The sequence below is a fragment of the Streptomyces sp. SD31 genome, assembly GCF_052068475.1.
Classification (GTDB): Bacteria; Actinomycetota; Actinomycetes; order Streptomycetales; family Streptomycetaceae; genus Streptomyces.
Genome location: NZ_JBQHCX010000004.1, coordinates 339,823 through 397,493, shown reverse-complemented (window position 1 = coordinate 397,493; position 57,671 = coordinate 339,823). Strand labels below are relative to the sequence as shown.

The 57,671-nt window shown below is 71.0% G+C and carries 47 protein-coding genes (2 of these 47 only partly in view); 29 read left to right on the top strand and 18 right to left on the bottom strand.

The genetic code is table 11. The features are described from left to right. From ACTMVF_RS11615 to ACTMVF_RS11605, 3 genes are all read right to left on the bottom strand, one after another. Positions 1–978, bottom strand: the 5' end (the start) of a protein-coding gene (locus ACTMVF_RS11615; protein WP_441270863.1) for an alpha-mannosidase. The gene continues 2,079 nt to the left of window position 1, outside the view; only the first 978 of its 3,057 coding nucleotides appear in the window; the start codon lies at positions 976–978; its stop codon lies beyond the left edge, outside the window. Positions 979–1,029: 51 nt separating this feature from the next. Next, positions 1,030–2,370, bottom strand: a complete 1,341-nt coding sequence (locus tag ACTMVF_RS11610) for a 6-phospho-beta-glucosidase (RefSeq protein ID WP_441270862.1) — start codon at positions 2,368–2,370, stop codon at positions 1,030–1,032. 190 nt (positions 2,371–2,560) lie between these two features. After that, entirely contained in the window at positions 2,561–3,325 is a 765-nt protein-coding gene (locus ACTMVF_RS11605) for a DeoR/GlpR family DNA-binding transcription regulator (RefSeq protein WP_441270861.1), read from the bottom strand. A 127-nt stretch (positions 3,326–3,452) separates the two neighbouring features. Between ACTMVF_RS11605 and ACTMVF_RS11600 the strand changes: the two genes are divergently transcribed. The 9 genes from ACTMVF_RS11600 (at position 3,453) to ACTMVF_RS11560 (ending at position 15,913) form a co-directional block, all read left to right on the top strand. Beyond that, the gene (locus ACTMVF_RS11600; RefSeq protein ID WP_441270860.1) at positions 3,453–4,472 is read left to right on the top strand and encodes a carbohydrate kinase family protein; all 1,020 of its coding nucleotides are present in this window, start codon (positions 3,453–3,455) and stop codon (positions 4,470–4,472) included. Positions 4,473–4,551: 79 nt separating this feature from the next. Next, positions 4,552–5,838, top strand: coding sequence for an ABC transporter substrate-binding protein (locus ACTMVF_RS11595; RefSeq protein ID WP_441270859.1), 1,287 nt, complete (start codon positions 4,552–4,554; stop codon positions 5,836–5,838). Then, a complete protein-coding gene (locus ACTMVF_RS11590; protein ID WP_441270858.1) occupies positions 5,838–6,797 on the top strand; it encodes a carbohydrate ABC transporter permease in 960 nt (319 codons plus the stop codon). The genes ACTMVF_RS11595 and ACTMVF_RS11590 overlap by 1 nt, the downstream gene beginning before the upstream one ends. A gap of 12 nt (positions 6,798–6,809) precedes the next feature. After that, on the top strand, positions 6,810–7,649 hold the full coding sequence (locus tag ACTMVF_RS11585) for a carbohydrate ABC transporter permease (protein WP_441270857.1): 840 nt from the start codon (positions 6,810–6,812) through the stop codon (positions 7,647–7,649). Beyond that, the gene (locus ACTMVF_RS11580; RefSeq protein WP_441270856.1) at positions 7,646–10,621 is read left to right on the top strand and encodes a glycoside hydrolase family 2 TIM barrel-domain containing protein; all 2,976 of its coding nucleotides are present in this window, start codon (positions 7,646–7,648) and stop codon (positions 10,619–10,621) included. Before ACTMVF_RS11585 ends, ACTMVF_RS11580 begins: the two co-directional genes overlap by 4 nt. Before the next feature lie 45 nt (positions 10,622–10,666). After that, a complete protein-coding gene (locus tag ACTMVF_RS11575; protein WP_441270855.1) occupies positions 10,667–12,499 on the top strand; it encodes a LamG-like jellyroll fold domain-containing protein in 1,833 nt (610 codons plus the stop codon). Positions 12,500–12,515: 16 nt separating this feature from the next. Then, positions 12,516–14,201 carry a PHP domain-containing protein gene (locus tag ACTMVF_RS11570; protein WP_441270854.1) on the top strand — a complete coding sequence of 562 codons (1,686 nt, stop codon included), beginning with the start codon at positions 12,516–12,518 and terminating at the stop codon, positions 14,199–14,201. Beyond that, positions 14,201–15,049: a hypothetical protein gene (locus ACTMVF_RS11565; RefSeq protein WP_441270853.1), complete on the top strand. Its 849-nt coding sequence runs from the start codon at positions 14,201–14,203 to the stop codon at positions 15,047–15,049. The genes ACTMVF_RS11570 and ACTMVF_RS11565 overlap by 1 nt, the downstream gene beginning before the upstream one ends. Positions 15,050–15,082: 33 nt before the next feature. Continuing rightward, the gene (locus ACTMVF_RS11560; RefSeq protein WP_441270852.1) at positions 15,083–15,913 is read left to right on the top strand and encodes a PaaX family transcriptional regulator; all 831 of its coding nucleotides are present in this window, start codon (positions 15,083–15,085) and stop codon (positions 15,911–15,913) included. Here ACTMVF_RS11560 and ACTMVF_RS11555 read toward each other — a convergent pair. Genes ACTMVF_RS11555 through ACTMVF_RS11540 form a run of 4 tightly spaced genes read right to left on the bottom strand, consistent with a single transcriptional unit; the run spans position 15,904 to position 19,685 of the window. Next, positions 15,904–16,359, bottom strand: coding sequence for a MaoC family dehydratase (locus ACTMVF_RS11555; RefSeq protein WP_301995406.1), 456 nt, complete (start codon positions 16,357–16,359; stop codon positions 15,904–15,906). The two genes, ACTMVF_RS11560 and ACTMVF_RS11555, sit on opposite strands and share 10 nt — an antisense overlap. 8 nt (positions 16,360–16,367) lie before the next feature. After that, positions 16,368–17,870: an o-succinylbenzoate--CoA ligase gene (gene menE / locus ACTMVF_RS11550; protein ID WP_441270851.1), complete on the bottom strand. Its 1,503-nt coding sequence runs from the start codon at positions 17,868–17,870 to the stop codon at positions 16,368–16,370. Positions 17,871–17,880: 10 nt separating this feature from the next. Beyond that, positions 17,881–18,756 (bottom strand): amidohydrolase family protein, encoded by an 876-nt coding sequence (locus ACTMVF_RS11545; RefSeq protein ID WP_441270958.1) that lies wholly within the window; start codon positions 18,754–18,756, stop codon positions 17,881–17,883. An 11-nt stretch (positions 18,757–18,767) separates the two neighbouring features. Then, positions 18,768–19,685 carry an SDR family NAD(P)-dependent oxidoreductase gene (locus ACTMVF_RS11540; protein WP_441270850.1) on the bottom strand — a complete coding sequence of 306 codons (918 nt, stop codon included), beginning with the start codon at positions 19,683–19,685 and terminating at the stop codon, positions 18,768–18,770. Positions 19,686–19,922: 237 nt separating this feature from the next. On the opposite strand from ACTMVF_RS11540, the gene ACTMVF_RS11535 reads away from it, so the two are divergent. From ACTMVF_RS11535 to ACTMVF_RS11520, 4 genes are all read left to right on the top strand, one after another. Further along, positions 19,923–20,348: a MarR family winged helix-turn-helix transcriptional regulator gene (locus tag ACTMVF_RS11535; protein ID WP_441270849.1), complete on the top strand. Its 426-nt coding sequence runs from the start codon at positions 19,923–19,925 to the stop codon at positions 20,346–20,348. Positions 20,349–20,436: 88 nt separating this feature from the next. Beyond that, positions 20,437–21,798 carry an MFS transporter gene (locus tag ACTMVF_RS11530; protein WP_441270848.1) on the top strand — a complete coding sequence of 454 codons (1,362 nt, stop codon included), beginning with the start codon at positions 20,437–20,439 and terminating at the stop codon, positions 21,796–21,798. Beyond that, positions 21,795–23,174, top strand: coding sequence for an alpha/beta hydrolase family protein (locus ACTMVF_RS11525; RefSeq protein ID WP_441270847.1), 1,380 nt, complete (start codon positions 21,795–21,797; stop codon positions 23,172–23,174). The genes ACTMVF_RS11530 and ACTMVF_RS11525 overlap by 4 nt, the downstream gene beginning before the upstream one ends. Next, positions 23,171–23,926 carry an IclR family transcriptional regulator gene (locus ACTMVF_RS11520; RefSeq protein WP_441270846.1) on the top strand — a complete coding sequence of 252 codons (756 nt, stop codon included), beginning with the start codon at positions 23,171–23,173 and terminating at the stop codon, positions 23,924–23,926. Before ACTMVF_RS11525 ends, ACTMVF_RS11520 begins: the two co-directional genes overlap by 4 nt. 31 nt (positions 23,927–23,957) lie before the next feature. Here the strand turns inward: ACTMVF_RS11520 and ACTMVF_RS11515 are convergent, their stop codons facing one another. Further along, positions 23,958–24,251 (bottom strand): DUF1905 domain-containing protein, encoded by a 294-nt coding sequence (locus ACTMVF_RS11515; RefSeq protein WP_441270845.1) that lies wholly within the window; start codon positions 24,249–24,251, stop codon positions 23,958–23,960. Positions 24,252–24,359: 108 nt separating this feature from the next. On the opposite strand from ACTMVF_RS11515, the gene ACTMVF_RS11510 reads away from it, so the two are divergent. Both ACTMVF_RS11510 and ACTMVF_RS11505 read left to right on the top strand, forming a co-directional pair. Beyond that, complete coding sequence (locus tag ACTMVF_RS11510) at positions 24,360–24,575, top strand: hypothetical protein (protein WP_441270966.1); 216 nt, start codon at positions 24,360–24,362, stop codon at positions 24,573–24,575. 108 nt (positions 24,576–24,683) lie between these two features. Further along, positions 24,684–26,069 carry a glycoside hydrolase family 16 protein gene (locus ACTMVF_RS11505; protein WP_441270844.1) on the top strand — a complete coding sequence of 462 codons (1,386 nt, stop codon included), beginning with the start codon at positions 24,684–24,686 and terminating at the stop codon, positions 26,067–26,069. 78 nt (positions 26,070–26,147) lie between these two features. Here the strand turns inward: ACTMVF_RS11505 and ACTMVF_RS11500 are convergent, their stop codons facing one another. Beyond that, complete coding sequence (locus tag ACTMVF_RS11500; RefSeq protein ID WP_441270843.1) at positions 26,148–27,044, bottom strand: helix-turn-helix domain-containing protein; 897 nt, start codon at positions 27,042–27,044, stop codon at positions 26,148–26,150. Positions 27,045–27,220: 176 nt separating this feature from the next. Between ACTMVF_RS11500 and tkt the strand changes: the two genes are divergently transcribed. The 8 genes from tkt (at position 27,221) to ACTMVF_RS11460 (ending at position 37,741) form a co-directional block, all read left to right on the top strand. Continuing rightward, positions 27,221–29,296, top strand: coding sequence for a transketolase (gene tkt / locus ACTMVF_RS11495; RefSeq protein ID WP_441270842.1), 2,076 nt, complete (start codon positions 27,221–27,223; stop codon positions 29,294–29,296). Positions 29,297–29,315: 19 nt separating this feature from the next. After that, complete coding sequence (gene tal, locus ACTMVF_RS11490; protein ID WP_441270841.1) at positions 29,316–30,464, top strand: transaldolase; 1,149 nt, start codon at positions 29,316–29,318, stop codon at positions 30,462–30,464. Beyond that, positions 30,461–32,014: a glucose-6-phosphate dehydrogenase gene (gene zwf, locus ACTMVF_RS11485; RefSeq protein WP_441270840.1), complete on the top strand. Its 1,554-nt coding sequence runs from the start codon at positions 30,461–30,463 to the stop codon at positions 32,012–32,014. The genes tal and zwf overlap by 4 nt, the downstream gene beginning before the upstream one ends. Then, positions 32,011–32,946 carry a glucose-6-phosphate dehydrogenase assembly protein OpcA gene (opcA, locus tag ACTMVF_RS11480; RefSeq protein ID WP_301995421.1) on the top strand — a complete coding sequence of 312 codons (936 nt, stop codon included), beginning with the start codon at positions 32,011–32,013 and terminating at the stop codon, positions 32,944–32,946. The genes zwf and opcA overlap by 4 nt, the downstream gene beginning before the upstream one ends. Positions 32,947–32,950: 4 nt before the next feature. Continuing rightward, the gene (pgi, locus tag ACTMVF_RS11475; RefSeq protein WP_441270957.1) at positions 32,951–34,609 is read left to right on the top strand and encodes a glucose-6-phosphate isomerase; all 1,659 of its coding nucleotides are present in this window, start codon (positions 32,951–32,953) and stop codon (positions 34,607–34,609) included. 5 nt (positions 34,610–34,614) lie between these two features. Then, complete coding sequence (gene gnd / locus ACTMVF_RS11470; protein ID WP_441270956.1) at positions 34,615–35,493, top strand: phosphogluconate dehydrogenase (NAD(+)-dependent, decarboxylating); 879 nt, start codon at positions 34,615–34,617, stop codon at positions 35,491–35,493. A 6-nt stretch (positions 35,494–35,499) separates the two neighbouring features. Next, entirely contained in the window at positions 35,500–36,087 is a 588-nt protein-coding gene (locus ACTMVF_RS11465) for a histidine phosphatase family protein (protein WP_441270839.1), read from the top strand. 187 nt (positions 36,088–36,274) lie between these two features. Then, on the top strand, positions 36,275–37,741 hold the full coding sequence (locus tag ACTMVF_RS11460) for a membrane-associated oxidoreductase (RefSeq protein WP_441270838.1): 1,467 nt from the start codon (positions 36,275–36,277) through the stop codon (positions 37,739–37,741). A 6-nt stretch (positions 37,742–37,747) separates the two neighbouring features. On the opposite strand, the gene ACTMVF_RS11455 is transcribed toward ACTMVF_RS11460, so the two are convergent. Next, positions 37,748–39,535 (bottom strand): bifunctional sugar phosphate isomerase/epimerase/4-hydroxyphenylpyruvate dioxygenase family protein, encoded by a 1,788-nt coding sequence (locus ACTMVF_RS11455; RefSeq protein ID WP_441270837.1) that lies wholly within the window; start codon positions 39,533–39,535, stop codon positions 37,748–37,750. A 114-nt stretch (positions 39,536–39,649) separates the two neighbouring features. Continuing rightward, on the bottom strand, positions 39,650–40,546 hold the full coding sequence (locus ACTMVF_RS11450; RefSeq protein ID WP_441270836.1) for a shikimate dehydrogenase: 897 nt from the start codon (positions 40,544–40,546) through the stop codon (positions 39,650–39,652). A gap of 172 nt (positions 40,547–40,718) precedes the next feature. Here ACTMVF_RS11450 and ACTMVF_RS11445 point away from each other — a divergent pair, with 172 nt between their 5' ends. Together ACTMVF_RS11445 and ACTMVF_RS11440 are read left to right on the top strand one after the other, a co-directional pair. Next, on the top strand, positions 40,719–41,384 hold the full coding sequence (locus ACTMVF_RS11445) for a TetR/AcrR family transcriptional regulator (protein WP_441270835.1): 666 nt from the start codon (positions 40,719–40,721) through the stop codon (positions 41,382–41,384). 187 nt (positions 41,385–41,571) lie between these two features. Next, positions 41,572–42,918 carry an MFS transporter gene (locus ACTMVF_RS11440; protein WP_441270834.1) on the top strand — a complete coding sequence of 449 codons (1,347 nt, stop codon included), beginning with the start codon at positions 41,572–41,574 and terminating at the stop codon, positions 42,916–42,918. 79 nt (positions 42,919–42,997) lie between these two features. Here the strand turns inward: ACTMVF_RS11440 and ACTMVF_RS11435 are convergent, their stop codons facing one another. The 4 genes from ACTMVF_RS11435 to wecB are packed head-to-tail and all read right to left on the bottom strand — an operon-like array spanning position 42,998 to position 48,753. Next, positions 42,998–45,181, bottom strand: coding sequence for a glycosyltransferase family protein (locus ACTMVF_RS11435; protein ID WP_441270833.1), 2,184 nt, complete (start codon positions 45,179–45,181; stop codon positions 42,998–43,000). Further along, positions 45,178–46,986, bottom strand: a complete 1,809-nt coding sequence (locus ACTMVF_RS11430; protein WP_441270832.1) for a hypothetical protein — start codon at positions 46,984–46,986, stop codon at positions 45,178–45,180. The genes ACTMVF_RS11435 and ACTMVF_RS11430 overlap by 4 nt, the downstream gene beginning before the upstream one ends. Then, positions 46,986–47,672 (bottom strand): class I SAM-dependent methyltransferase, encoded by a 687-nt coding sequence (locus ACTMVF_RS11425; RefSeq protein ID WP_441270831.1) that lies wholly within the window; start codon positions 47,670–47,672, stop codon positions 46,986–46,988. The genes ACTMVF_RS11430 and ACTMVF_RS11425 overlap by 1 nt, the downstream gene beginning before the upstream one ends. Continuing rightward, positions 47,665–48,753, bottom strand: a complete 1,089-nt coding sequence (gene wecB / locus ACTMVF_RS11420) for a non-hydrolyzing UDP-N-acetylglucosamine 2-epimerase (RefSeq protein ID WP_441270830.1) — start codon at positions 48,751–48,753, stop codon at positions 47,665–47,667. Before wecB ends, ACTMVF_RS11425 begins: the two co-directional genes overlap by 8 nt. A 79-nt stretch (positions 48,754–48,832) precedes the next feature. Between wecB and ACTMVF_RS11415 the strand changes: the two genes are divergently transcribed. Genes ACTMVF_RS11415 through ACTMVF_RS11405 form a run of 3 tightly spaced genes read left to right on the top strand, consistent with a single transcriptional unit; the run spans position 48,833 to position 52,869 of the window. Then, entirely contained in the window at positions 48,833–50,293 is a 1,461-nt protein-coding gene (locus ACTMVF_RS11415; protein WP_441270829.1) for a glycosyltransferase family 4 protein, read from the top strand. Positions 50,294–50,299: 6 nt separating this feature from the next. After that, complete coding sequence (locus ACTMVF_RS11410) at positions 50,300–51,646, top strand: nucleotide sugar dehydrogenase (RefSeq protein ID WP_441270828.1); 1,347 nt, start codon at positions 50,300–50,302, stop codon at positions 51,644–51,646. A gap of 38 nt (positions 51,647–51,684) precedes the next feature. After that, entirely contained in the window at positions 51,685–52,869 is a 1,185-nt protein-coding gene (locus ACTMVF_RS11405) for a glycosyltransferase family protein (protein WP_441270827.1), read from the top strand. Positions 52,870–52,909: 40 nt separating this feature from the next. Here the strand turns inward: ACTMVF_RS11405 and ACTMVF_RS11400 are convergent, their stop codons facing one another. The 3 genes from ACTMVF_RS11400 to ACTMVF_RS11390 form a co-directional block, all read right to left on the bottom strand. Next, on the bottom strand, positions 52,910–56,632 hold the full coding sequence (locus tag ACTMVF_RS11400) for a hypothetical protein (protein WP_441270826.1): 3,723 nt from the start codon (positions 56,630–56,632) through the stop codon (positions 52,910–52,912). Then, entirely contained in the window at positions 56,629–56,943 is a 315-nt protein-coding gene (locus tag ACTMVF_RS11395; protein WP_441270825.1) for a trypco2 family protein, read from the bottom strand. The genes ACTMVF_RS11400 and ACTMVF_RS11395 overlap by 4 nt, the downstream gene beginning before the upstream one ends. Before the next feature lie 165 nt (positions 56,944–57,108). Next, positions 57,109–57,558: a PPOX class F420-dependent oxidoreductase gene (locus ACTMVF_RS11390; RefSeq protein WP_441270824.1), complete on the bottom strand. Its 450-nt coding sequence runs from the start codon at positions 57,556–57,558 to the stop codon at positions 57,109–57,111. A gap of 77 nt (positions 57,559–57,635) precedes the next feature. Here ACTMVF_RS11390 and ACTMVF_RS11385 point away from each other — a divergent pair, with 77 nt between their 5' ends. Beyond that, positions 57,636–57,671: the beginning of a TetR/AcrR family transcriptional regulator gene (locus ACTMVF_RS11385; protein ID WP_441270823.1), read on the top strand. The gene runs 555 nt beyond the window's last position; the window shows 36 of its 591 coding nt (coding positions 1–36); it begins with the start codon at positions 57,636–57,638; its stop codon lies beyond the right edge, outside the window.

The window sequence follows — 57,671 nt, the reverse complement described above, 5'->3', positions numbered from 1 at the left end:
GCCCTTCTTCACGGACTCCTGGATGCGGGCCCAGACGTGCGGGTAGTTGTCGCGCACCCACTCGTACTGCTGGGCCTGCGAGCAGGCGAAGATGAAGTCGTCGTACTCGTCGGCCAGGGACGTGACGTTGGAGAAGGTGCGGGACGTCTTGCGCTTGGTCTCCCGGATCGGCCACAGCCACGCCGAGTCGATGTGCGCGTGGCCGACACCGGAGACCGTGTGCGCGCTGGCGTGGGCGGGCCTGGCCAGCGCCGGGGCGAGCACCTCGCGGACGGCGGCGGCGCTGCCGGAGATGTCGTCCAGATCCAGGGCGTCCATGGCCCGGTCCAGGGTGTGCATGATCTCGTGGCGGCGCGGCTCGTGCTCGCCGAGGTGGACCATGAGTCCGCGCAGCACCTGGAGGTCGAGGTCGAGGTGCCAGACCTCCTCGTCGAGGACCGCGATGTCGGCGCGCTGAAAGGTGTAGAGGGGCTTGTCCCCCGCCGTGAGGACGTCGCCGAGCGGGGTGGGGGCCGCGAAGTTGTTCGCCAGGATGTCCGGGTTGGACGCCGCCTCGACCAGGTACTCGATCGGCTCGCCGCCCGTCGCCGGGTTGGCGATCGGCACGTACTGGTTGAGGGGGTTGACCGCCTTCAGCGGTGTTCCGTCCAGCAGATGCACCAGCGCCTCGGCCTGGTTGCCCGGCCAGTCGCCCACGAAGCCGAGGTCGATCACGGCCTCGACGCGCCGGCCGGCGAACTCGGCGGGCACCTGGCCGCGCATCCGGAACCAGGTGGTGCCCCAGGGCGGGCCCCACGGGGTGCCCATGGCGAAGGGCTCGTAGGGCGCTGCGGCGGCCTCCGCGAAGGGCACCGGCTCTCCCGGCGCCTGCCAGGCCTCGACCTCGAAGGGGACGGTGGCCGCGTAGATCGCGGGCTTGATGCGCTGGTCGTGGAGGCGCTCGACGCGTTCTTCGATCCGGCGGCGTTCGTCGTGCATGAGGGGACTCCAGAGAGAGCGGGTGCGGGAAAGCGCTTTCCGGCGGGGTGCTTACTTAAGGTACGCGAGACCGGGGTGGACGCCGGTGTAGCCGTCGACGAGCCGACGGGCCACGTTCACGGAGTCGACGAGCGGGTGCAGCGCGAAGGCCTTCACCGCCGTCGTACGGGAGCCGGACTCGGCCGCGGCGAGCACCTCGCGCTCGACCGCCTTGACCGCGCAGACCAGCCCGGTGGCGTGGTCGGGCAGCGGGGCGACGGCGACCGGGTGGGCGCCGTTGGCGTCGACCAGGCAGGGCACCTCGATGACGGCGTCGGTGTCGAGGACGGACAGGGTGGCCTGGTTGCGGACATTGAGGATCAGGGTCGTGCGTTCGTCGCGGGCGATGGCCCGCATCAGCGCGAGCGCCACCTTCTCGTAGCCGCCGGAGAGGTCGTCGGCGTCGCGCTCGCCGGCGCCGGCCGTCTCGCGGTTCTCCGACATGTAGGTGGCCTCGCGCTCGGCGCGGGTGCGGTCCCAGATCTCCAGGGCGGAGGCGTCCGACCGCTCGACCTCCCGGTAGAAGTGCGCCTGCTGGTCGGCGAGGAAGGCGCCGCGGGTCTTGTCGGCCTGCTGGTAGGCGCGGACGGCTTCCCGGTTGAAGTAGTAGTAGTGCAGGTATTCGTTCGGGATCGCGCCGAGCGAGCGGAGCCAGTCGACGCCGAAGAGCTTGCCCTCCTCGAAGGAGCCGAGCAGGTCGGGGTCGGCGAGCAGGCGCGGGAGTTCGTCGCGGCCGGCCACGCGCAGGCCGCGGACCCAGCCGAGGTGGTTGAGGCCGACGTAGTCGATCCACGCCTCACCCGGGTTCTTCACACCGAGCACGCGGGCGATACGGCGGCCGAGGCCCACCGGCGAGTCGCAGATGCCGATGACGCGGTCGCCGAGGTGGCGGGACATGGCCTCGGTGACCAGGCCCGCCGGGTTGGTGAAGTTGATGACCCAGGCGTCCGGCGCGAGGCGGGCCACCCGCCGGGCGATGTCAACGGCGACCGGGACCGTGCGCAGGCCGTAGGCGATACCGCCCGCGCCGACCGTCTCCTGACCGAGGACGCCCTCGGCGAGCGCGACCCGCTCGTCGTTCGCCCTGCCCTCCAGGCCTCCGACGCGGATCGCGGAGAAGACGAAGTCGGCGCCGCGCAGGGCCTCGTCCAGGTCGGTGGTGGCGGTCACCTGGGGTGCGTCGGGTACTCCGGCCGCCTGTTCAGCCAGTACGCGGGTGACCGCATGCAGTCGGCGGTCGTCCAGATCATGCAGAACGACCTCCGTCACCCGGCCCTCGCCACGGTCGCCGAGGAGCGCCCCGTACACGAGCGGCACGCGGAATCCACCGCCGCCCAGAATCGTCAGCTTCACCGGGTTCCTCCCATCGGGCAGGCGGCGCGCAACGCATCGCGAGAACCGGGCACACGCCACCTCCGTGAACTTGCTTCAAGACCCCGGGCTGGTTCCGGCCCGGTCGGTGTCGAGGGTGTGAGACCTCGCTGCGCGCCGAGCGATGAGGCGGCCCGAGCCGGGAAACCCCCCGCTTCGGCTGGGGGACGGTTCAAGTCTGCGCCTTTCCCGCCACGACGATTTCGACGCGGGCCTCCTCCAGGGATGTCCGCGTCGCCGTGTCGACCGGCGCGTTCGTCACCACCACGTCCAGGTCCTCGGGACCGCACACCTTCGCCATCCCGTGCCCGGGGAACTTCGCCGCGTCGGCGAGCAGGACCACCTGGTCGCCGGCCTTGATCATGGCCCGCTTGACCGGCACCTCGACGACCGTCGTGTCCATCACCTGCCCGCCCGGCCGCACTCCACTGGTACCCAGAAAGAGCCAGTCGGCATGCAGCTGACGCAGGTTGTCCTCGGTGAGGAAGCCGACCAGGGAACGGTACTCGCGGCGGACCATGCCGCCGAGCAGCACCAGCTCGATGCCCTCGTCGTCGGCGAGCTCCTCGTAGACCACCAGGTTGCTGGTGATCACGGTGAGGCGGCGGCCGTGCAGCTGGCGGGCCAGCCGGAAGGCGGTCGTGCCGATGTCGAGCAGCACCGACTGACCGTCTTCGATCATCGCGGCGGCGTGCGCGGCTATGGCGTCCTTCTCGGCCACGCGCACCTCGGCGACCTCGGCGAAGGGCTGGTCGCCCTCGTCCGCGACCGCGCCGCCGTGCACCCGTGTGAGCAGGCCGTCCTCCTCGAGTTTGACCAGGTCACGCCTGATCGTGGCGGGGCTCACGCCCAGCTGTTCGGAGAGATCGGTCACGGCCGCGGGGCCGCCGGAGCGCAGGGCCCGCAGGATGAGTTGGTGTCGTCGTTCAGCCAGCACGACATGAACACTACTCGTCATCTTCAATCATCGCCATGCTCATTTCTGCTCGGGTATTGACCAATCCCGCCGGGCGGCGCACGATTCCGGTCACCGAAATGAAGAGTTTTGACGAGAGGACGTTGCCGTGGACGACGACCGGCCCGAGGTGCTGCTGACCGGGCTGCTCTTCTACGACCTCGTCCTCACGGGGCTCGGGAAGCCGCCGACCCCGGGCGAGGAGATCTGGACGGGCGGCATGGGCTGCGGCCCGGGCGGCATCGCCAACCTGGCGGTGGCCGCCGCCCGCTTCGGCCTGAAGACCTCGCTGGCCACGGTGTTCGGCGACGACCTCTACGGCGAGTGGTGCCGGGACGTCCTGTGCGACCAGGAGGACATCGACCTCTCGCTGTCCCGCACGGCGGACGGCTGGCCCACCCCGGTCACCGTCTCCCTCGCCTACGCCCACGACCGGGCCCTCGTCACGCACGGCCAGGAACCCCCGTACACGCAGGACGCGCTGATGGGCGACCCGCCCGAGGCGCGCACGGCCCTCGTGCACATCGAGGCCGAACCCCGCGAGTGGCTGGCCAAGGCCGCCGCGAACGGCACCCAGATCTACGCCGACGTCGGCTGGGACCCCAGCCAGCAGTGGTCGACCGGCCTGCTCGACCAGCTCTCCCTGTGCCATGCCTTCCTCCCCAACGAGACCGAGGCGATGGCCTACACCCGCACCGACAGCGCGGTCGCGGCCCTCTGGACGCTCAGCGAGTTGGTGCCGGTGGCCGTGGTCACGCGCGGCGGGGACGGCGCGGTCGCCGTCGACCAGACGACCGGCGAGTACGCGGAGGTGCCCGCCCTGGACGTCGACGTCCTCGACGCGACGGGCGCCGGGGACGTGTTCGGGGCGAGCTTCGTCGCTGCCTCGCTGGCCGGCTGGCCACTGGAGGAACGGCTGAGGTTCGCCGTACTGGCCGCCGGCCTGTCGGTCCAGCGGCACGGCGGTGCCCTGGCCGCCCCCGGCTGGTACGGCGTCGACCGCTGGTGGCGCTCCCTGACCGACCCCGAACTGAAGCTGGCGTACGGCTTCCTGGCCGAGCGGCTCCCCGACAATCCGGGGCCGCCCGTCACCTACGCCCCCGTGACCCCGCCCGCACGGCAGAACTGACTTCCCCCCACGCCCTTCCCCGCGAAGTCCCGAACCTTCCCTGCGAAGTCCCGAAAAGATCCGAAAGGCGGTGGGAGCTGTGCGGCTCTCACGAAGAGGCCTGCTGCGCGCGGGCCTGGCCGGTACGGCCGCCACGGCGCTCGGCGGCCTGGCGTCCGGCTGTGCCGTTCCGACCGGCTCGACCGGCCGGAACATGGTCCTGTGGTACTGGAGCGGCGGCCTCAGCGACACGGTCGTCAAGAACGCCAAGGCGCGTTACGACCGCTCCGTGGACCTCAACGCCATCCAGATCGGCGGCTACTACCGCTCGAAGCTGATCACCACGATGGCGGGCAACGCCCATATCCCCGACATCGCGGGGCTCAAGGGCGAGGACATGGCGTCCTACCTGCCCAACGCCGACCAGTTCGTCGACCTGCGCACGCTCGGCGCCGACAAGTACAAGGACCAGTACCTGTCGTGGAAGTGGGACCAGGGCATCGCCGACGACGGCTCGATGGTCGGCTTCCCGATCGACTGCGGTCCGGTCGCGCACTTCTACCAGTACTCCGTGTTCCAGAAGGCCGGGCTTCCGTACGAGCCCGACGACGTGTCGGAGGAGCTCGGCACCTGGGAGAAGTTCTTCGCGGCGGGCGAGCGGCTGAAGCAGCGCATACCCGGGACCTTCCTGCTCACCGATGTCAACGCCGTCTTCGAGAACGCGGTGCAGCAGGGCAGCAAGCGGTACGTCGACAAGGACCGCACCTTCATCGGCGACCAGGAGCATGTCCGGGACGCCTGGGCGCTCGCGGTGGAGGCCAAGCGGCGGGGCATCGTCTCCAGCATCGTCAACGGCACCCCGGACCAGCAGTCGGCCATCGAGGGCGGCAAGCTGCCCAGCCAGCTCGGCGCCTCCTGGGCCGCCGGCGACCTGAAGAACGGTGTGCCGAAGACCGAGGGCAGGTGGCGGGTGGCCCAGATGCCCGTACGGCCCGCCAACAACGGCGGTTCGTTCCTGTCGATCACCAAGGCGTGCCGGGAGCCCGAGCGGGCCTTCGAGATCATCACCTGGCTGCTGAACGCGGACAACCAGGCGCAGGGCTTCGTCGACGCGGGCCTGTTCCCCTCCACGCCCGCCTCGTACGGCATGCAGAAGCTCCAGGAGCCGGACCCGTTCTTCGGCGGCCAGGTCACGATGGACGTCTTCGGGCCCGCGGCGCAGAAGATCGCGGTCGCCTACAACAGCCCGTTCGACGTGGCCCTGGGCCAGCCCATCAAGGACGAGATCAAGAACGTCGGCGTCCTCGGCAAGGATCCGAAGAAGGCCTGGGAGGACGCCATGAGCAAGTGCCGGCGGATCGCGAAGCACCTGGGGGTGAGCTTCTGATGGCCGTCATCGAGCAGACCCCGCCCGCCGTGAACCGGCCGCAGCCCGCCACGACCCAGCCGAAGACGGGCCTGCGCAAGCACTGGCACCTCTACGCCGCGATCTCCCCCTTCTACCTCCTCTTCCTCGCCTTCGGCCTGATCCCCGTCGGCTTCTCGCTCTACCTCTCCCTGCACCGCTGGGACGGCCTCGGCGCGATGGAGTGGGCGGGCCTGTCGCAGTACCAGTACCTGCTGAGCGACAGCGACTTCTGGCAGTCGATCGGGAACACGCTGGTCATCTGGGCGCTGGCCACCTTCCCCATGATCTTCCTGGCGATGGTGACGGCCGTGATGCTCAACTCGGCGGTCCGTTTCAAGAACGCCTACCGGTTCGCGTACTTCCTGCCGAACGTCACCTCGGTCGTCGCCATCGCGATCGTCTTCGGATCGATCTTCTCCACCAACTTCGGCCTGGTGAACGCGGTTCTGCAGGCGGTGGGTCTCGACCAGGTGGCCTGGCTGAACACCCCGTGGGGCATCAAGGTCGCCATCGCCACGCTGATGACCTGGCAGTGGACCGGCTACAACGCGATCATCTTCCTCGCCGGGCTGCAGACCATCCCGAGCGACCTGTACGAGGCGGCCCGCATCGACGGCGCCGGCCCCGTGCAGACCTTCTTCCGGGTCACGCTGCCCCTGCTGCGGCCGACGCTGCTGTTCGTGCTCGTGGTCTCCACCGTCACCGGACTACAGAGCTTCTCCGAGCCACAGGTGCTGCTCCAGACCACGGCCAACGAGTCGACCTTCTCGGGCGGTCCGGACCACGCCGGCCGGACGATGGTCCTCTACTTCTTCCAGCAGACCTTCGACAACAACGACTTCGGATACGGCGCCGCCGTGGCGTGGGGCATCTTCCTGGTCGTCGTCCTCTTCTCGATCATCAACTGGCGCCTGGTGCAGCGCCGGGGCGAACAGTAGGAAGGCCGCGACATGGCATCCATCAAGGGCTCCGGACGCCGGGGCATCGCCCTGCACGCGTCCCTGATCATCGGTGTGCTGTTGTCGGCCTTCCCGTTCTACTGGGCCGTGATCATGTCGACGCACACCTCGTCGGAGATCTTCTCGTACCCGCCGAAGCTGCTGCCGGGCACGCACTTCCTGGAGAACGTCCGCAATCTGCTCGACGCGATCGACTTCTTCGGGTCCATGTGGAACTCGCTGCTGGTCGCGACGGTGGTGACCTTCCTGGTCCTGTTCTTCGACTCGCTGGCGGCGTTCGTCTTCGCGAAGTTCGACTTCCCGGGCAAGAACGTGCTGTTCGGGCTGCTCATGCTGATCTTCATGGTGCCGGCCCAGATGGCCGCGATCCCGCAGTTCGTGATCATGGCGAAGATCGGCTGGATCGGCTCGATGACCGCACTGATCGTGCCGGCGGCGGCCAACGCCTTCGGCATCTTCTGGATGCGCCAGTACATGCGCAGCGCCATCCACGACGAGCTGCTCGACGCCTCCAAGCTGGACGGCGCGAACTTCATGCGCCAGTACTGGCACGTGGCACTCCCGGTCGTCCGGCCGGGCCTGGCCTTCCTCGGCATCTTCACCTTCATGGGCCAGTGGAACGACTACGCCTGGCCGTTGATCGCCCTCACCAACCCGGACAACGTCACCCTCCAGGTAGCGCTGTCCCAGCTCAACGGCACCCACGGAACCACCGACTACGGCATGGTGATGACCGGCGCGGTCCTCGCCCTCATCCCCCTGCTGATCGTCTTCGCGATCGGCGCCCGGCAGATCATCGGCGACCTCGCGAAGGGGGCCGTCCGCGGATGAACGATCCGTCGGTCCTCGGTCCCCGCGCCGTCGATCCCCTGATCGCCCTGCGCCCCTGGGAGGCACCCGAGGTGACCTCCTGGGGGCGGCTGCCCATGAACGCCGTCGACCGGCGGCCCGGCGCACTCCCCCTGGACGGCGACTGGCGCTTGAGGTTGCTGTCCGCTCCGGACGCGCCGGTCGGCGGTCCCTGGTCCTCGGCGTACGTCCCCGGTGTCTGGACCATGCAGGGCACGGACGACCTGCCGCAGTACACCAACGTCCGGATGCCCTTCCCCGAGTACCCTCCGCACTCCCCCACCGTCAACCCGACGGGCGTGTACGAGCGCGAGGTGGACATCCCCGCCGACTGGGCCGGACGCCGGATCGTGCTCCAGGTCGGGGCCGCCGAGAGCGTGCTGCTGGTGCACGTGGACGGGCGGCCCGTCGGCATCTCCAAGGACTCCCATCTGGCCGCCGAGTTCGATCTGACGGGGGTGGTGAGCCCCGGTTCGCCCGCGACCGTACGGCTCACCGTCGTCAAGTGGTCCGACGCCTCGCACATCGAGGACCAGGACCAGTGGTGGCACGGCGGCATCACCCGCTCGGTACTGCTGTACGCGACGGATCCGCTGTACCTCGCGGACGTGACCGTGCGGGCGGCGTACAGCGGTGAGCTGCGGGTCGACTGCCGGGTCCGGAACGCGGGGGGTGCGCTGCCGGAGGGGTGGTACCTCACCGGGGAGCTGGACGGTCAGCTCCTGGTGCAGGACGCGGAGTTCGACCGTGCGAACGCAGCCGACGAGCGCGTCTCCGACTTCCTCGGCGAGGCCCGGCTGCTGACCACCGTCCCCGAGGTACGCACCTGGAACGCGGAGACGCCCGAGCTGTACGGCCTGACCGTCCGGCTGCACCGCGCCGACGGCACGGTCGCCGACACCTCCCGCCACCGGATCGGCTTCCGGGACGTCGAGATCGTCGGCCGGGACCTGCTGGTCAACGGCGAGCGGGTGTTCATCCGGGGCGTCAACCGGCACGACTTCCACCCGCTGACCGGGCGGACGGTGTCGTACGACGACATGCGCGCCGATCTCGTCCTGCTCAAGCGGTTCGGCTTCAACGCGATCCGCACCGCCCACTACCCGAACGACCCGACGCTGTACGACCTCGCCGACGAACTCGGCTTCTACGTCGTCGACGAGGCGGACATCGAGTCCCACGACCACGCCCACGAGATCGCCGACGACCCGCGCCATCTGAACGCCTTCGTGGACCGCGTCTCGCGCATGGTGCTGCGCGACATGAACCATCCGTCGGTCATCATCTGGTCGCTGGGCAACGAGTCCGACTACGGCGCGAACCACGACGCGGCGGCGGGGTGGGTGCGTCGGCACGACCCGACCCGGCCGATCCAGTACGAGGGGGCGGCCAAACTCGGCTGGGCCGACCCGGAGCTCGCCTCCGACGTCGCCTGCCCGATGTACGCGCCGCTGGAGGACTGCGTCGCCCACGCGCTCTCCGGCGAGCAGACCAAGCCGCTCATCCAGTGCGAGTACTCGCACGCCATGGGCAACAGCAACGGCACGCTCGCCGCCCACTGGGCTGCCATCGAGGCCACCCCAGGTCTTCAGGGCGGGTTCATCTGGGAGTTCTGGGACCACGGAATTCTGCAACGCGTGAGCGACGGAAGACCGGCCGGGCGTGGGGGCGCAGGGCTCTATGACAACGGTGTCGCCGCGCCCGGGTACCGCTGGGCGTACGGCGGGGACTTCGGCGAGGTGATCCATGACGGGGCGTTCATCGCGGACGGCGTGGTGTTTCCCGACCGCACGCCGAAGCCGGCGATGTACGAGCACCGGGAGATCGCGGCGCCGGTGCGGATCGAGTGCTTCCGGCACGAGGGTGTCGTCCTGACCAACCACCAGCACTTCCGCGGCTTCGACTGGCTGGCCGCCGTGTGGGAGCTGTCGCTGGCGGACGGACGCACGCTGACCGCGCCGGCCGAGCTGCCCGCGTTGTGTCCGGGTGAGACCGCGGCGGTACCGCTGCCGTTCGCGTTGCCGGAGGACGGCGGCGAGGCGTGGCTGACGCTGCGGGTGACGACGGCGCTGGACCTGCCGTGGGCTCCGCGGGGCACGGAGGTGTGCGTGCCGCAGGTGCGACTGCGCGGGCCCGCTCCGGTCGAGGCCGCTGCCGTGGCCCTGGGGGTCCCCCCGGCCGAAGACTGGGAGAAGGTCGAGGTGGACGGCGAGGGTCTCCTCGTCCACCCCCTGCTGACTGCCGCCCCCACCCTCTCGCTGTGGCGGGCGCCCACCGACAACGACGAGTTGGGCGGCATGGCGCGGCGCTGGCGGAGCTGGGGCCTCGACGCGCTGGTGCGCAAGGTCGTGTCGGTACGTCAGGACGCCGGGAAGGTGACGGTGGCGGCCGAGTACGCGAGTACGGCCGGTGTCGTACGGCACCGGCACGTGCTCACGCCCGTCGAGGGCGGTGTCCGCGTCGAGGAGGAGGCCGAGCTGCCGGAGGCGTTCGACGACGTGGCGCGGGTCGGCACGGTCTTCGAGACGGGCGCGGGGCTCGACCTGCTGGAGTGGTTCGGCCAGGGGCCGTGGGAGTCGTATCCCGACCGGAGCGCGGGCGCGCCCGTCGGCCACCACTCCGTCCCCGTCGACGACCTGTTCACCCCTTACCTGCGCCCGCAGGAGAGCGGCGGCCGGCACGGCGTACGGCGATTCACACTGTCCGCGCCGGACGCCACCGGCCTCGCGGTGGTGCTCGACGAGCCGCGCCAGGTCTCCGTCACCCGATACCGCGCCGAGGACCTGGCCGCCGCCACGCACCACGACGAACTGGTGCCGCGCCCCGGCTGCGTGGTGCACATCGACGCGGCTCACCGGGGCCTCGGCACGGCGTCGTGCGGCCCCGACACCTTCCCCTCCTATCGCGTCGCGCCGGGCGTCCATCGCTGGAGCTGGACCCTGCGCGTCCTCTGAACTCCCCCACGCCTCCCCTCCCCTGTCACCTTTCACGGAGCACATGTGTGTACTTCGCATGACCATGTCCCGGGCGGCGAGGCCGCCCAGGCCGGCGCCGGGCGTCGCAGTTTCCTCCGGGCCACCGCGCTGCTCGGTGCCGCCGCCACGGCCTCGGTCGCCGTCCCGGCGGTCGCCGAGGCCGCGCCCGCCGGCGACTGGCGGCCCGATCCCGACAGCCGACGCTTCACGCTGGCCGTGATGCCCGACACCCAGTACCTCTTCGACGGGCCGAGCATCGACAAGGCGCCGGTCGAGGCGTCCCTGCGCTATCTGCTGGAGCACGGCCGGGAGGAGAACATCGTCTTCCTGTCCCACCTCGGCGACCTCACCCAGAACGGCAGCCGGCCCGAAGTCGCCGCGATCAGCGAGGCGTTCCGGCTCCTGGACCGGCGGGGCGTGGGCTACAGCGTCCTCGCCGGCAACCACGACGTGAAGTCGTCGACGGACGACCAGCGCGGTGCGTCGCCGTATCTGGACGCCTTCGGGCCGAAGCGGTTCCAGGGGAAGAAGACATTCGGGGGCGCCTCCCCCGACGGCTACAACAGCTTCCACCTCTTCCGGGCCGCCGGTCGCGAGTGGATGGTGCTCGCGCTGGACTGGCGGCTGTCGGCGAAGGGTTATGCGTGGGCCGAGGACGTCCTCGTCCGGCACCCGAAGACGCCGGTCGTCCTCACCACCCACGAGCTGGTCGTCGAGGACGACGCCCTGTCGGCGTACGGGCAGCAGCTGTGGGACCGGCTGATCGAGGACCACGACCAGATCTTCCTCACCCTCAACGGGCACTACTGGCCCGCCGGCCGGGCGATCCGCAAGAACGCGGCCGGGAACGACGTTCACCTGCATCTGACGAACTACCAGAACCGCTACTTCGGTGGCGCGGCGATGATCCGGCTGTACCGCTTCGACCTCGACCGGAACGTCATCGACGTGGAGACGGTCTCGCCGTGGATCCTCGGCCGGGCCGCGAAGGGGCTCAACGAGCTGGAGCGGCAGGAGATCGAACTCAGCGGTGACGCCGACCGGTTCAGCGTCGGGATCGACTTCGCCGACCGCTTCTCCGGTTTCGACCCGGTTCCCGCCCGCCCGGCACGCCCCGCCTCGCGGATGCTGATCCCGGGCACGGTGGCGTACTGGCGGTTCGAGCAGCCGGTGGAGGGCACCACGGTCCGCGACCTGTCCGGGCGCGGCAACGACCTCACGCTCGTCACGGTCGGCGGCGGCAAGCTGGGCTGGTCCGCCGACCACCACCCCGACCAGCCCGGCCACGGCAGCCTGGAGTTCCAGGGCTTCAAGTCCCCGCTGAAGGGGGCGTATCTGCGCACGGTCGACGGGGCCCCGCTCAACTCGGCGACATTCCGGGACGGTTACACCATCGAGGCGTTCTACCGCCTCCCCGCCGACTGGGACCCCTCCCACAACGCCTGGTCGGGCCTGGTCAGCCGGACGGGCACGGGAGGCGCCGCCGGCAAGACCGCCGACGACCCGGACGAGCCGCTCGCCACCCTCTCCCTGTCGAACGACCGGGAGCCGCAGTGGGCCATGCGCCCGCTCAACCAGGAGGGCATCGCCACCAACTGGGCCCAGGAGACCCCGCTGGAGACCTGGTGGCACCTCGCGGTCGTCAACGACGGCGAGCAGACCACGATGTACGTCGAGGGGTGCCCGGTGGTCCGCAACCCGAAGGCATCCGCGGTCGGCATCACCTCGGTCGGCCTGCCCTGGCTGCTCGGCGGCTACGAGTACGGCGGCAAGATCGACCAGATCCTGTACGGCCGCCTCGGCGACGTCCGGATCGTCGCGCGGGCGCTGCCCGTCAAGTCCTTCATGAACCACTGACCTTCAGGGGACCACCATGACCGAGCAGCAGCTCCCCACCTGGGCCGACCCGTCCGTCGCCCCTGCCTTCCTGGACGCCCAGGGCGTCTCCAGACGCGGACTCCTGCGCCGCGCGGGCCTGTTCGGCGCCGCGTTCGCGCTCGGCTCCGCGGCCGTACCCACGACAGCGAGCGCGGCACTCGCCGCCGACGACCGGCGTCTCGGCGGCGACGACCCCCGCCTCGCCTACCTGGTCGGCGACCACCACATCCACTCCGTCTACAGCCACGACGCCAAGTACACGTTCTCCCAACTGGCCGCCGCGGGCGCCAAGTACGGCCTGGACTGGATGGTGTTCACCGAACACTCCAACTTCGGGCACGCCAGGTACGGCGCCCCGCTGGAGCACGAGGAGATCCTCAAGGCGCGCGCCGAGAACCCGCGCCAGCTCATCTTCCAGGGCCTGGAGTGGTACATCCCGGCCGCCGAGCACTGCACGGTCTTCGCGGCGCCCGGCGCGCACGAGGTCGACCTGCTCACGCGGTTCGAGAGCGCCTACGACGGCAAGCTGCTCGGCTACGACAAGGGCGGCGCCGCCGACGCGGACGCCGCCCGCAACGAGGCCCACGCCGTCAAGGCCATCAAGTGGCTGGCCGAACAGCGCCGTACCGGCTACGTCGACGACGTACTCGTCCTCGCCAACCACCCGATGCGCCTCGGCATCGACTCCCCGCACGAGATGCGCAACTGGCGGGACGCGGCCCCCGAGATCATGATCGGCATGGAGGGCGCACCCGGCGCCCAGGGCGCGGCGATCCCCGGCTGGCGCGGTACGACCTCGATCCGCGGCGAGTACGAGAACAAGCCGTCGGCCCAGTCCTGGCCGGGCTACCCGGCGGACGCCTACCTGACGTACGGCGGTTTCGACTGGGCGACCGCGACGGTCGGCGGTCTGTGGGACTCGATGCTGGCGGAAGGCAGCCTGTTCTCGATCACCACGAACTCCGACGCCCACCGCATCGTCTTCGACACCTGGAAGAACGGCGACTGGCCCGCGGGCCAGAACTTCGACACCACCGGAAAGCTCCCCGACCCGGTCGACACGACCACCCCGCAACCCGGCAGCGACTTCTGGCCGGGACAGTTCAGCCGCACCCACGTCGGCGTCACCCGCTACGGCTACCGCGCGGTGATGGCGGGCCTGCGCGCGGGCCGGGTCTGGCTCGACCACGGGCATCTGCTCGACGGCCTCGACGTCCGTCTGAAGCGGGACTGCGACTCCGGCCGGGGTGTCACGCTGGGCGGCCGGCTGCGCGTGCGCAGGGGCGAGAAGCTCACGCTCACCATCACCGTGACGACCGCCTCCCGCCCCAACCCGCAGGGGGTCGTGCCCGAGTTGGCGCACGTGGACGTCATCCGGGGCGCGGTGCGCGGCCCGGTGGCCGACCGGGACACCTGGAAGGCACCGGACACCAGGGTCGTCCGCGCCTTGGACGTGACGGGCCGCAAGGGGACGTACACCCTGCGCGTCCCGCTGACCGCCGGGGACGAGTCCTTCTACGTCCGGCTGCGCGGCAGTGACGGCAACCGCCATGGCGCGGGCTACCTCGGGGCGTCGGTCGACCCGCACGGGCCGGTCCCGCACGAGCCCGGGAACGGTGACCCGTGGGCGGATACGTGGTTCTATTCGAACCCCGTGTTCGTCGACGTGGCAGGAGCCTGATGAAGCGTCACCTCCGCACTCCCCTTTGCTTATTGGGTGCTCTCGCGCTGGGCGCGGGCACCGCGTCCGCCGCCGGTGACCCGTACTGGGCCGAGACCGGCACCGCGTACACGGACACACTGGGCGGCGGGCAGGGCCTGGCGAGTCGCGCGGACGGCTCCCTGCTGTACCGCGGGCTCGCCTCCATCCCCCTGGGCCTGCGGATCAAGGGCTGGAACCACGTCGGCGACCCGGACATCGCACTCGGCCACACCTTCGACGCCTACCAGGGCCCGGACACGGCCACGTCCAAGATGTTCGCGGTGACGACCCCGGCCGGGAAGCGCTACGAGTACGTGCACCGGCTCAACCCGGGCGAGAAGCTGAACAACTCCTTCGCCGCCGTCTCACCCGACGGGCAGTGGCTGGTGTCGGGCGAGTGGGGGGAGCAGAGAAGACTCCAGGTCTTCCCCGCTCCCCTGCTGAACCCGGCCACGCCCCGGGCCGGCGGCGAGCTGGCGGAGGCCGGGCAGATCACCCTGGACAAGCCGGTACGCGACATCCAGGGCTGCGACTTCGTGACGGACACCCGCCTGGTGTGCGCCTCGAACGACGCCACGGGGACGCTCTTCCCCGAGATCCGCCCGCTGCTCCAGGTGGATCTGCCGCGCAAGGTGGACGGCCGGCCGGTCACCGGCACGGTCAAGAGCCTGTTCGCCCTGCCGCAGCGCAGCGTGTGCACGGGCACGTTCGAGGCGGAGGGCGTCGACTACGACGTGAACAGCGGCATCCTGCGGGCTCAGATGATCCCGCCGGGGGTGTGCGCGGTGGCGACGGCCGTCTCCTCGTACAAGCAGGTCACGGGCTGATCGACGGGACGTACGAGAGGTACCGTGGGCCGCGTGACCGGTGAAGAGGCGCTGCGGCCCCAGTCCCTCATGCTGACGTTCCTGGGCGACCAGGTGCTCGGGCGGGACGTCTGTGTGTACTCGGGCAGTGTCATCGATGTCTTCGCACGCGTGGGCGTCGGTGAGCAGGCGACCCGCTCCACGCTGACCCGGATGGTGAACCGGGGGCTGCTGCGCCGCCAGCGCGAGGGCCGCCGGATGTACTTCGGGCTGACCGAGCGTTCGGCGGCCGTCCTGCGCGACGGCGACCACCGCATCTGGCAGACCGGCGCCGTCAACCGGCACTGGGACGGCAGCTGGACCCTGCTCGGCTTCTCCCTCCCGGAGTCCTGGCAGCGCCAGCGCCACGACCTGCGCTCCCAGCTGACCTGGAGCGGCTTCGGGCCGCTGTTCAGCGGCCTGTGGATCGCGCCGGGCGAGGTCGACGTGACATCGCTGGTGGCCGAGCTGGGTCTGTCCGCCCATGTGAAGGTGTTCCGCGCGCACGCCGACGCCGGCATGGACATCGGCGCGATGATCGAGGAGACCTGGGAACTGGCCGAACTGGCGGCGCGCTACGAGTCGTTCGTACGGCGCTGGCAACCGTGGCAGACGCGCCTTCCGGAAGCCGACGACGCCCTCGTGCTGCGGCTGCGGCTCCAGGCGGAGTGGCTGCGTGTCATCCGCCAGGATCCGCGGCTGCCGGTGAAGCACCTGCCGGACGACTGGCCGGCAGACGAAGCCGAGAAGACGTTCCGGACGGTGCACGAGCGGCTCACTCCCCTCGCGCGGGACGCGTCGGCACGCCTCCTCGACCTCGTGCCCGTACGGGACGATCAGGCGTAGAACCGGGACACGCTCTGCAGCACCGCCGCCGGCTTCGCCCCGCCCTCGATCTCGATCGTGCCGTCGACGGTGATCTGCGCCCCGCCCGGCACCTCCTCGACCTCCGCCAGCCTGCCGACCAGCCGTATGCGCGAGCCGACCTTGACCGGCGAGGGGAAACGCACCTTGTTCAGGCCGTAGTTGACCTTCGTGGTGACGCCCTGGACGTCCAGCAGCTCGGTGAAGAGGGGGATGAAGAGGGAGAGGGTGAGATAGCCGTGGGCGATGGGGGCGCCGAACGGCCCCTCGGCCGCCTTCTGCGGGTCCACGTGGATCCACTGGTGGTCGCCGGTGGCGTCGGCGAACGTGTTGATGCGCTCCTGGGTGATCTCGATCCACTCGCTGGTGCCGAGGTCGCTGCCCGCCAGCTTCTTCAGTTCGTCGAGGCCGTTCACGGTGATGCTCATGGGGTTCCTTAACTGTTGCCGTACCGGGTACGGACGTGGGACTTGAGGAGTTTTCCCGAGGCGGTGCGCGGGAGTTCGTCCGCGAGCACCACCGATTTCGGGATCTTGTACTTGGCGAGCCGGCCGGAGAGGGAGGCGAGGATCTCGTCCGGGTCGGGCGTGGCGCCCTCGCGCGGCACGACGACCGCGCGCGGCACCTCGCCCCACTTGTCGTCCGGCACCCCGATCACCGCGCACTCGACGATGTCCGGGTGGGCGAGGAGCAGGTCCTCGATCTCGGCGGGGTAGATGTTCTCGCCGCCGCTGATGATCATGTCCTTGATGCGGTCGACGATGAAGACGTAGCCGTCCTCGTCGACGCGGGCCGCGTCCCCGCTGCGGAACCAGCCGTCGGCGAAGGAGGCGGCCGTCTCCTCGGGCAGGCCCCAGTAGCCGGGCATGACGTGCGGGCCGCGGACGACGACCTCGCCGGTCTCGCCGACCTGTACCGGCGCGAGGTCCGGGCCCACGACGCGTACGTCGCTGAAGAAGTGCGGTACGCCCGCCGAACCCGCCTTGCTCACCGCGTGCTCGGCGTCCAGGAACAGCGTCCCCGGGGCCGCCTCCGTCATGCCGTAGCCCTGGAGGAAGGTGAGCCCGCGCTCCTGGTACGCGGCGATCAGTGGTGTCGGGACCGGGGAGCCGCCGCAGGTGAGGATCCGCAGCGAGGACAGGTCCGCGTCCGGCCAGCGCGGGTGCCGGGCGACCTGCTCGAACATCGTCGGCACCCCGAACATGAAGGTGATGCGGTGCCGTTCGATCAGGTCGAAGGTGGCGTTCGGGTCGAAGGCCTCGACCAGGACGCAGGTGCCGCCCTTGAGGAGGACCGGCAGCGTCAGCATGTTCAGGCCCGCCGTGTGGAACAACGGGGCGGAGACCAGGGCGCGTTCGTCGGCGATCAGGTCGGTGTCGACGAGGACGTTGAGCGCGTTCCAGGTGATGTTGCCGTGGGTGAGCATCGCGCCCTTGGGGCGGCCCGTCGTCCCCGAGGTGTACATGATGATGCAGGTGTCGTCGGCGGTGACGGGCGTGTCGATGGGCTCGTCGGGCGCCGACGCCAGTGCCTCCTCGTATTCGGCGCCCACTTCGACGTAGGCACGGACGTCGGTGTGGCCGGGCAGTCCGGCGACGAGGCCGGCGTGGGAGGGGCCGTAGACGAGGGCCTTGGCGCCGGAGTCGGCCAGCTGGTAGGCGATCTCGGGGCCCGCGAGGCGGGTGTTGAGGGGGACGAAGACCGCGCCCAGCGTGCCGGCGGCGAACAGGCTCTCCAGGTAGGAGGGGTGGTTCGGGCCGAGGTAGGCGATGCGGTCGCCGCGGCGTACGCCTCTCTCGCGCAGTGCGTGGGCGAGGCGGGTCGTGCGGTCGTAGAGCGTGGCGTAGTCGGCGGACGTCTCGCCGTGGATCAGGGCGGTGCGGTGCGGGGTCTTGCGGGCCCGGCGTGCGGGCCACGACCCCAGTCCCTCGTTGCGCATGTCACGCCCCTTACGGTTTCGTCAGCCCGAGCAGGCGGGCGGCGTTCTCCTTGAGGATCTTCGGCTTGACCTCGTCCTTGATCGACAGCTTCTCGAAGTCGGCGAGCCAGCGATCCGGGGTGAGGACGGGGAAGTCGGAGCCGAAGAGCACCTTGTCCTTCAGCAGCGTGTTGGCGTACTGCACGAGCTGCGGCGGGAAGTACTTGGGCGACCAGCCGGACAGGTCGATGTGCACGCCGGGCTTGTGGGTGGCGACGGCGAGGGCCTCGTCCTGCCAGGGGAAGGACGGGTGCGCCAGGATGATCTTCAGGTGCGGGAAGTCGGCGGCGACGTCGTCCACGTGGAGGGGGTTGGAGTACTTCAGGCGGATGCCGCCCCCTCCCGGCACTCCGGCGCCGATGCCCGTCTGGCCCGTGTGGAAGAGGGCGATCGTGCCCGTCTCCTCGATCACCTCGTAGAGGTCGTAGGCCACCGAGCGGTCGTTGGGGAAGAAGCCCTGGATGCTGGGGTGGAACTTGAAGCCCTTCACCCCGTACTCCTCGACCAGGCGTCGGGCCTGCTTCACGCCCGCCTTCCCCCGGAAGGGGTCGATGGAGGCGAAGGGGATGAGGACGTCGGAGTTGGCAGCCGCGGCCTCGGCGACCTCCTCGTTGGGGACCGGCGGCGTGCCGGTCGCGGACTCGGCGTCGACCGTGAAGATCACGGCGGCCATCTTCCGCTCGCGGTAGTAGGCGGCGGTCTCCTCGATCGTCGGCTTGCGCTTGCCCTCGACCTTGAAGTAAGCGGAGGAGGCGTCGTGCAGGTCGTCGTCCAGGGAGGAGTGGCCCTTGGAGGACACCTCCGCGTGGGTGTGGACGTCGATCGCGACGAGGTCGTCGGGGTTCATCGAGAGGGACATCACGCCTCCGGGAACTTGGGCGCCGGGACGCCGACCGACTGAAGCTCGGCGCCGACCGAGGTGGACCAGACGTCGGCCAGGGCGTCGGGGGTCCAGCCGCCGTCGGCGTAGGCCGCCGCGATCTCCTGCGGATGCGACCAGAGTGCCACCTTGTCGCCGCCGATGCCGATGCACTGGCCGGTCACCGACCGGGCCGCCTCGGAGGCGAGGAAGGGCACGAGCGCCGCGCAGTCCTCGGGGGTGCCGAAGCCCTCGCCCTTGCGGAGGAAGTCCGGGAGCGGCTCGCCGTTCTTCATGGCCTCGATGTACGGGGCGAAGGCGGGGATGGTCTCGGTCATCGCGGTCGCGGCGACCGGCACGATCGCGTTGACGGTGATGCCCGCGCGGCCCAGCTCCATCGACCAGGTGCGGGTCATGGCGGCGATGCCGGCCTTGGCGGCGGCGTAGTTCGTCTGGCCGAAGTTGCCGCGCTGGCCGGCCGGGGAGCCGACCAGGATCAGGCTGCCGCCCTCGCCCTGCTCGCGCATGCGGACGGCGGCGGCGCGGGCGCAGGTGAAGGTGCCCTTGAGGTGGGTGGTGATCACCGCGTCGAAGTCGTCGTCGGTCATCTTCCACAGCACCCTGTCGCGCAGGATGCCCGCGTTGGTCACCAGGATGTCGAGCCGTCCGAACTCCTCGACGGCGCGGTTCACCAGCCGCTCCGCGGCCTCGGTCGTGCCGACGGGGACGACCTCGGCGACGGCGGTGCCGCCGGCCTCGGTGATGGACTTCACGGCCGCCTCTGCCACGGCCTCGTCGATGTCGTTGACGACCACGGAGGCGCCGTGGGCGGCCAGGGCGTGGGCGTAGGCGAGACCGAGGCCCCGGCCGCTGCCGGTGACGACGGCGGCCTTGCCGGTGAGATCGATGCTGGGCACGGGAGGGTCCCTTCGACGTGGGGTGCTTCGACGCGGCTGCTTCGACGCGGCGTGCGGCTACGCGATCGAAGTTAAGAGCAATAATTGTTGTCGTCAATAGTTGTTGGTGACCTTCGGGTGCATCATGCTGGAATCTGCACAGGAAACCCCCGCCACCCGGGGGCCGAGACCAGGGAGTCCGCCATCGCCCGCCAGCACGCCACGAACCCGGCACCCATCGACGCGAACGAACCGTGGATGCGCGGACTGCACGCGGACACGGGTTACCTGCTGTACCGCCTGGGCCTGCGCTCGGGTCAGTTGTTCAACACGTTCCTGCAGGAGTCGGGGCTGCGCCTGCGCCACTACGCGGTACTGCGCTTCCTCGTGACGTCCGACGGGGCGCTCCAGCGCGAGCTGAGCGCACGGCTCGGCTACGACCCGAGCGCGATCGTCGGCCTGGTCGACGACCTGGAGAAGCTGGGCTTCGCCGAGCGCCGCCCCTCCCCCGACGACCGCCGCAGCCGGATCGTCGTCCTCACCGCCGAGGGGCGCACCTTCCTGCGGGACACCGACGAGGCGGGGCTGCGGGTGACGAACGACCTCCTGGACCCGCTGGACCCGGCCGAACGGGAGACCCTGCACGGTCTGCTCCTGCGGATCGTGGAGGACCGGCCCAGCTGATGTCGGGCAATGTTGTGCAACTTATTGACGGCCGCACGATGAGTGCCTAACTTCACCGGGGCATCGGCACCTGCCCAGGGAGCTCAACGTGCAGCCATCCCCTCCGTCCGCCCGTCAACCGTCCCCCGACACCCGCCAGTTGCGCCGCGTCGCCCTGTCCGGACTGCTCGGCACCGCGGTCGAGTTCTACGACTTCCTCGTGTACGGCACGGTCGCCGCGCTCGTCTTCGGCGACCTGTTCTTCCCCCGGGCCGACCCCGCGGTCGGCACCATCGCGGCCTTCGGCACCTTCGCCGCGGGCTATGTGGCCCGCCCGCTGGGCGGCATCGTCTTCGGCCACTTCGGCGACCGGATCGGCCGTAAGTCGATGATGCTGCTGACCATGGTCCTGATGGGCTGCGGCAGCTTCCTCATCGGCCTGCTGCCCACCTACGACGCGATCGGCGTGTGGGCGCCCGTCCTCCTCGTGACCCTGCGTGTGGTGCAGGGCCTCGCGATCGGCGGCGAGTGGGGCGGCGCGACCCTCATGGTCGTCGAACACGCGGAACGCACCCAGGGCGCCCGGCGCGGCCTGTGGTCCAGCTTCACCCAACTCGGCGCCCCGCTCGGCTCGGTGCTGTCGGCCGGCGTGGTCACGCTGGTCTCCACCCTGCCGGACGACGAGTTCCGCGCCTGGGGCTGGCGAGTGCCGTTCCTGCTGAGCATCCTGCTGCTGGGCATCGGCCTGTTCGTGCGCCTCAAGGTCGCCGAGAGCCCGCTGTTCGCGCAGGCCAAGACACAGCCCAAGCCCGACCGGCCGCCGGTCGTGGAGGTGCTGCGGCGGCCGAAACCGGTGCTGCTCGCCGCCTGTGTCGGCATCGGCGCGTTCACCGCCCAGTCGCTGCTGACCGGATTCATGATCTCCTACGCGGTCGACCACGGATACACCCGTCCGCAGGTGCTCACCGCCGTGACCATCGCCTCCTGTGTGGCCCTGGTGGTCCTGCCCGCCGCGTCCGCGCTCTCCGACCGGGTCGGCCGGCGCCCGGTCGTCCTGGCCGGCGCCGTCGCCTCGGCCGCACTCGCCTTCCCCGTACTGGCGCTGGTGAACTCCGGCTCCCCCGGCCTGCTGATCCTCGCCCTCGCCCTCGGGCACGGCGTCGCCCAGTCCACGATGTACGGCCCGCTCGGCGCGCTGCTCAGCGAGATGTTCGGCACCCGGGTCCGCTACACCGGCGCCTCGCTCGGCTACCAGGCGGCCACCCTGCTCGGCGCCGGGTTCTCGCCCCTGATCGCCAGCAGCCTGCTCGCCTCGTCCGGCGGCAGCAGTACGCCCGTCTCCCTGCTGCTGTGCGGCGGCGCGGCGATCACCGCGCTCACCGTGTGGCGGCTGCGCGAGACGCACACCGACACGCTCGACGCCCCCGGCTCCCCCGCCGACGCCCCCACCCCGGAAGGGACGCTCCGTTGAAATTCCGCACCCGTATCGCCTTACTGACCGTGGCCGCCGTGTGCGCGGCCACCGCGACCGCGCTCCCCGCACAGGCGGCGACCGACACCCACCTGGAGGGCAAACTCCCTTCTGGCGCCGCGTACTTGATGGACGTGCCCGCCGACTGGAACGGCACCGTGCTCCTCTTCAGCCACGGCTACCGCCCCGTAGGCTCGCCCAGCCCCGGCGAGGACGCCCCCGACTCCACCACCCGCGACAAGCTCCTGGCCGAGGGATACGCACTCATCGGCTCCTCGTACGCCACGAACGGCTGGGCGGTGACGGATGCCGTGCCCGACCAGCTCGCCACCCTCGACCTGTTCACGCAGAAGTTCGGCACGGCCGGGCGGACGCTCGCCTGGGGCCGGTCGTACGGCGGCCTCGTCACGACGGCCCTCGCCGAGCGGCACCCCGACCGCTTCGACGGATCGCTGTCGATGTGCGGGCTGGTGCAGGGCGGGGTGGCCAACTGGAACAGCACCCTGGACCCGGTCTTCGCCCTGAAGACCCTCCTCGCGCCGGGCGCGGACATCCCGCTCACCGGGTTCGCCGACCAAGCGGCCGCGGTCGCCGCAGCGAACACGCTCGCCTCGAAGACCAGCGCGGCCCAGCAGACCCCCGAGGGCCGCGCCCGCATCGCCCTCGCCGCCGCGCTGCACAACATCCCGGGCTACAACGACGCCAGGCAGACCAAGCCGGGCCCGACCGACTGGCAGACCCAGCAGGCCAACCAGTACACGGCCGTCACCGGGCTCATCCAGAGGCCCGCGTTCAGCTGGCGGCAGGAGGCGGAGAGCCGGGCCGGTGGCAACATGTCCTGGAACACCGGGGTCGACTACACCGCGATGCTCGCCCGCTCCCCGCTGTACAAAGAGGTGACCGAGCTCTACAAGGAGGCGGGACTGTCCTTGCGTACCGACCTCACCGCCCTGAACCGTGCACCCCGGATCTCGGCCGACCCCGCGGCCGTAGGGTGGATGCGGCACACCAGCGTCTTCTCGGGCCGGCTCGCCGACCCCCAGCTCAACATCCACACGACCGGCGACGCCCTGATCCCCGTCCAGGCCGAGAGCGCCTACCGGCGGGCCGCCACCGCGGCGGGCTCCGGCGCCCTGCTCAGCCAGGCCTACGTCGACGCCCCCGGCCACTGCACCTTCACCCCGGGCGAGATGCTCGGCGCCCTGCACACCCTGGAGCACCGGCTGGACACGGGCCGCTGGGACGCCTCGCCGGAGAGCCTCAACTCCCGTGCCCAGCAGGCTGATTCGACGACCGAGGCGCGTTATGTGACCTACCGGCCCACCACCTACCCCCGCCCCTACGACCTGGCCCATCCGGGAGACGCCCGGCCATGACCACCCGCTCCGCGCCCGACCGGCTGCTGTCCGTCCTCGGGGCCTTCGACCTCGAGCACCCGGCGCTGTCGCTGACGGACATCAGCCGGCGGGCCGGGCTGAGCCTGACCACCGCGCACCGGCTCGTGGCCGCCCTCACCGAGTGGGGCGCCCTGGAGCGGGACGAGGCCGGGCTCTACCACGTCGGGCTGCGGCTGTGGGAGGTGGCGGCCCTCGCACCGCGTGGGCTCGCGCTGCGGCAGATCGCGCTGCCGTATCTGGAGGACCTGTACGAGGCGACGCACGAGAACGTGCAGCTGGCGGTCCGGGACGGGCCCGAGGTCGTCTACATCGAGTGGCTGTCGGGGCGGTCGGCGGTCGGCGTGCACATCCGGGTCGGAGCGCGCTGGCCGCTGCACGCCACCGGGGTGGGGCTGGCCCTGCTCGCGCACAGTGACCCCGGGTTCCAGGAGGAGTACTGCGCCGGGCCGCTCGCCTCCTTCACCCCGTACACCGTCACCGAGCCCGCCCGCCTGCGCCGCGTACTCGCCGACGTACGCCGCACGGGGGTGGCGGTGAGCAGCCGCCAGGTCACCGACGACGCGCTGTCGGTGGCCGCTCCGGTGCGTGGCCCGGGCGGGTCGGTGGTCGCCGCCGTGTCCGTCGTCGTGCCCCAGGTCGACGCACAGGTGCCGGTGCTGGTGCCGGCGGTGCGGCTCGCGGCACGGGGGATCTCGCGGGGGCTGGGGTGGCAGCCGGAGGGGGAGGCTTAGGCGCGCCCCCCTCACCCGCACCCCTCACCCCTCACCCCTGGAGGCGGACGGTCATCTCCACGGCCACCTCGTCCCCGGAGCCGAGGCCCTGCGGCTTGCGTACCGCGTTCTTGAGCGGCAGCAGATAGCCGCCGTCCCTGGGGAAGAGCGACGTCTCGAAGGCGACCTCGCCGACCCTGGCCTCGACCGGGATCACGCCCCAGCCGTACGTGGCCATCGCGGCCACCTCGCGGATGTCGGCGGACTCCTCCTCCGGGATCCGGACGAAGTAGTGGGGCGCCGGACCGCGCCATTCGATCACCGGGCCGGTGAAGGCGAGCTCCATACGGTCGGGACCCCTTCTCTGTGCCGAGTCGTCCTCCGAGTCGTCCTCAGAGGAATCTCAGCCTGCCGTGCCGGGATCCAAAGGATCAACCCAGGAAGAACCTGCACGATGCACATGGAGTCCTCGACGGTCGGGCTCGGCGACGAGTACGACATCTCCGACGTCCCGCACGCCCAGCGGCTGACGACGTCCGGCACGTTCGTCCACGGCAACTACGGATGGAATCTGACGTGGGCGGACTGGGAGGCGGGGAGTCGCTTTAGCACGTATACGCCCGTTCATGGCATGAACTTCCCCGCCCCCAAAGGACTTTCCTTGCTTTAACTCTTGACGGCCCCGGTTGCGGAGAGCACATTGGGCCCAATTTGAGAGCGCTCTCAGATGACGCACCCGACACCCGCGCCCATCACTCCGTACCGGGAGGCACCCCCCATGAGTGCAACCTCCGGCATACCCAGACGGCGACGCGCGCTCATCGCCGTACTCAGCACGCTCGGTCTGGCGGCCGCGGTCGCCACGGCCGCGACCCTGCCCGCGAACGCCTCCGCCCCCACGCCCCCGTCGGGCTGGACGCAGGTCTTCCTCGACGACTTCAACGGCACCGCCGGCACCGGCGTCAACACCTCCAACTGGCAGTACGCCACCGGCACTTCGTATCCGGGCGGCCCCGCCAACTGGGGCACCGGCGAGGTCGAGACGATGACGAACAGCACCAGCAACGTCGCGCTCGACGGCAACGGCAACCTCCGCATCACCCCGCTGCGCGACTCCGCGGGCCGCTGGACGTCGGGCCGCATCGAGACCAACCGCACCGACTTCCAGCCCCCGTCCGGCGGCAAGCTGCGCGTCGAGGGCCGCATCCAGATGCCGAACGTCACCGGCACCGCAGCCGAGGGCTACTGGCCGGCGTTCTGGATGCTGGGCGCGCCGTATCGCGGCAACTACCAGAACTGGCCGAGCGTCGGCGAGCTGGACATCATGGAGAACGTCCAGGGCCGCAACACCGTGTGGGCCACGATGCACTGCGGGACCAACCCGGGCGGCCCGTGCAACGAGACCACCGGCCTCGGCAACTCCACGGCATGTCCCGGCTCGACGTGCCAGTCGGCCTTCCACACCTACACCATGGAGTGGGACCGCTCGGTGAGCCCCGAGACGATCCGCTTCTACGTCGACGGCACCCAGTTCCACTCGGTCAACGCGAGCCAGGTGGACGCCACGACCTGGTCCAACGCCACCAACCACGGCTTCTTCATCATCCTGAACGTGGCGATGGGCGGCGCCTTCCCGGACGCCTTCGGCGGCGGCCTGGACGGCGATACGCGGTCCGGCGTGCCGATGGTCGTCGACTACGTCCAGGTGCTGTCAGCCAATGGGAGCGGTACCACACCCCCGCCGACGGGCAACCGTGACGCCTACAGCGCCATCCAGGCCGAGTCGTACGACGGCCAGAGTGGCGCGAACACCGAGTCCACGTCGGATTCGGGCGGCGGACAGAACATCGGCTCCCTCGCGAACGGCGACTGGGCGCTGTACAGGGGCGTCAACTTCGGCTCCTCGGCGGCCAACCAGTTCGTGGGCCGAGTGGCGAGCGGTGCGGCGGGCGGCGTCAGCGGACTCGTCGAGGTGCGCCTGGACAGCCGTGGCAACGCACCCGTGGGCAGCTTCGCGGTGGCCAACACCGGTGGATGGCAGTCGTGGCGGACCGTCCCGGCGAACATCAGCGGGGTGACCGGCACGCACGACGTGTACCTCACCTTCACCAGCGGTCAGCCGTCGGACTTCGTGAACGTGAACTGGTTCAACTTCGCCCGCTGACAGGCGTGTTGACGGTGCCCCGCGAGTGCTCGACCGCCCTCGCGGGGCATCGGCGCACCCGGCTTTGCCGGCACCGCCCTAACGCAACTCCGCCCGAAACGCCGCCGGCGTCATCTCCGTGTGCTGGTGGAAGAACTTCGAGAAGTTGGCTGCGTCGGGAAAGCCGACCGCCGCACCCACACGCCCGATCGGCAGATCCGTGTGGGCCAGGAGCCGCTTGGCCTCCAGGATCACACGTCGGTCGATGAAGCCCTTGGGCGTCTGCCCCGTGGCGGCGCGGACCGCGCGGACGAGGGTCCGGCGGGAGTAGCCGAGCTGGTCGGCGTAGGCGCTGACGCTGTGGTTGGTGGCGAAGCCCTTCTCCACCGCGTCCCGGAAGAGGGTGAAGGTCGTGTCGGCCTGCTCGCGCACCGCTTGCGCCGAGCTCGTGGCGAGGTGGGCCAGGCGCAGCAGGAACGCCGTCAGCGAGTGGCGCAGCACCGCGGTGTGCAGGCTCAGGGGGAGGGTCGTCGTGTCCTCGTACTCGCGTTGGAGTTGGGCGAGGGACGAGCGCAGAGCGGTGAGCCGGCCTTCGTCGGGGTGGAGCAGGGGCGGGAGGTCGTAGCGGTAGAGGCCGGTGGCCTCCACCGTGGCGCGCGGCAGGAAGCCCGGCTGCATGGCGAGGACGATCCCCCGGTACTCGCTCGTCCGTGAGAAACGATGGACCTGTCCGGGGCGGATCCACAGCAGATCGCCCGCGCCCGCCTCGTACTCCGTGAAGTCGATCATGTGGCGCACGGGCCCGCGGCTGAAGAGCATCACGACATGGAAGTCGATGCGGTGCACGCGCTCCAGCGGCGCCTCGTCGGCGTGCCAGGTGTGGTCGGTGCCGCCCATGGGGCCGATCTGTATGCCGACGCCGCCGACGCTCAGCTCGACGGGGAAGGGGAACGTTCTGATCCCTCCGTCGCCGCCTTCGCCCCTTGTGTCCACCATGTCCGTCTCGTGCCGCCTCAGTTGCGCGCCGCCCATCTCAGCCGTGCGCTGCGCCGGCGGCGGTGTCCCACTTTCACCACAGCCTGACACACGCCGACCTTCCCTCATAAAAGTCAGACTTTTACTTTTGAACGCGTTGGACCAGCCACTTCGCTCCGATCGAGGACTTTTTGAAGATGAGCACGCAGACACCGGACAGCTTCGAATGGACCGAACTCGACCGGCGTGCCGTCGACACGGCCCGCCTTCTGGCAGCCGATGCCGTACAGAAGGTCGGGAACGGCCACCCGGGCACCGCGATGAGCCTGGCCCCGGCCGCGTACACGATCTTTCAGAAGGTGATGCGGCACGATCCGGCCGATCCCGAGTGGACCGGGCGTGACCGTTTCGTCCTCTCCCCCGGCCACACCTCGCTGACCCTCTACACCCAGCTGTTCCTCGCCGGGTACGAGCTGGAGCTCGATGACCTGAAGTCCTTCCGGACGCACGGTTCGAAGACGCCGGGTCACCCCGAGTACGGGCACACGGCAGGGGTCGAGACGACGACCGGCCCGCTGGGGCAGGGCGTCGCCAACGCCGTCGGCATGGCGATGGCCGCCCGTTACGAGCGCGGCCTGTTCGACCCCGAGGCGCCGCAGGGCGAGTCGCCGTTCGACCACACCATCTGGGCGATCGTGTCCGACGGCGACCTCCAGGAGGGCGTCTCCGCCGAGGCCTCCTCCCTCGCCGGCCACCAGAAGCTCGGCAACCTGGTCTTCCTCTACGACGACAACCACATCTCCATCGAGGGCGACACCGCGACCGCGTTCTCCGAGGACGTGCTGAAGCGCTACGAGGCGTACGGCTGGCATGTCCAGCGGATCGAGCCCGCCGACAACGGTGACATCGACGTCCACGCGCTGTACGCGGCGCTCAAGGCGGCGCAGGACGAGACCGAGCGCCCCTCGATCATCGCGATGCGCACGATCATCGCCTGGCCGGCCCCCAACGCCCAGAACACGGAGGCCTCCCACGGCTCCGCGCTCGGCGCCGACGAGATCGCCGCCACCAAGCGCGTCCTCGGTTTCGACCCCGAGCAGTCCTTCGAGGTCGCCGACGAGGTCCTCGCCCACACCCGCCGCGCCCTCGACCGGGGTGCCGAGGCGCACGCGGCCTGGGACAAGCGGATCGACAAGTGGCGCGGCGCCGACGCGGAGCGCGCCCGGCTGTTCGACCGGATCGTCGCCGGACAGCTGCCCGAGGGCTGGGAGGACGCCCTGCCCGTCTTCGAGGAGGGCAAGTCGGTCGCGACCCGCGCCGCGTCGGGCAAGGTGCTCCAGGCGCTCGGCGCCGTCGTCCCCGAGCTGTGGGGCGGCTCGGCGGACCTGGCCGGGTCCAACAACACCACCATCGACAAGGCGAGTTCGTTCCTGCCCAAGGGCAACCCGCTGCCGGAGGCGGACCCTTACGGCCGGACCATCCACTTCGGCATCCGCGAGTTCTCGATGGCCGCGGAGATGAACGGCATCGCCCTGCACGGCAACACCCGTGTCTACGGCGGCACGTTCCTGGTGTTCTCCGACTACATGCGCAACGCGGTCCGCATGTCCGCGCTGATGCAGCTGCCGGTCACATACGTCTGGACCCACGACTCCATCGGCCTCGGCGAGGACGGCCCGACCCACCAGCCGGTCGAGCACCTGGCCTCGCTGCGCGCCATCCCGGGCCTGAACATCGTCCGCCCCGCCGACGCCAACGAGACCGCGGTCGCCTGGGCCGAGATCCTCAGGCGGCACTCCACCGACCCGGCACCGCACGGCCTCGCGCTCACCCGGCAGGGTGTACCGACGCTCCCGGTCAACTCCGATGCGGCGAAGGGCGGTTACGTCCTCCATGAGTCCTCCGGCGAGACGCCCGAGGTGATCCTCATCGCCACCGGTTCCGAGGTCCAGCTCGCCGTCGCCGCGCGGGAGCGGTTGGAGGCCGACGGGATCGGTACCCGGGTGGTGTCGATGCCGTCCGTGGAGTGGTTCGAGGAGCAGCCGCGCGAGTACCGCGAGAGTGTCCTGCCCCCGGCCGTGAAGGCGCGGGTCGCCGTCGAGGCCGGCATCGGTCTGACCTGGTACCGGTTCGTCGGAGACGCCGGACGCATCGTCTCCCTGGAGCACTTCGGTGCCTCCGCCGACGCCAAGACCCTGTTCGCCGAGTACGGCTTCACCCCCGAGAACGTCGCCGTGGCCGCAAGGGAATCCCTTGCCGCCGCCCGCGGTTGATCCGAGCGCCAGAAGGAAGATGATCACTGTGACCACCGAAGCAACCGCGACCGCGGGAATCCTCGAGCGCCTTGCCGACGAAGGCGTCTCGATCTGGCTGGACGACCTGTCCCGCAAGCGGATCGAATCCGGCAACCTCGCCGAGCTGATCGCGCACAAGAACGTCGTCGGCGTCACCACCAACCCGTCCATCTTCCAGGCCGCCATCGGCTCCGGCGAGGGCTACGAGGAGCAGCTCGCCGACCTCGCGGTGCGGGGCGTCACGGTCGACGAGGCCGTGCGCATGATGACGACGGCCGACGTCCGCGCCGCCGCCGACATCCTGCGGCCCGTGTACGACGCCACCGAGGGCCGGGACGGCCGGGTCTCCATCGAGGTCGACCCGCGGCTCGCCCACCACACGGCCGCCACGATCGCCGAGGCCAGGCAGCTGGCCTGGCTGGTGGACCGCCCCAACGTGATGATCAAGATCCCGGCGACCAAGGCCGGCCTGCCCGCCATCACCGAGGTCATCGCCCAGGGGATCAGCGTCAACGTCACGTTGATCTTCTCCCTGGAGCGCTACCGCGAGGTCATGGACGCCTACCTGGCCGGTCTGGAGAAGGCCGCCGCGAAGGGCCTGGACCTCTCCGCCATCCACTCCGTCGCCTCCTTCTTCGTCTCCCGCGTCGACAGCGAGATCGACAAGCGGCTGACGGCGATCGGCACGGACGAGGCTCTCGCGCTCAAGGGCCGGGCGGCGCTCGCCAACGCCCGTCTCGCCTACGAGGCCTACGAAGAGGTCTTCGCCGGCGACCGCTGGACCCCCCTCGCCGGCGCCAAGGCCAACAAGCAGCGCCCGCTGTGGGCCTCGACCGGTGTGAAGGACCCGGCGTACAAGTCCACCCTGTACGTCGACGAGCTGGTCGCCCCCGGCACCGTCAACACGATGCCCGAGGCCACCCTGAACGCCACCGCCGACCACGGCGAGATCACCGGCGACACGGTGACCGGCGGCTACGCGCAGGCCCGCGCCGACCTCGCCGCCGTAGCGGCGCTCGGGATCTCGTACGACGAGGTCGTCACCCTCTTGGAGGATGAGGGCGTCGCCAAGTTCGAGGTGGCGTGGCAGGACCTGTTGGACGCCGTGAAGAAGTCGCTCGGCAGCAAGGGAGCTGACGCAGAATGACCGCCGACACCTCCGGCACCTTCGACACCGACTGGGACAACCCCCTGCGCGACCCGCGCGACCGCCGTCTGCCCCGGATCGCGGGCCCGTCCGGCCTCGTCATCTTCGGCGTCACCGGCGACCTGTCCCGCAAGAAGCTGATGCCGGCCGTGTACGACCTCGCCAACCGCGGGATGCTGCCGCCGGGCTTCTCCCTCGTCGGGTTCGCCCGCCGGGACTGGGAGGACCAGGACTTCGCGCAGGTCGTGCACGACTCGGTGCGCGAACACGCCCGCACCGAGTTCCGAGAGGAAGTCTGGCAGCAGCTCGCCGAGGGCATGCGGTTCATCCCGGGTGACTTCGACGACGACGAGGCGTTCAAGCAGCTGCGCCAGACGGTCGACGAGCTGGACGCGGCGCGCGGGACGAGCGGCAACTACGCCTTCTACCTCTCCGTACCGCCGAAGTTCTTCCCCAAGGTCGTGCGACAGCTGAAGAAGCACGGCCTGGCGGACGCCCCCGAGGGGTCCTGGCGGCGGGCGGTCATCGAGAAGCCGTTCGGCCGCGACCTCGCGAGCGCCCGTGAGCTGAACGCGATCGTGCACGACGTGTTCGACCCGGAGCAGGTCTTCCGGATCGACCACTACCTGGGCAAGGAGACCGTCCAGAACATCCTGGCGCTGCGGTTCGCCAACCAGATGTTCGAGCCGATCTGGAACCGCTCGTACGTCGACCATGTGCAGATCACGATGGCCGAAGACATCGGCATCGGCGGCCGGGCGGGCTACTACGACGGCATCGGCTCGGCCCGTGACGTCATCCAGAACCACCTGCTCCAGTTGATGGCGCTGACCGCGATGGAGGAGCCGGCCGCCTTCGACGCCGGGTCGCTGCTCACCGAGAAGCTGAAGGTGCTCAAGGCGGTGAAGCTGCCGGAGGACCTGGGCAAGCACACCGTGCGCGGGCAGTACGCGGCGAGCTGGCAGGGCGGCGAGCAGGTCGTCGGGTACCTCCAGGAGGACGGTATCGACGCGCGGTCGAAGACCGACACGTACGCCGCGATCAAGCTGAACGTCGACAACCGCCGCTGGGCGGGCGTGCCGTTCTATCTGCGCACCGGCAAGCGGCTCGGGCGGCGGGTCACCGAGATCGCGGTGGTCTTCCAGCGGGCGCCGCACTCCCCCTTCGACTCCACGGCCACCGAGGAGCTCGGCCAGAACGCCATCGTCATCCGCGTCCAGCCGGACGAGGGCGTGACCGTGCGGTTCGGCTCCAAGGTGCCGGGAACGTCGATGGAGATCCGGGACGTGACGATGGACTTCGCCTACGGCGAGTCGTTCACGGAGTCCAGCCCGGAGGCGTACGAGCGGCTCATCCTGGATGTCCTCCTCGGGGACGCCAATCTGTTCCCCCGTCACCAGGAAGTGGAAGAGTCCTGGAAGATCCTCGACCCGATCGAGGAGTACTGGGACACCCACGGCAAGCCGGCGCAGTACGCGTCCGGCAGCTGGGGACCCGAGGAAGCCGACGAGATGCTCGCACGAGACGGACGGAGCTGGCGCAGGCCATGAAGATCGACCTGACCGACACCACGGCAAGCAAGATCAACAAGGCGCTGGTGCAGGGCCGCCGCGCGATCGGCACCCCGGCCGTGGGCATGGTCCTGACGATGGTGATCGTCACGGACGAGGAGAACGCGTACGACTCGATCAAGGCGGCCGAGGAAGCGTCGCACGAGCACCCCGCGCGCACCCTGGTCGTCATCAAGCGGCACGCACGCACCCCGCGCGACCGCACCCGCTCGCACCTGGACGCCGAGGTCCGGGTGGGCGCCGACGCCGGCACCGGCGAGACGGTGATCCTGCGGATGTACGGCGAGGTGTCCGAGCACGCCGACTCGGTGGTGCTGCCGCTGCTGCTGCCGGACGCGCCGGTCGTGGTGTGGTGGCCGGTGGAGGCGCCGGACAACCCGGCGAAGGACCCGCTGGGTGCGCTGGCCCAGCGCCGGATCACCGATCTGTACACCACCGAGACCCCGCTGGCGGACCTGGAGCTGCGCGCCCGCTCCTACGCGCCCGGCGACACCGACCTCGCCTGGACCCGGCTCACCCCGTGGCGCTCGATGCTCGCCGCGGCCCTGGACCAGGCCCGGGTGCCGATCGTCTCGGCGGCCGTGGAGGCCGAGGCCGACAACCCGGCCGCCGAGCTGCTGGCCCGCTGGCTGGAGGCCCGCCTGCACGTCACCGCCGAGCGGGTCGTCACCGCCGGACCGGTCGTCACGGGCGTGCGCCTGGGCACCGAGAACGGCGAGATCGTCATCGACCGTCCCGAGGGCCCGCTGGCCACGCTGACCCTGCCGGACCAGCCGTCACGCACCCTCGCGCTGAAGGTCCGCACCACCTCCGAACTCATCGCCGAGGAGCTCAGGCGCCTCGACGCGGACGAGATGTACGCCGTCGCCCTGCGGGGCGAGGCCACCAAGGAGACCCCCGACCATGTCTGACCCGCTGTCCGACTCCCCCCGGCTCACCCGGCGCCCCGAGTGGGTGGCCCTGGAGGACCACCGCGCGGACGTGCTGCAACGCCCGCGGCTGCGTGAGCTGTTCGCGGCCGATCCCTCCCGCGCCGAGCGGTACGTCGTGCGCGTCGGCGATCTGCGCATCGACTACTCCAAGCACCTGATCAACGACGAGACGCTCGCCCTGCTGCAGGAACTGGCCACCGCCACCGATGTGTTCGGGCTGCGGGACGCGATGTTCCGCGGCGAGAAGATCAACGTCACCGAGGGCCGGGCGGTGCTGCACACCGCCCTGCGCGCCGCGGCCGACGCGGTGATCGAGGTCGACGGCGAGAACGTCGTGCCCGAGGTGCACGCGGTGCTCGACAAGATGAGCGCGTTCGCGGACCGCGTCCGCTCCGGCGAGTGGACCGGCCACACGGGCCGCCGTATCCGCAACGTCGTCAACATCGGCATCGGCGGCTCCGACCTCGGTCCGGCCATGGCGTACGAGGCCCTTCGCCCGTTCACGGCACGGGAGTTGACGTTCCGGTTCGTCTCCAACGTCGACGGCGCCGACCTCCACGAGGCGGTCCGGAACCTGGATCCGGCGGAGACGCTGTTCATCGTCGCGTCCAAGACGTTCACCACGATCGAGACGATCACCAACGCCACCTCCGCCCGTTCCTGGCTGCTGGCCGGGCTCGGCGGCGAGGACAAGGCGGTGGCCAAGCACTTCGTGGCCCTGTCGACCAACGCCGAGAAGGTGGCGGACTTCGGTATCGACCCGGACAACATGTTCGAGTTCTGGGACTGGGTCGGCGGGCGGTATTCGTACGACTCGGCCATCGGACTCTCGCTGATGATCGCCATCGGCCCGGACCGCTTCCGCGAGATGCTCGACGGCTTCCGCATCGTCGACGAGCACTTCAAGAGCGCGCCCGCCGAGGCCAACGCCCCGTTGATCATGGGCCTGTTGGGCATCTGGTACGGCAATTTCTTCGGCGCCGAGTCGCATGCGGTGCTGCCGTACTCGCACTACCTGTCGAAGTTCACGGCGTATCTCCAGCAGCTGGACATGGAGTCCAACGGCAAGTCGGTCGACCGTGACGGCCACACCGTCGGGTGGCAGACCGGTCCGGTGGTGTGGGGCACGCCCGGCACCAACGGGCAGCACGCCTACTACCAGCTGATCCACCAGGGCACCCGGCTCATCCCGGCCGACCTGATCGGCTTCGCCCGGCCGGTCGCCGAGCTGAGTGACGAACTCAAGGCGCAGCACGACCTGTTGATGGCGAACCTGTTCGCCCAGGGACAGGCGCTCGCCTTCGGCAAGACCGCGGACGAGGTGCGCGCGGAGGGCGTGCCCGAGGAGCAGGTGCCGCACCGCACCTTCCTCGGCAACCACCCCACCACCACGATCCTCGCCCCCGAGCTGACCCCGTCGGTCCTCGGCCAGCTGGTCGCCCTCTACGAGCACAAGGTGTTCGTCCAGGGCGCCGTGTGGAACATCGACTCCTTCGACCAGTGGGGCGTGGAGCTGGGCAAGGTCCTCGCCAAGCGGGTCGAGCCCGCGCTGACCGAAGGCGCCGACGTGCCCGGTCTCGATGCCTCCACCGCCGCCCTGGTGGCCGCCTACCGTGAACTCAAGGAAGTGAATCTGACATGACAGCCATGGAGTTGGGCCTCATCGGTCTCGGCAAGATGGGCGGCAACATGCGCGAGCGGATCCGCCGCGCCGGCCACACCGTCATCGGCTACGACCGCAACCCCGAGGTCTCCGACGTCGAGAGCCTCGAAGAGCTGGTCGGGCAGCTCGACGCGCCGCGTACGGTGTGGGTGATGGTCCCGGCCGGCACCGCCACCCAGACCGTCATCGACGAGCTCAAGGACCTGCTCTCCCCCGGCGACACGGTGGTCGACGGCGGCAACTCCCGCTGGACGGACGACGAGAGGCACGCCGCCGAACTCGGCGTCAAAGGCATCGGCTTCGTCGACGCGGGCGTCTCCGGCGGCGTGTGGGGCCTGCAGAACGGCTACGCGCTGATGGTCGGGGGCGACAAGGAGCACGTGGAGCGCCTGAAGCCGATCTTCGAGGCGCTCAAGCCGGAGGGCCCGTACGGCTACGTCCACGCCGGCCGCGTCGGCGCGGGGCACTTCTCGAAGATGGTCCACAACGGTATCGAGTACGCCATGATGCAGGCCTACGCCGAGGGCTGGGAGCTGCTGGAGAAGGTCGACTCGGTGGACAACGTCCGCGAGGTGTTCCGCTCCTGGCAGGAGGGCACCGTCATCCGCTCCTGGCTGTTGGACCTCGCCGTGAACGCCCTCGACGAGGACGAGCACCTGGGCAAGCTGCGCGGCTACGCGGAGGACTCCGGTGAGGGCCGGTGGACCGTCGAGGCGGCCATCGACAACGCCGTACCGCTGCCCGCGATCACGGCCTCCCTCTTCGCCCGGTTCGCGTCCCGTCAGGACGACTCCCCGCAGATGAAGATGATCGCTGCGCTGCGCAACCAGTTCGGCGGGCACGCCGTCGAGTCGAAGGAGTAGCGCGCCGTGGGGGATCTCCTGCTGGTCCGCCACGGTGAGACGGAGTGGAGCAGATCGGGACAGCACACCAGCTGGACCGACCTGCCCCTCACTCAGGCCGGCGAGGAACAGGCCAAGTCCCTGGCCCCGCTCCTCACCGGCCGGACCTTCTCGCTGGCGCTCACCAGCCCGCTGAGCCGCGCCGTCCGCACCGCCGAACTGGCGGGCGTGACCGGGGCCGTACCGGAACCGGACCTGCGCGAGTGGGACTACGGCGGCTACGAGGGCGTCACCACGGCGGAGATACACCGCTCCCGGCCCGACTGGTACCTGTGGACCGACGGAGTGCCGCCCGGACCGGACGGTCACCCCGGTGAGTCACCGGCCGAGGTGGGGGCGCGGGCGGACCGGGTGCTCGCCCGCGTGGACGTGGCGCTGCTCGACGGCGACGTCGTCCTCGTGGCCCACGGCCACTTCCTGCGCGTCGTGACGGCCCGCCGGCTGGGGCTGCCCCCGGCGGACGGGCGATTGTTCCAGCTGGCGACGGGCACGGTGAGCCGCCTTTCGACGGAGCACGGCCGACCCGTGATCGCGGAGTGGAACACCAGGCCGTAGGCCGACGAAGGGCCCGGGCCGCAACACGGCGCCGAACTCGCTCAAGGCCCCTGGTCGAGCGAGGGAGTTGCCCAGCGGCCCGGGCCGTCGTCGTCGAATGGGATTGCCCATGGCCGAGTTGAACGGGCCTGCTGGTGAACCCGCCTTGAGTTGACAGGTTCGGCGGCCGGCGTCAGAGTCCCCGCTGATGGAGATCAACGATCTGACGCCGGCCGAACTGCGGGTGTGGCAGGCCTTTCCCAGGGGCGAGGCCGTGGACTTCCGCGCGGCGCAGGACGAGAGCACGGCCGAGGGCGCCGACTGGGGGGCCCAACGGACCGTCCGCGCCACGGTGTTGAGGGCTCTGCTGCTGGACGGGCCCGTGGAGAGCGGGGAGGTGGCCGCCCTCAAGGTGGCGGGCGCGCGCATCACCGGCGTTCTGGACCTGCGGTACGCGGTGGTCGACAGCGTCGTACGCCTGAGTCACTGCCGCTTCGACGACGTCCCGGACTTCTCCGGCGCCCAGCTGAAGTACCTCAACCTGACGGGGTCCCAGTTGCCCGGCCTGGCGTCCGCGCGGGTTCGGATCGACGGCGGGCTGCGGCTGACGAGCTGCCGGTTCGCAGGGCCGGTCCGGCTCGGCGGCGCGCAGGTCGCCGGGGCGCTGTATCTGGAGGGTGCGGAGGTCACCGCGCCGGACGGAAACGAGCGTCCGGTCCTCCAGCTCCACCAGGTGACCGTCGGAGAGGACCTGTGCGCGTCCCGGCTGCGCACGCGCGGCGAGATCCGGCTCAACGGCGCCACGGTCAGCGGCTCGCTCCGGCTGGAGAACGCCGAGCTCAGTCATCCCGGCGGGTTCGTCCTCAACGCCGAGGCCCTCGACGTGGGCGCCAACGTCCTCGGCAGACGTCTGAGCGCACACGGCCGGATCGACCTGCGCGGCGCCCGCATACCCGGTCGGCTCGACCTGCTGTACAGCCGGTTGTCCAACCCCGGCGGCACCGCGCTGCGGGCGAGCAGCTGTGTCATCGGCGAGGTGTGGCTGCGCAAGGGGCCGCCGGTCGAGGGCATGCTCAACCTGCGCCGCTCGCAGATAGAACACCTCAACCTGGAGCCGGAGATGCTCCCGGACCAGGTCCGCCTGCTCGACCTCACCTACGTCTCCCTGACCCCGCACGTGCCGCCCGATCGTCGGCTGCCCATGCTGGAGCGGGACGAGGACACGTTCGACCCGCACGGATACGAGCAGTTGACGGCCGCCTACCGCCGCACCGGCGACGACCACGCCGCCCGCCTCGTCCAGCTCGCCAAGCAGCGCCACCACCGCACGACCCTGCCCTGGTACGGCCGGCTGTGGGGCCACGTCCAGGACGCCACCGTCGGCTACGGTTTCCGGCCGATGCGCGCCCTGGGCTGGCTGCTGTCCCTGCTCGCCGTCGGCTCGGTCGCCTTCGCGCTGCACACACCCCCAGCGCTGAAGGCCGACGAGGCTCCGCAGTTCAACCCGGTGTTCTACACCCTCGACCTGCTGCTGCCGGTGATCTCCTTCGGGCAGGAACCGGCGTTCGCCCCGCAGGGCGGGCAGCAGTGGCTGTCGTACGTCCTCGTCCTCACCGGCTGGATCCTCGCCACGACGGTCATCGCCGGCGTGACGCGGACCGTCAACCGCCAGTAGGCCGGTTCACCGGCTGGGCCCGAGAACGTGCTGGGCGGCAAGCCGCACCGGCGCGTTCTGGGCGCCGTAGCCCCGGTAGCCGTCGCGCTGCACGAGCTCGAAGAAGACGCGGCCGACCGTCACCGTGTAGCAGTGCCGGAACTCGCCGTACGGGTCACGGTCGTAGAGGATGCCCAGCTCGCGATACGTCTCCAGCTCGCCGTCCGCGAACTCGTACCGCGCTCCCAGGTCGTCGTAGTAGTTGGCGGGGATCGGCAGCAGACGTCCGCCCGCCGCCCGGTAGCGCCGCGCCGCGGCGATCACGTCGCCCGTGGCCAGCGCGATGTGCTGGGCGTGCACCGTGTCGTCGGTCGGTGCCGCGCCGACGCTCAGGGCGATACGGACGCTGCCGTCGGGGTTGGTGACGGCGCGGCTGCGCATCAGGCCGTACGGGTCGGCGACGTCGACGCTCTCCTGGGCGTGCAGGCCGAGGACGCTGCGGTGGAAGAGGGTCGCCTCGTCGAAGTGGTGCCAGGGCTGGGTGAGGGCGAGGTGGTCGATGCGGTGCACGCCCGGCGCCGCTGTCTCGTGCTCGACGTCCGTGAAGTCGGCGCGCCAGTTGGGCAGTTCGGGACGGCCCGTGGCGCAGAAGAAGAGTTCCGTGCCGTCGGGAGCCGCGACCGCGTCCAGCGGGGCGTCCTCCGGGGCGCGGCGGCGGGGCAGGACGGGGGCGAGGAGGGCCTCGGCGCGGCGGGCCGCTCCGGCCGGGTCCGGTGACTCCAGGCCGATGGCGGCGAGTCCGGTGCCGTCGCGGCGGGCGGAGCCGGCGGTGTTCACCAGGACTCGGGCCTCGCCCTGCTCCCACAGGTCGACCGGTTTGCTGCGGTGCCGTGCGGTGCGGGCGAAGCCCAGGGCGCCGAGTACGGCCGAGACCGGTTCGGCGTCGGGGGTGACCAGTTCGGCGAAGGCGACGCCGGTGGGGACTACGGGGGCGGGCGGGGCGGCCCGGCCGACCGTCTCCTGGAGGACCAGCAGGGAGCGGTGGGCGTCCACGGCCGTCGGGCCGGCCTCGGCCTGGCGGAAGACGTCGTTGAAGACTTCGAGGGAGAGGGGGCCGTCGTATCCCGTGCTCAGAACGTGGCGTACCAGTCCGGCGACGTCGAAGCCGCCCTGCCCGGGGAAGCAGCGGTAGTGGCGGCTCCACTGCAGGACGTCCATCGCGAGCAGCGGGGCGTCCGCCAGCTGGAGGAAGAAGATCTTCTCGCCGGGGATGTCCGCGATGCCCTTGGGATCGGAACCGCGGGAGAGGATGTGGAAGCTGTCCAGGCAGGTGCCGAGCGCCGGGTGGCCGGCGGCCTCGACGATGCGCCAGGCGTGGTCGTACGTGCTGACGTGCCGTCCCCAGGCGAGCGCCTCGTAGGCGACGCGGATGCCGGATTCCCGGGCCAGGTCGGCGAGTCGGGACAGGTGCCCGGCGGCGAGCGCGTCGTCGTCCACGGCCAGAGGATGGACGCTGGAGCAGACGAGGACGGTGTCGGCGCCGAGCCGCCGCATCAGCTCGAACTTGTGCCGGGCGCGGCGCAGATTGCGGGCGAACTCGTCGGCGGGCACCGCCTCGATGTCCCGCATCGGCTGGTAGAGGTCGATGGTGAGCCCGAGGTCGGCACAGCGGGCGCGGATGTCCTCGGGGGTGAGAGGGCTCGCGAGCAGATCGTTCTCAAAGATCTCGACGCCGTCGAAACCGGCCCGGGAGGCGGCGGTGAGCTTCTCGGTCAGGGATCCGCTCAGGGAGACAGTGGCGATGGACGTACGCATGGATGTGCTCCTTCAAGCTGCCGTACTTGCAGCGGCCCCGTAAGGGGCGCGGGGCGTTATCGATATGCGGCTCCGCCGCGTGGGGCGCGAGCCATCACGGACGGCCCGCAGCCGTCACACCGCCTTGCCCACCGAGCTCTCTGCGGCACCCGCCATCTCCGCGATGTCCGCCAGCATCCGTACGCTGTCCGGCTCACGACCGGTGAACAGCCGAAACGCATCCGCGGCCTGAAACACAGCCATCCCACCCCCGTCCAAAGTTGCGCAGCCAACCGCACGCGCCGTCCGCAGGAGCTCGGTCTCCAGCGGGCGGTACACGACCTCGGCGACCCACAACCCGGGATGCAACAGTTCCGCGGCGAAGGGCAGCCCCGGATGGGCTGCCATGCCGGTCGGTGTGGCGTGCACGATGCCGTCGGCACCGGCAAGCAGGTCGGCCAGGCGGTCGGGTGCGGCGGCAGCCGCGCGCCCCGCACCGAAGTGCCGGTTCAGCGCCCCGGCGAGGCCCGCGGCCCGGTCAGCCAGTGCGTCGACCACGGTGACCCGCTCGGCGCCGAGCGTCAGCATGGCGTGCGCCACGGCCGCGCCCGCGCCCCCGGCGCCCAGCTGCACGACCCGCTCCAGCGGCACGTCGGGCAGTCCGCGCGCGAAGGAGGCGGCGAAGCCGGTGGCGTCCGTGTTGTGGCCGACGGCCCGGCCGTCCTCGAAGACGACGGTGTTGACCGCGCCGAGCGCCTCGGCCTGCGGGGCCAGCGCGTCCAGGTGCCCGATGACGAGCTGCTTGCACGGGTGCGTGATGTTGAGCCCGTCGAAGCCCAGGTCACGGGCGGCCCGCACCAGGTCGCCCACCGCCTCGGGCGCGGCGCCCAGCGCGTCGATGTCGATGAGCCGGTACAGATAGCGCAGCCCCTGCCGGTCGGCCTCCCGCTCGTGCAGCGCCGGGCTTAGCGAGGGGCCGATGCCGGAACCGATCAGGCCGACGAGATACGAGTCCTTGGCGTCCTTGGCCACCGGGGGGACCTCCTGAGCGGCTCGCTAATGTACGAAATGGTGAGTTAGTCATAGCAGGAGCCGGGGGCGCTTGGGAAGGCCTGGCCCCGCACGCGCCGCGAGGCGCCTTCTACAATCACCGGCACGCGAGCAAGCCACCGGGGGCACGCTCGCACCACGCCGAAGGAACCCGATGACCAGCGTCGACGAACCGGCACGACCGAACGGGCGGATCCGTGACGCCGCCCGCACCCAGGCCGAGATCCTCGACGTCGCGACGCAGGAGTTCGCCCGGGTCGGCTTCGCCGGCGCCCGGGTCGACGACATCGCCGCCCGCACCCGCACCACGAAGCGGATGATCTACTACTACTTCGGTGGCAAGGAGCAGCTGTTCACGGCCGTGCTGGAGCGCGCGTACGGCGTGATCCGGGAGGCCGAGCAGCAGCTCGACGTCGAGCACCTGGACCCGGTCGCGGCCATCCGCCGCCTGGCCGAGCTGACCTTCGACCACCATGAGCAGCACCCGGACTTCATCCGCCTGGTCAGCATCGAGAACATCCACGGGGCCGAGCACATCGCCGCCTCCGAGAAGCTCGGCAAGATCGGCTCACCGGCGCTGGACGTGATCCGCCGGATCCTGGAGTCGGGGCAGGAGTCCGGCCTGTTCACGGCCGACGTCGACGCCGTCGACCTGCACGCGATGATCAGCTCCTTCTGCTTCTTCCGGGTCTCCAACCGGCACACCTTCGGCGCCCTGTTCGGCCGCGACCTGGTGGATCCGGCCCAGCGCGAGCACTACCGCGCGATGCTCGGCGACATGGTGATCGCGTACCTGACCGCGGAGCGCGCGGCGGACTGAAGCGACGGACCGAAGCCGTACGGCACCACCCCTTGACACCCGGGAAACGTGGGCGCAACATCCGTAGCCACCGCTACTAACTATCCAGTGGGTTAATTAGCCGGGATCCGGCACTCCCCCCTTCCTTGGCCTTTCCCTCGTTTCCGCTCACTCCACCTATGTTGGAGTCCCCTCGAAGGAGCACGCCGTGTCCGTCCCCGCCTCCCAGGCCCCGCCCGGCCAGCCGAAGAAAGCCGCGACCGCCGCCTGGATCGGCAGCGCCCTCGAGTACTACGACTTCTTCATCTACGGCAGCGCCGCCGCGCTGATCTTCCCCGAGGTCTTCTTCGACGAGTCCGACCCGGCGACGGCCACCCTGCTGTCGCTGGCCACGTTCGGTGTCGCGTATGCCGCCCGGCCGGTGGGCGCGCTGTTCCTCGGTCACTTCGGCGACCGCATGGGCCGTAAGAAAATCATGGTCTTCACCCTGATCCTGATGGGCGTGTCGACGTTCCTCATCGGCTGTCTGCCGACCCGTGACCAGGTCGGCACCCTGGCGCCGGTCCTGCTGGTGCTGTGCCGGGTGCTGCAGGGCATCTCGGCGGCGGGTGAGCAGGCCAGCGCCAACTCGATGACCCTGGAACACGCGCCACCGCATCGGCGCGGCTTCTTCACCAGCTTCACGCTCAGCGGCACGCAGGGCGGGCAGCTGCTGGCCACCCTGGTCTTCATCCCGGTCGCCGCGCTGCCGGAGGAGCAGCTGCTGTCATGGGGCTGGCGGGTGCCGTTCTGGATGAGCATCGCGGTCGCCGTCGTCGGCTATGTCATCCGCCGCAAGCTGGACGAGACGCCGGCCTTCGCGCAGCAGGCCGCCACCGAGGGCGTCGCCAAGATGCCGCTCGCGGTGCTGATGCGGGAGCACTGGGCGGATGTGCTGCGGGTGATCGGCGGTGCTCTGGTCGCCTCGGTCAGCACGATCTTCACGGTGTGGGCGCTGTCGTACGCCACGAGTGACTCGGTCGGGATGAGCAAGTCCTCCATGCTGTGGGTGGGCGCTCTGGCCAACCTGGTCGCGCTCGCCGCGATCCCGCTGTGGGCCACGCTGTCGGACCGTATCGGCCGCCGCCCGGTGTTCCTGATCGGCGCGGCCGGCAGCGCGGTGATGATGTTCCTCTACCTGTGGTCGATCTCCACCGGCTCCTACCCGCTGACCCTGCTGCTGGGCATCGTCACCTTCGGGGTGGTCTACAGCGCCGCGAACGGCGTGTGGCCCTCCTTCTACGGCGAGATGTTCTCCACCCGGGTCCGCCTGTCCGGCATGGCCATCGGCACCCAGATCGGCTTCGCGGTCGCCGGGTTCGCGGTCACCTTCGCCGCGCAGATCGCCGGCCCGAACGGCGACGACTGGGCCGCGGTGGCCCTGTTCACGGCCGCCCTGTGCGTGCCGCCGGTCGTGGCCGCCCTCTCGGCCCGCGAGACCGCCAGGATCCCGACGGAGCAGCTCGGCGAGCGCACGTCCCCGGAGGCCGCGCAGCCGGAGACCGTGACGGCCTGATCTTGCGCTGATCCCGCGCTGATCCCGCACGAACCCCCCGGAGTCCCCGGACGCCATGACGGCTCCGGGGACTGCGGCGTCACCCCGACACGAGCAGCTCCGTCCAGGCCTGTGCGACCCGCTCCAGGGAGAAGCCCTCCCGGACCTGCGTGCGGGCCAGCTCCCCGGCGGACCGCCAGCCGTCCTCCCCGAGCGCGGCGATCGCCTCCGCCATCGCCTCGGGGGTGTCGTGGATCCACCGCCGGTCGTAGATCTCGTCCGCCCCGGGCCACGGCAGCAGTGACGGTACGGCGCCGGAGGCCATCCCCTCGGCGGGCGCGAGGTGGAAGCTCTCGTCGTCGCTGGTGGACAGCACATGCCCGACCCGCCGCAGCCAGCCCGCCACGTCCGGCCCGAAGGTGTCGAAGACGACGGCGCCTTCCAGAAGCGGCGAGGTCTGCATACGGCGCAGTACGGCGTCGTAGTGCTCACGTTCCTCGGGCTTGTTCCAGATCCACCAGTACTCCCAGGGCGGCTTGGACTTGACCGACAGATGCCAGCGCCGGTCCCGGGCGCGCAGCGCCTCCAGCACGTCGAGGCCGAGGTCGAGGCGTTTGCGGCTGGGTGCGATGCCGATCATGCCGAGGCGGTGGTGGGCGCCCGGTGCCTTCGGGCGGTCGAGCTGGTGGGTGTCCACCCAGTTGGGGACGACCACGACCTTCGAGTCGGGCCAGCCGGTGTGCTCGCGGGTGCGCCGGGCGTAGTACGGGCTGACGCACACCACCCGGTCGACGGCGTCGATGTCGACCTGGCCGGGCCAGGGGGCGTCCAGCTCGAAGCGGTGCAGCCGTACGACGAGCCGGCTGCCGCGCCGCTTGTGGCGGCTGTACCAGACGGCGGCCGGACCGCACCACTCGACGATCACCACGTCCGCCCAGTCGGCGAGTTCACGGCTCGCGTCCGGGTCGTGGCGGGACAGCGCCGGCCAGGCATCGACCCGTACCTCCAGACCGGGCAGCGACCGGAAGTGGTCGAGGAGCCGGGTGAGGAACTTCAGGTCGTGCCCGGCGACCCCCACGCGCAGGAGTCGGCCGCGGCCCGTCACCTCGGTGGGTGCGGCGGGGAAGGCGCGGTCGAGGTGGGCGCGCCAGCGGGCGGCCGCTCGGTCCAGGGTGTGGTGCCGGGCGGCCTCGCGGCAGCGGTCGGCCGCGAGACGGCGGGCCTCCGGCTCGCGCACCGCCCTCACCACGGCTTCGGCGGCGTCGTCGAGTCCGGCGCGGCCGGGCACGAACAGCGGGTAGTCGACGCCGAGCAACGCCTCGTGCGCGGGTGTGCGGTTGAGTACCACGGGCAGGCCCAGCGCCCCGAACTCCAGGACCTTGGTGGACAGTTCGAGGCTGGAGTCGAGCACCGGGTCCCGCCAGCCGAGGCCCACGTCGCAGTCCGCGGCGATGCGCATGGCCTCCTCGCGCGGCTGTCCGCCGTGGTGGTGGACGCCGGGCGTGCCGGCCAGCGCCCGCGCCATGTCGGCCTGGAAGGAGGGGTGGGATGTGTCGTCGTGGATCTTGTCGCCGACGGTGTGCAGTTCGGCGGGAACACCTCGCTCGGCGAGCAGCTCCGGCAGCCGGGTCATGGGCAGGGTGTTCCAGCGGGGCGCGAACTTGCCGGTGTAGACGAGGCGCAGTGGATCGTGCGGCCCGTCCCGGTCCGGCAGCGGGAAGCCCGGCTCGGGCACGGCGGGCGAACTGAGCACGCACTTGCCGCATGCCTCGGGCACCCAGGTCTCCAGGAAGCAGCGCAACTCCTCGGTCTGGCACAGGAGTCGGTGCGAGGCCTCGGCGATACGGGCGAGTTCCGCACGGGCCTCCTCGGTCATCTCGGCGGCGGACTGCGGGATGTCGGTGAGGTAGGCCCAGATCCGCCCGTCGAACCGGCCGTCGGCCACGATCCGCGAGACCAGCCGCCGGCCGCGCAGCACCAGCAGGTCACAGGGGTCGTCCTCGTCGAGCCGGGTGAGCACCTGTGCGGCCTGCACCGGCGACATGGGCCGGTCGGCCAGGCCCGGCAGCAGCCGCTCCTCGTGCGGACACACCAGAGCGACCCCGGGCAGCTCGGCCAGCGGGTCGGTCAACCGGCCGGTGCGGATGGGGGACTTGAGGACGAGCCCGGTCTCGCAGCCCGCCCGGGACAGGGCCTGCACCGTCGACTGCGCCCACACGGCGGATCCGTCGATGAGGTTGAGGTCCACATCGCCGTAGACGAGCGCCCGCAGCGTACGGCTCATGACGGCTCCTTCCCGCGCACGGCGAACAGACGGTGTCCCTGACCGGCCCAACTGCCGGGTTCCGTACCGGACATGTGCAGCGACCGGCGTACCAGCAGCGGTCGCAGCGACGGTACGAAGACGTAGTCGTCGGCGGCCGGCGTGTGGCCCACCGCGTCGGCGCCGGAGTACTCCTGGGCGCACATCAGATCGAGCAGCAGGGTGTCCGGCCGGTCCTCGGCGAGGTCCGTCCAGTCGGCGACCCAGGGCGCCAGCGGCTCCCCCCGGCGTACGGCCACCGAGGCGGCGACGAGTTCGTCGAGCCCCGCCGGATCGGGTACGACGACCTCGACCGGGCGGTGCAGCTGGCCGAGCACCTGGCCGACCAGCCGGGCGATGTCGGTACGGTCCCGGGGCGCGGCCAGCACGGCGACGCGCCGCTCGTCCAGCGGATCCGGGCCCCCGACCACCCTCGCCAGCCGCGAGAGCCGCACCCGTGTGCTGTCCGCCCGGAACACCTCGCGCAGCCGCTCCCGGCCCTCCGCGACCGGGTCCAGCCGCCCGAGCCGTACGCCGGTGTCCGCGTCGACGACGGCGTCCCAGGCGAGCCGGGCGAGCCCGGGCGCGGCGGACAAGGGACCGTCCCGCCACAGCACGACCTGCCGACCCATCACCCTTGTCTCGGCGATCAGTTCGGCGAGGGTGCGGTCCAGGTCGGGGGCGAGCCCGGTGCCGGTGAGCGACCAGGGCCCGTCGCCCGCGCAGGCACTGAGCTGCACGACGAGCACGTCCGGGTCGGTGCGCTGCACGAGCAGCCGCCCGTCGTGCGGCAGCAGCCGGTTCACGACCACGTCCGCCGCGAAGTCCTCGGCGGTTGAGGGGGTGAGCACACCGGCGACGACGAGACGGTCGCGGGGTGCCACGGTCAGGGCGCGATGAGCGAGGTGGAAACGACCGTCGACGGGTGCGTCCGGCTCGGCCCGGTCCTTCGGCGCCTTCTCGGGCACCGGTCCGGCCGCGCGCCGCCGCCCGCGCCACAGGCCGTACAGCTCCCCCGGCAGCCGGGCCGCGCCCCGCTTCGGCGAACGCGCGGCCATCACCAGCGCCTTGCCCACCCGCAGCGAGGTCGAGCCCTCCAGCATGGCCACGCGCGCCTGCAGCACATCGACCCGGTCCCGGGCGGCCCGCAGCGCCGCGGCGAGCTGCTCCTTCTCCCGTACGGCGGCGGCCAGCCGCTCGGCGAGCCCGTCCTGCCCGGCGGCATCGCGGGTGCGTTCCGCCTCCTCGACGGTCCGTTCCAGATCCAGCACCCGGGCGCGCAGGGACCGGGAGGCCAGGTCGGCGAAGACGTACTCGTCGGCGAGTCGCAGCGCCGTGGCGTGGCCGTCGGCGGGGACCGGCCGACCGAAGAAGTCGTGCGGCGGCAGGAGTTCGTCCGTGCGCGCGATGACCGCGCCCGCGTGCAGATGGACGTAGTCGAGGGGGGCCGTGCGCAGAACCTGGCAGCGGTGGGCCACGAGATGGTCGAGAAGCCGGTGGTAAGGGAGCTCGGATACACGGTGACCGAGCACGATCAGCCCGCGCGCACCGGGCCGCATGCGTGCCAGTACGGCCCGACAGGCTTCCTCGCTTCCGTGCAGCTCGGCGTCGGGACCGTACGAGAGGAGCGCCAACTGCCCCGCGTCGACGGGCTGTTCATCGTCAACACGCAGGGCGACGCCCGGTGGCAGGTGCAGGTACGGCTCCAGGCTCAGGCCGCCGCGAGTCGCGTCCACCACGGTCGTGACGCCGTCGAGGTGCGGATGGAGCAGGTCGGTCAGGCGCATCAGCGGGTCCTCGTGAAGACGTGGAAGCCGACCCGGTTCTCCCGGAAGCCGTACGGCCTGGAGAGGGTGTGCCGCAGGCCGAGCGGCTCGAGTTCGGCACGGTAGGCGGCGATCGGACGGTGCACGATGCGGGCGCCGGAGGTCGTGCGCTCGGCGGTGGCCTCGGCGGTGACGACGTCGGCGGCGATATCGGTGACGATCAGGCGGCCGGTTACGCGGATGAGGGAGGCCATGTTGCGCAGACCGGCCGCCCACGCCTGGCCGTCCGGTACATGGAACAGGACGTCCACGCAGACCACGATGTCGTACGGCCACGGACTGCGCCACTCGTCGAGAGCGGCGACGGCGTAACGCGGGCCGCCCGCCTCGGCGCGGGCGTGGTCGACGGCGGGCGGACTGATGTCGAAGGCGTCGACCCGATGGCCGCAGCGGGCCAGGGCGCGTGCGAAGTAGCCCTTGCCGCAGCCGGCGTCGAGCACGAACAGCGGGGCGGGAGGGCTGGCCAGGTCGCCGATGAGGGAGAGCAGCGTGCCGAGCCGCCGGGCGTAGAAGATCTCGTTGCCGGGACGGTCGAGCCCGGTGTGCCCACCGGAGGCGAGCTCGTCGGGGTCGCTGTGGCGGGCGTCCCAGTACGTCCGGGTGTCATCAGGCGTGGCGTCCCGGTGCGTCCGCGTGCCGTCAGCCATGGCGTTCCAGCCACGCGGTCATGACGCGGGCGATCCGGCCGCCCGCCCGGCCGTCCCACAGGGGCGGTCCCTCCGCGGACGCCACTCCCCCACCGTCCAGGAGCTTGCGGAGTGCCGGCACCAACTCCCCGTGCGTGACCAGCCGGTTGGTGCCGTGGGTCACCGTGACCGGGCGTTCGGTCGTGGTGCGCAGGGTCAGGCACGGGACGCCCAGGACGGTCGTCTCCTCCTGCACACCGCCCGAGTCGGTGATCACCGCCGCGGCTCCGCGTACGAGGCTCATGAACTCGACGTAGCCGAGCGGGTCGAGGAGGTGCACGCCCGGCGCGTCCGCGAGGCCCGCCGCGCTCAGCGCCGCCCTGCCGCGTGGGTGCAGCGGTACGGCCAGGTCGAGATGGCGGGCGGCCTCGGCCAGGACGCGGGCGGCGGCCGCGGCGGCCTCCGGGTCGTCGACGTTGGCGGGACGGTGCAGGGTGACGACGCCGTAGCGCTCGGGCAGTCGGTGTGCGGCACGGGCGGCCACCGGGTCGAAGTGCTCCAGATGGGTGAGCAGGGTGTCGATCATCGGGTTGCCCACGAAGTGCACCCGCTCGGCGGCGATGCCCTCGCGGGCGAGGTGGCCGACGGCCTCGGGGCTCGTGACGAACAACAGCTCCGCCAGCTGGTCGACCAGACGCCGGTTGGCCTCCTCCGGCATCGACATGTCGAAGCTGCGCAGCCCGGCCTCGACGTGCGCCACCGGGACGCCCGCTCTGGCGGCGACGAGCGCGGCGGCCAGCGTCGAGTTCACGTCGCCGTACACGGTGACCAACGCGGGTGCACGGGCGGTCAGTTCGGCCTCCAGGGCCACCAGCAGGTCGGCGATCTGCCGGGCGTGACTGCCGGAGCCGACGCCGAGGTCGGTGTCGGGTTCGGGCAGGCCGAGTTGCCGGAAGAAAATGTCCGACATCCGTTCGTCGTAGTGCTGCCCGGTGTGGACGAGCACCTGGTCGCAGCCCGCCGCACCGAGAGCGGCGACGACCGGTGCGGCCTTGACGAAGTTGGGCCGGGTACCGACCACATGGAGTACGCAGCCGTTCATAACCGTTACCTCCGATTCCGGGGTGTGCTGCGTGCGCCCCTACCGGGCCGTGGCCGCCCTGGCGGCCTACCTTGGCGATATGTCACGTAATGTCCCACGCGCCCTCAGTCTGGCTGCCTCGGTGGCTGTTGGCGAACTGCGCCAGGACCCGCTGCGGGCGACTCTGCTCGCGATGCGCCTGCTGCCCGGCCGCGCCCGGCGCGGACTACAGCCGCTCGAACGGCGGCTCGCCGCGCGCGCCCGCACCGCGGGGCCGGTCGCGGCGCCGTCCGCCGCGCGGGTGCCCGCACCGCCCGGCCGGCGGTTTCGACCCGTACCGGGCCGGGTGCTCCACCTGGTCACCAACGGGCTGCCGTTCCGGCACGCCGGCTACACGGTGCGCACGCAGAAGCTCGCCGAGGCCCAGTCGGCGGCCGGGCTGGACCCGCATGTCGTGACACGCATCGGTTTCCCCGTGACGCAGGGGGTGCTGGACGCCCGCCCGTCGCAGCGCGTGGGCGGGGTGCCGCAGCACCGGCTGCTTCCGCTCCGGCTGCCGTACGGGCAGGCGGCGGCGCTGGCGCGGAACGCCGAACTGGCCGCCCGGCTGGTGGAGCGGCTGCGGCCCGCCGTGCTGCACGCCGCGTCCGACCACGGCAACGGGCGCGTGGCGCTCGCCCTGCGGGAGACCTTCGCGCTGCCGGTGGTCTACGAGGTGCGGGGCTTCCTGGAGGAGACGTGGCTGACGCAGGCGCCGGGCCGCAGCCGGGACGACGAGACGTACCGGGCTCGGCGTGCGCTGGAGACGTTCTGCATGCGCGAGGCCGATCTGGTGCTGACGCTGGGCGAGGCGATGAAGGCCGAGATCGTGGGCCGTGGAGTGCCCGAGGAGCGGGTCCTGATCGTGCCCAACGCCGTGGACGACGATTTCCTGGCCCCGCTGCCGGACGGAGCGCCCGTGCGGGCACGGCTCGGTATCGCGCCGGACGAGTTCGTCGTGGGCACGGTCGGCAGTCTCACCCCGCACGAGGGGATCGACACATTGCTCCATGCGGGTGAAGAACTGATCCGGCGTGGCGTCCCGCTGCGGCTGCTGATCGTCGGCGACGGTCCGGAGCGCGCCGGGCTGGAGCGGCTGGCCGCCCGGCTGGGTCTGGACGACGGGGTCGCCCTGTTCACCGGCCGGGTGCCGCACTCCCAAGTGCGGGATTTTCACGCCGTGTTGGACGTGTTCGCGGTGCCCCGCACCGACGAGCGCGTCTGCCATCTGGTGACCCCCCTCAAGCCGGTCGAGGCGATGGCGAGCGGTGTTCCCGTGGCCGCCAGTGACGTCACAGCACTGAGGGAACTGGTCGAACACGAGGTGAACGGAAGGCTAATCAAGCCTGAATCACCACATTCCTGGGCTGATGAGCTGGAAATACTCCTTTACAGTCGAAATCGGCGCTCTGAGTGGGGAGCAGCCGCCCGCGCGATGGTCGCGCGTGACCGCACCTGGAAGCGGGTCGCCGCCACAACCCGTGACGCGTACCGCACCCTCGGATGCCTTGATGCGGGGTGAATCCCTATGCAGGTGGACCAGACAGGACCGCTCGGGGAAGACGGTGAACCGCTCGGGGGAGAGAGCGAACCGCTCGGGCAAGCAGAACGGCCCGATCACAGCGATCTGGCGGTGATCGGGCTCGGCTACGTAGGACTGCCGCTCGCGCGCGAGGCGGCGTCGGTCGGCCTGAGGGTCGTCGGCTTCGACCGCGATCCCCGGGTCGTGGAGGCACTCAACACCGGACACTCCCATGTCGACGACGTCTGCGACGAGGACGTCCTGCGGATGCGGGCGGCGGGCTTCGGCGCGTCCACGGACCCCGCCTGTCTGGCCCGTGCCCAGACCGTCGTCATCTGTGTGCCGACGCCGCTCGGCAAGGACGGCGGGCCCGACCTCGGCGCGGTCGTCTCGGCCACACGGACGGTGGCGGACCGGCTGCGGCCCGGACAGCTGGTGGTACTGGAGTCGACCACCTATCCAGGAACCACCGAGGAGGTCGTACGGCCGCTCCTGGAGGAGTCGGGACTACGGGCCGGCGTCGACTTCTCGCTGGCCTTCTCGCCCGAGCGCATCGACCCCGGCAACACCGCGCACGGGCTGCGCACCACGCCGAAGGTGGTCGGCGGCTGCACACCGTCCTGCGCGGCACGCGCCGTCGCCTTCTACGGCAAGCTCGTCGACACCGTCGTCCAGGCGAAGGGCACCCGCGAGGCCGAGATGGCCAAGCTGCTGGAGAACACCTACCGGCACGTCAACATCGCCCTGGTCAACGAACTGGCCGTCATCAGCCACGAGTTGCACGTCGACCTGTGGGACGCGATCCGCTGCGCCGGCACGAAGCCCTTCGGCTTCCAGTCGTTCCGGCCCAGTCCCGGCGTGGGCGGGCACTGCATTCCCATCGACCCCAACTACCTGTCGTACAAGGTGCGTTCGTCGCTCGGCTACGAGTTCCGGTTCGTCGAACTCGCCCAGGAGATCAACCGGCGGATGCCGGAGTACGTCGTACGCCGTGCCCAGGACCTCCTCAACACCGCCGGCCGGCCGCTGCACGGCTCCCGGGTACTGCTGCTCGGGGTCACCTACAAGCCGGACGTGGCCGACCAGCGGGAGTCGCCGGCGGTGCCGGTGGCGCGGCTGCTGCGGGAGCGGGACGCCGAGGTCTCCTTCCACGACCCGCACGTGCGGCTGTGGTCCGTGGACGGGGTGAGCGTCCCACGCGTCGACGACGTCATGGCGGCGGTGCGCGAGCACGACCTGACGATCCTGCTCCAGGACCACTCGGCCTACGACCTGCCGGCCCTCGGCGACGCGGCCCGGCTGCTGTTCGACACCCGGGGGCGGATCTTCCGGCCCGGGGTCGAGGTGCTGTGACCGGCCTGGAGCTCGGGGCCACTTCGAGAGGTGCGCTGATGCGGATACTCGTCGTCACCGTCGTCCATCACCCCGAGGACGCGCGGATCCTGCACCGGGAGATCGCCGCCCTGCGGCAGCGCGGCCACCGGATCGTGTACGCCGCGCCGTTCGCGGCCCGGGAGGTGACACCGCGGCCGTACGTCGAGGGCGTGGACCTGCCCCGGGCCACCGGCCGGGACCGCCGGGCGGCGCTCCGCGCGGCCCGCGTGCTGCTGGCCGAGCGCGGACCGACGGTGGACGTGGTGCTGCTGCACGATCCCGAACTGCTGCTGGCCCTGCCCGGCACGCTGCGCGGCTGGCGGCGCGCGGGACGCGCTCCCGTCACCGTGTGGGACGTGCACGAGGACACGGCGGCGGCGCTGGTGATGAAGCACTGGGTGCCGAGGCCACTGCGGCCGCCGCTCCGACTGGCCGTACGGGCGGCCGAACGGCTGGCGGAGCGGCACCTGCGGCTGCTGCTCGCCGAGGACGCCTACCAGCACCGCTTCGGCCGTCCGCATCCCGTCGTGGCGAACCTCGCGACGGTGCCGCCCGAGCCGCCCGAGCCGCCGGGCGACGACCGGGCCGTCTACCTCGGGCACCTGTCGCGGGAGCGGGGCGCGCTGGAACTCATCGAGACGGCACGGCTGCTGGCGCCCGACATCCGGGTCGAGGTGATCGGCGCGGCGGATCCCGACATCCGGGACGCGCTCACCGAGGCCGACCGGGACGGCGTGCTGCGCTGGCACGGGTACCTGCCCAACGACCGCGCCCTCGGTCTGCTCTCCGGCGCCCTCGCCGGCCTGTCCCTCCTGCGGGACCAGCCCAACTACCGCCACTCACGGCCCACCAAGGCCGTGGAGTACATGGCCCACGGCATCCCCGTCGTCACCACACCCACCCCGCTGGCGGCCGACCTGATCGAGCGCTACGGCTGCGGCCTCGTCGTCCCCTACGAGGACCCGGCCACGGCGGCCATGGCCGTACGACACCTGCGTGCCGACCGTCAGATGCGCCGCCGCGCGGCCGTACGGGGCTGGGAAGCGGCGCTCTCCGACCTCAACTGGGCCGACCGGGCGACCGAGTTCGCGATGTGCCTGGAGGCCTGGGCGAAGGAGGCGTCCGCGAACCCGACGCCCGCTGGTCGTCGGACCAAGCCCGCCGACACCGCACCAGCCGGTACCCGTCCGGGTCCTCAGTAGGGTCCCGGGTGCGGGGTCCCGAGTGCGGGGGGCGTCCGTGTCACCGGTGTCTGCGCCGCACATGCGCACCTTGACGGCCCTTGAGACGGGGCTTGGGCTGATGCCGCCTACGCCGATTGCTCGACCGGCTCACCGCGGGCTGCGCGCGGGGCTGCACCGGCGGGCCGGTCGATTTGAGGCCCTCGATCGCGTTCTCGATCCTGAGCAACTCGTCCTCGGCCCGCCCGGGTTCCTCGGCGTCGAGCCGGGCGAACGCGTGCTTGGCCTGCTCGTGTGCGCGCAGGACCTTGCCCCGCGGGCGGCCCCTGCCCCCGTACGACTTGGCGAGGAGCGCCTGTGCGTGCGCTCGGGCGAACCTCAGCTTCCAGGCGCGTACGTCGATCTCGTCGTACAGCGACAGGGCCCGCCGGGCAGCGGCCTCGGCCCGTCCGAAGCTCTGCCGCGTGACGGCCGCACCGCGGTGCTGCCGGTCCGTGCCGCCGAGCGCGAGCAGGACTTCCGCTTCCAGCGAGCTCGTCCATGCCTCATGGACGCGGTTGGCCCATCGGTCCTCCTTGCGCATCCTCTCGTACTGGTCCAACGCCTCCTCGACGTGATCCAACGCCCGCTGCAGGTCCTCGTGCCGGCGCTCGCCCGACCGGGTCCGCGCCCGGCCCAGGTACGCCTGCGCCAACCGGCCCAGCGCGAGAGCGTGTTGCGGCCGTACGGCCTCGCGGTACTCCCGCTCCAGTGCCTTGTAGTGCCCGTCCACGGCTTCGCTGTGCCGGGCGACGCAGGCGTCCCACTCTCCCCTGGCGCCGTGCTGGACGCCCAGGACGGACAGGGCTTCGGCGATGTCCCGCTTCCACAGGCCCGGAGCCCCCTGGCGCAGAGCCTCGTACGCCTCGACGCTCTCGATGCCCTTCGCCACCGCCCGGTCGACGTGTCCGCTCGCGCCGAGTTGCCAGGCGAGGCCGCGCAGCGCGAACGCCCTCATGCTCTGGATCTCGTCCGGTTCGTGCGCGTCGCCCTCGCCCGGCTGCGGCAACTGCTCGATCAGGTCGCACGCCTCGTTCGCCGCCTGCAGCGCCTCGCGCTGGCGGCCGACCCGGTGGGCCGCCGTGGCCCGGGTGCACAGGGCCTTCACCAGGCCGAAGGCGTGCCTGCGCGTGGGGTCGCGCTGATACAGCGCCTCCAGGCGTCGTATGGCGTCCCCGGCGCAGTTGTCGGCGTGCTCGAACCGTCCGACGTCCACGAGCCGGTCCGCCAGGTCCTTGAGGGCTTCGGCGAGGTAGAACTCGTGCTCCTCGGACGGGCTGAGCTGTTGCAGGGCGTGGAACGTGTCGACCGCCTGCCCCGCGACCTCGTGCGCCCGGATGCGCAGGCCCGAACTGGCCAGGTACAGGGACCACCGTTGCAGCGCCTGGGCCAGTTCCCTGCGGTTGTCCTGCGTGGGCGGTGCGTCGGCACGCCGGTGGAAGTGCACCGCGTGTTCCGCGACGGCCGTGGCGAGTTCCAGCAGCACGTCCGCGCAGGTGGCGTCGAACTCCCGCAGGACCTGGGCGGCGACCTCCTGCGCCGACTCCTTGTGCAGGGTGGAGTTCAGTGCGGCGGCCAGCGATGTGCCGATGGCGCTCGCGAACCGGTCCTGATCGGTGACGGCGACCTGCTTGACCAGCCTGACGACAGGGACGGCGTGGTCGCGCAGCGCCCGCTCCAGCGCCCCACGGGCCCGCTGTTGGGCGGACGGGCCGCGTCCGGTGTCCCCGGCCGGTTCCGCCATGCTGTTCTCGGCCGCCATGGTGTCGTCGGGCCGGGCCGCGTCGGAGCCTGCCGTGAGTTGCAGGACGTGGAGCACGTTCAGGATCTGGCGTGCCTGGTCGGTCGGGTCGTCCGGTATTCCCGGTCCTCCGCCACCGACATCGAGCAGCTGGGTGGCCAACTCCGGGAAGGTGGCGATCACTTGGGCGCCGAGCCGCTCCGCGAGCCGAAGCGGCTGCAGCGAACGCAGGTAGCCGTCGCCGGTGAACTCGGCGTGCTGCCAGCGGGCGAACGCGCGGGTGAGCCATTCCGGTTCGTCGGCGAGGTCGGGGACGAGCCGGAGCCGGCGCGCGGCTTCGGTCTCCCGTTCCCCGTCGGTCTCGCCGTCGGCCACCGCCAGGCTGCAGACCGCCACGATCCGTTCGAGCAGGACGGGGTCGTGCGGGAGTTCGTGTCGCTCGGCGGACGTCTGCCATCTCTGTCGCTCCACGTCGATGGCGTAGTCCAGCAACGCGTTGGCGCGTGAGCGCGAGGGTGGTCCGGTGGCCCGCGAGGGCACTTTGCCGATGCTGATCCGTGCGTCCACCAGCGCCTGGATCAGGATGAGCAAGTAGCTGCCGAAGTCGGGCCCTTCGAGTCCGGGCACGCCCGGTTCGTCCTGTGCTTCCTCATCGGCCACGGCCTCGCTGCCGGGCCGGGAGGCGGTCTGTGCCGGGGCGTCGGTGGGGTCGCTCTGCGCGTACCAACCTCTGAAGGCGGTGACCGCCGCACGGTAGATGTCCTCGCGGTCGGCTTCACGCGGCGGCACAAGCGGCGGGGGATCTTCCGCGTCGACCAGTGCTTCGTACCGGCGTCGGATCGCCTGCCACCACAGTCCGCCCCGCTGGGCGACGGCCAGGACGCGCAACGCGTCCTGGCCGTGGTGCTCGGCCGCTTCGGCGAGGAGAGCGTCCAGCTGACCGGCGTGGGCATCGGCGTCGTCGACGACGAGGAGCCGCCGCTCCTTCAGGGCGCAGACACTGGAGAACGCCACGTGCAGCGGGTCGACGACCCCGGCTACCCAGCCCCTCCCGGCCATCGTGCGGCACAGCTCACGGGCGAGTCGGGACTTGCCGACGGTGCCGCCCCCGGTGAGCAGGCGAATGCGCTGTCCGTCACCGCGTTCGCACCAGTCGACCAGCGCGTCCAGCTGCTCGGTGCGGCCCCGGAAGGGCACGACGCCATGGCGGGACTCGAGGAGGTCGGCCTCGGACCACTGATCGCGCAGGGGCAGCGGGCTGTACGCGGGCGTCAGACTCTCGCCGCCCGCCCATACGGGGTCGAGCGCGACCCGCGCGGGGGCCGCCTCCCCGCTCGCCCTCAGCAGACACGCGTTCGCCTCGTCGAGGCCGTCGTCACCGATGATCGCGTCGACCGGCAGTGCCGTCAGCCGTCCCTCGATCGTGGCGCGGTCCTCGGTGATCACGCCCACCAGGTGATCCCCGGCGAACAGAGCCGCACCCGACATACCGCTCCACAGCGACGAGCCCTGGACGGCCGGTGAACCTCCCGTCCGGATCTGGAAGTTCAGCCGCCGCACCTCGCGTCTCGACCCCGTGAGCGGCAGGACGGCTCCCCGGACGTCCTCCACGTTCACCCACCGCCTCGCTCCGGCCTCGGTCACGCCGGACCGCGGAAAGCCCAGCGCCTGCGCCGGAACGGCGTCTTCACCGACCAGACGCCCCAACCGCACCTCGTCGCGCCGGCCGCCCTGTCCCGTGCGGAACGGGTCGTCCACGGTGGACTCCAGGAGCGCGCAGTCGAGTTCCGCGTCTCCCTTGACCGCGACCAGAAAGGTCTGCCGATCGTCCGGGAGTTCATAACTGCCCTCACGGCGACAGTATTTGCGGACCGTGACCGCGGCCCCCTTGGAGCCGACGCAGTGACCGGCCGTGAGGACGAGATTCGGCGTCAGCAGGTATCCCGAGCCCCGTTTTCCCTCCGCGGAAAGCGACACCAAACGCTCGGCGTCCAGCCCGGTCATTGTGCGTCTTCCGCCTTGTCGGCGATGAAAGTGGTGGCGGGCACCTTGAGATTCAGCTTGATCCGGTGCGTCGTGGCATTGCCGCGCGCGTGCTCGCCGCCCGCCTGGAGCACCCAGAACTGCACCCCCGCCCTGCCCGCGGTGTTCCGGGTGATCTGGACCATGGCCTCGACCTCGACATCGGTGATCCCGAAACGCAGGCTCTCCGCCGCTGCGCGCCGCTGAGCCTCCTCCAGTTCGGTGCGCAGCGCGGCGATCATGTCCGCGAGACCCAACCCATCGGCCCGGTCCACCTGCTGTCCGTCTGCCATCGCGGTACTCCCTCGCCTCACGCAGGAGTTCCTCACCCGAATTCGGGCTTCGCCGGGAGATGTCTCTCCCAGCAATTCTTCGGGATTCCCCCGGCGAGGCAACTCGATCACTCGCGGGCAGCGGACACGGCGGGAGGTGAAGATGACGGTGCGTCAATCAGCCGCTCACCCCCGGTTGCCCCCCTTCGGGATCCCATACGCCCGTTCCACTTTCAACCGCAGCACCAGCCGCCCGTCCCGGACCATCGCCGCCCGGAAGTCCTCCCAGTCGGGGTGCTCGCCCAGGACGTCCCGGTAGAGCCGGACGAGTTCCTCGACCGTGGCGTCGTACGGGTCCTTCGCGACCGGCGAGAGCTCCGCCGTGCCCTCGGCGACGACGTACGCCCGCCGGTCGGGGGACGTGACGTGGTACGACGCCCTGGGGTCCCGGCGCAGATTGCGCGTCTTGGCGCGGTCGTCGGTGATCGAGACGCGGATGATCCGCTCGTCGGGGTAGTACGCGTGGCCGACGTTCGACAGCTGCGGCCGGCCGTCGCGCTTGAGGGTGGCCAGCACCCCGCCGTGGCCCTCGGAGAGCAGTGCGAGCAGTGCGTTCTGGGTGGCGTCCTCGGTCATGCCTGGGTCAACCCCGCCGTGAGGTCCGCGCATTCCCTTCGTAGACACTGTCTACTCGATCATGGTAGACACTGTCTATGCAGGAATCCGATACGGGGCTGCGGGCCCGGCTG

Coding starts and splice junctions, on each gene's coding strand:
- tal (WP_441270841.1), top strand. CDS start 29,316: ATGATCACTGTGACCACCGAAGCAACCGCGACCGCGGGAATCCTCGAG.
- ACTMVF_RS11580 (WP_441270856.1), top strand. CDS start 7,646: ATGAACGATCCGTCGGTCCTCGGTCCCCGCGCCGTCGATCCCCTGATC.
- ACTMVF_RS11555 (WP_301995406.1), bottom strand. CDS start 16,359: ATGAGCATCACCGTGAACGGCCTCGACGAACTGAAGAAGCTGGCGGGC.
- ACTMVF_RS11425 (WP_441270831.1), bottom strand. CDS start 47,672: ATGGCTGACGGCACGCGGACGCACCGGGACGCCACGCCTGATGACACC.
- ACTMVF_RS11430 (WP_441270832.1), bottom strand. CDS start 46,986: ATGCGCCTGACCGACCTGCTCCATCCGCACCTCGACGGCGTCACGACC.
- ACTMVF_RS11410 (WP_441270828.1), top strand. CDS start 50,300: ATGCAGGTGGACCAGACAGGACCGCTCGGGGAAGACGGTGAACCGCTC.
- ACTMVF_RS11520 (WP_441270846.1), top strand. CDS start 23,171: ATGACCACCCGCTCCGCGCCCGACCGGCTGCTGTCCGTCCTCGGGGCC.
- ACTMVF_RS11505 (WP_441270844.1), top strand. CDS start 24,684: ATGAGTGCAACCTCCGGCATACCCAGACGGCGACGCGCGCTCATCGCC.
- ACTMVF_RS11390 (WP_441270824.1), bottom strand. CDS start 57,558: ATGACCGAGGACGCCACCCAGAACGCACTGCTCGCACTGCTCTCCGAG.
- ACTMVF_RS11535 (WP_441270849.1), top strand. CDS start 19,923: ATGCGCGGACTGCACGCGGACACGGGTTACCTGCTGTACCGCCTGGGC.
- ACTMVF_RS11455 (WP_441270837.1), bottom strand. CDS start 39,535: ATGCGTACGTCCATCGCCACTGTCTCCCTGAGCGGATCCCTGACCGAG.
- ACTMVF_RS11515 (WP_441270845.1), bottom strand. CDS start 24,251: ATGGAGCTCGCCTTCACCGGCCCGGTGATCGAATGGCGCGGTCCGGCG.
- ACTMVF_RS11510 (WP_441270966.1), top strand. CDS start 24,360: ATGCACATGGAGTCCTCGACGGTCGGGCTCGGCGACGAGTACGACATC.
- ACTMVF_RS11395 (WP_441270825.1), bottom strand. CDS start 56,943: ATGGCAGACGGACAGCAGGTGGACCGGGCCGATGGGTTGGGTCTCGCG.
- ACTMVF_RS11445 (WP_441270835.1), top strand. CDS start 40,719: ATGACCAGCGTCGACGAACCGGCACGACCGAACGGGCGGATCCGTGAC.
- ACTMVF_RS11460 (WP_441270838.1), top strand. CDS start 36,275: ATGGAGATCAACGATCTGACGCCGGCCGAACTGCGGGTGTGGCAGGCC.
- menE (WP_441270851.1), bottom strand. CDS start 17,870: ATGCGCAACGAGGGACTGGGGTCGTGGCCCGCACGCCGGGCCCGCAAG.
- tkt (WP_441270842.1), top strand. CDS start 27,221: ATGAGCACGCAGACACCGGACAGCTTCGAATGGACCGAACTCGACCGG.
- opcA (WP_301995421.1), top strand. CDS start 32,011: ATGAAGATCGACCTGACCGACACCACGGCAAGCAAGATCAACAAGGCG.
- ACTMVF_RS11545 (WP_441270958.1), bottom strand. CDS start 18,756: ATGAACCCCGACGACCTCGTCGCGATCGACGTCCACACCCACGCGGAG.
- wecB (WP_441270830.1), bottom strand. CDS start 48,753: ATGAACGGCTGCGTACTCCATGTGGTCGGTACCCGGCCCAACTTCGTC.
- ACTMVF_RS11565 (WP_441270853.1), top strand. CDS start 14,201: ATGAAGCGTCACCTCCGCACTCCCCTTTGCTTATTGGGTGCTCTCGCG.
- ACTMVF_RS11570 (WP_441270854.1), top strand. CDS start 12,516: ATGACCGAGCAGCAGCTCCCCACCTGGGCCGACCCGTCCGTCGCCCCT.
- ACTMVF_RS11400 (WP_441270826.1), bottom strand. CDS start 56,632: ATGACCGGGCTGGACGCCGAGCGTTTGGTGTCGCTTTCCGCGGAGGGA.
- ACTMVF_RS11405 (WP_441270827.1), top strand. CDS start 51,685: ATGCGGATACTCGTCGTCACCGTCGTCCATCACCCCGAGGACGCGCGG.
- zwf (WP_441270840.1), top strand. CDS start 30,461: ATGACCGCCGACACCTCCGGCACCTTCGACACCGACTGGGACAACCCC.
- ACTMVF_RS11500 (WP_441270843.1), bottom strand. CDS start 27,044: ATGGTGGACACAAGGGGCGAAGGCGGCGACGGAGGGATCAGAACGTTC.
- ACTMVF_RS11415 (WP_441270829.1), top strand. CDS start 48,833: ATGTCACGTAATGTCCCACGCGCCCTCAGTCTGGCTGCCTCGGTGGCT.
- gnd (WP_441270956.1), top strand. CDS start 34,615: ATGGAGTTGGGCCTCATCGGTCTCGGCAAGATGGGCGGCAACATGCGC.
- ACTMVF_RS11590 (WP_441270858.1), top strand. CDS start 5,838: ATGGCCGTCATCGAGCAGACCCCGCCCGCCGTGAACCGGCCGCAGCCC.
- ACTMVF_RS11585 (WP_441270857.1), top strand. CDS start 6,810: ATGGCATCCATCAAGGGCTCCGGACGCCGGGGCATCGCCCTGCACGCG.
- ACTMVF_RS11435 (WP_441270833.1), bottom strand. CDS start 45,181: ATGAGCCGTACGCTGCGGGCGCTCGTCTACGGCGATGTGGACCTCAAC.